53 protein-coding genes are annotated in these 57671 nt (G+C 50.5%); 32 read left to right on the top strand and 21 right to left on the bottom strand.

Annotated features, from left to right (window positions below; all coding sequences use genetic code 11):
* Positions 1-545 precede the first annotated feature (545 nt).
* Positions 546-851 (bottom strand): DUF3301 domain-containing protein, encoded by a 306-nt coding sequence (locus tag L4D79_RS26750; protein ID WP_428656264.1) that lies wholly within the window; start codon positions 849-851, stop codon positions 546-548.
* Between the two features lie 60 nt (positions 852-911).
* Entirely contained in the window at positions 912-1955 is a 1044-nt protein-coding gene (locus tag L4D79_RS26745) for a DUF3549 family protein (RefSeq protein ID WP_428656262.1), read from the bottom strand.
* Positions 1956-2067: 112 nt separating this feature from the next.
* On the opposite strand from L4D79_RS26745, the gene L4D79_RS26740 reads away from it, so the two are divergent.
* The 3 genes from L4D79_RS26740 to L4D79_RS26730 all read left to right on the top strand — a co-directional run bounded on the left by L4D79_RS26740 (position 2068) and on the right by L4D79_RS26730 (position 3661).
* Positions 2068-2388, top strand: coding sequence for a YqcC family protein (locus tag L4D79_RS26740; protein WP_428656260.1), 321 nt, complete (start codon positions 2068-2070; stop codon positions 2386-2388).
* Positions 2389-2390: 2 nt separating this feature from the next.
* Positions 2391-3131 carry a tRNA pseudouridine(65) synthase TruC gene (gene truC, locus L4D79_RS26735; RefSeq protein WP_428656258.1) on the top strand — a complete coding sequence of 247 codons (741 nt, stop codon included), beginning with the start codon at positions 2391-2393 and terminating at the stop codon, positions 3129-3131.
* Positions 3132-3196: 65 nt separating this feature from the next.
* Positions 3197-3661, top strand: coding sequence for a flavodoxin (locus L4D79_RS26730; RefSeq protein ID WP_428656256.1), 465 nt, complete (start codon positions 3197-3199; stop codon positions 3659-3661).
* Positions 3662-3738: 77 nt separating this feature from the next.
* Here the strand turns inward: L4D79_RS26730 and L4D79_RS26725 are convergent, their stop codons facing one another.
* The 3 genes from L4D79_RS26725 to map all read right to left on the bottom strand — a co-directional run bounded on the left by L4D79_RS26725 (position 3739) and on the right by map (position 7845).
* On the bottom strand, positions 3739-4119 hold the full coding sequence (locus L4D79_RS26725; protein WP_428656254.1) for a DUF3461 family protein: 381 nt from the start codon (positions 4117-4119) through the stop codon (positions 3739-3741).
* Positions 4120-4232: 113 nt separating this feature from the next.
* Positions 4233-6806 (bottom strand): bifunctional uridylyltransferase/uridylyl-removing protein GlnD, encoded by a 2574-nt coding sequence (gene glnD / locus L4D79_RS26720; RefSeq protein ID WP_428656338.1) that lies wholly within the window; start codon positions 6804-6806, stop codon positions 4233-4235.
* 163 nt (positions 6807-6969) lie between these two features.
* On the bottom strand, positions 6970-7845 hold the full coding sequence (gene map / locus L4D79_RS26715) for a type I methionyl aminopeptidase (RefSeq protein ID WP_428656252.1): 876 nt from the start codon (positions 7843-7845) through the stop codon (positions 6970-6972).
* Positions 7846-8172: 327 nt separating this feature from the next.
* Here map and rpsB point away from each other — a divergent pair, with 327 nt between their 5' ends.
* The 20 genes from rpsB (at position 8173) to L4D79_RS26615 (ending at position 31279) form a co-directional block, all read left to right on the top strand.
* A complete protein-coding gene (gene rpsB / locus L4D79_RS26710; RefSeq protein WP_255042443.1) occupies positions 8173-8901 on the top strand; it encodes a 30S ribosomal protein S2 in 729 nt (242 codons plus the stop codon).
* Positions 8902-9013: 112 nt separating this feature from the next.
* The gene (tsf, locus tag L4D79_RS26705) at positions 9014-9859 is read left to right on the top strand and encodes a translation elongation factor Ts (protein ID WP_428656248.1); all 846 of its coding nucleotides are present in this window, start codon (positions 9014-9016) and stop codon (positions 9857-9859) included.
* A gap of 91 nt (positions 9860-9950) precedes the next feature.
* Positions 9951-10679, top strand: a complete 729-nt coding sequence (gene pyrH / locus L4D79_RS26700) for a UMP kinase (protein ID WP_428656246.1) — start codon at positions 9951-9953, stop codon at positions 10677-10679.
* Between the two features lie 82 nt (positions 10680-10761).
* Positions 10762-11319, top strand: coding sequence for a ribosome recycling factor (frr, locus tag L4D79_RS26695; protein WP_428656244.1), 558 nt, complete (start codon positions 10762-10764; stop codon positions 11317-11319).
* A gap of 80 nt (positions 11320-11399) precedes the next feature.
* Positions 11400-12164: an undecaprenyl pyrophosphate synthase gene (gene uppS, locus L4D79_RS26690; protein ID WP_428656242.1), complete on the top strand. Its 765-nt coding sequence runs from the start codon at positions 11400-11402 to the stop codon at positions 12162-12164.
* 143 nt (positions 12165-12307) lie between these two features.
* A complete protein-coding gene (locus tag L4D79_RS26685; RefSeq protein WP_428656240.1) occupies positions 12308-13156 on the top strand; it encodes a phosphatidate cytidylyltransferase in 849 nt (282 codons plus the stop codon).
* 111 nt (positions 13157-13267) lie between these two features.
* Positions 13268-14464 (top strand): 1-deoxy-D-xylulose-5-phosphate reductoisomerase, encoded by a 1197-nt coding sequence (ispC, locus tag L4D79_RS26680; protein ID WP_428656238.1) that lies wholly within the window; start codon positions 13268-13270, stop codon positions 14462-14464.
* A complete protein-coding gene (gene rseP / locus L4D79_RS26675; RefSeq protein ID WP_428656236.1) occupies positions 14461-15813 on the top strand; it encodes a sigma E protease regulator RseP in 1353 nt (450 codons plus the stop codon). Before ispC ends, rseP begins: the two co-directional genes overlap by 4 nt.
* Positions 15814-15848: 35 nt before the next feature.
* On the top strand, positions 15849-18254 hold the full coding sequence (bamA, locus tag L4D79_RS26670; RefSeq protein WP_428656234.1) for an outer membrane protein assembly factor BamA: 2406 nt from the start codon (positions 15849-15851) through the stop codon (positions 18252-18254).
* Between the two features lie 19 nt (positions 18255-18273).
* Positions 18274-18783, top strand: a complete 510-nt coding sequence (locus L4D79_RS26665) for an OmpH family outer membrane protein (protein WP_428656231.1) — start codon at positions 18274-18276, stop codon at positions 18781-18783.
* A 281-nt stretch (positions 18784-19064) separates the two neighbouring features.
* Positions 19065-20093 (top strand): UDP-3-O-(3-hydroxymyristoyl)glucosamine N-acyltransferase, encoded by a 1029-nt coding sequence (lpxD, locus tag L4D79_RS26660; RefSeq protein ID WP_428656229.1) that lies wholly within the window; start codon positions 19065-19067, stop codon positions 20091-20093.
* Between the two features lie 96 nt (positions 20094-20189).
* Entirely contained in the window at positions 20190-20642 is a 453-nt protein-coding gene (fabZ, locus tag L4D79_RS26655; RefSeq protein WP_428656226.1) for a 3-hydroxyacyl-ACP dehydratase FabZ, read from the top strand.
* Positions 20642-21430: an acyl-ACP--UDP-N-acetylglucosamine O-acyltransferase gene (lpxA, locus tag L4D79_RS26650; RefSeq protein WP_428656223.1), complete on the top strand. Its 789-nt coding sequence runs from the start codon at positions 20642-20644 to the stop codon at positions 21428-21430. The genes fabZ and lpxA overlap by 1 nt, the downstream gene beginning before the upstream one ends.
* A 1-nt stretch (position 21431) precedes the next feature.
* Positions 21432-22571, top strand: coding sequence for a lipid-A-disaccharide synthase (lpxB, locus tag L4D79_RS26645; RefSeq protein ID WP_428656221.1), 1140 nt, complete (start codon positions 21432-21434; stop codon positions 22569-22571).
* A 1-nt stretch (position 22572) separates the two neighbouring features.
* Complete coding sequence (gene rnhB, locus L4D79_RS26640) at positions 22573-23178, top strand: ribonuclease HII (RefSeq protein ID WP_428656218.1); 606 nt, start codon at positions 22573-22575, stop codon at positions 23176-23178.
* Positions 23179-23380: 202 nt separating this feature from the next.
* Positions 23381-26860 (top strand): DNA polymerase III subunit alpha, encoded by a 3480-nt coding sequence (gene dnaE, locus L4D79_RS26635; RefSeq protein WP_428656215.1) that lies wholly within the window; start codon positions 23381-23383, stop codon positions 26858-26860.
* A gap of 60 nt (positions 26861-26920) precedes the next feature.
* On the top strand, positions 26921-27880 hold the full coding sequence (gene accA / locus L4D79_RS26630; RefSeq protein ID WP_428656213.1) for an acetyl-CoA carboxylase carboxyl transferase subunit alpha: 960 nt from the start codon (positions 26921-26923) through the stop codon (positions 27878-27880).
* Positions 27881-28023: 143 nt separating this feature from the next.
* Positions 28024-29346 (top strand): tRNA lysidine(34) synthetase TilS, encoded by a 1323-nt coding sequence (gene tilS, locus L4D79_RS26625; RefSeq protein ID WP_428656211.1) that lies wholly within the window; start codon positions 28024-28026, stop codon positions 29344-29346.
* Between the two features lie 138 nt (positions 29347-29484).
* Positions 29485-29796, top strand: a complete 312-nt coding sequence (locus L4D79_RS26620) for a c-type cytochrome (RefSeq protein ID WP_428656209.1) — start codon at positions 29485-29487, stop codon at positions 29794-29796.
* Positions 29797-30067: 271 nt separating this feature from the next.
* Entirely contained in the window at positions 30068-31279 is a 1212-nt protein-coding gene (locus L4D79_RS26615) for an aromatic amino acid transporter (protein ID WP_428656206.1), read from the top strand.
* 108 nt (positions 31280-31387) lie between these two features.
* On the opposite strand, the gene L4D79_RS26610 is transcribed toward L4D79_RS26615, so the two are convergent.
* From L4D79_RS26610 to tsaA, 6 genes are all read right to left on the bottom strand, one after another.
* Positions 31388-31576: a DUF4250 domain-containing protein gene (locus L4D79_RS26610; RefSeq protein ID WP_428656204.1), complete on the bottom strand. Its 189-nt coding sequence runs from the start codon at positions 31574-31576 to the stop codon at positions 31388-31390.
* The gene (locus tag L4D79_RS26605) at positions 31576-31782 is read right to left on the bottom strand and encodes a YaeP family protein (RefSeq protein ID WP_428656201.1); all 207 of its coding nucleotides are present in this window, start codon (positions 31780-31782) and stop codon (positions 31576-31578) included. The genes L4D79_RS26610 and L4D79_RS26605 overlap by 1 nt, the downstream gene beginning before the upstream one ends.
* 124 nt (positions 31783-31906) lie before the next feature.
* Positions 31907-32767 (bottom strand): GGDEF domain-containing protein, encoded by an 861-nt coding sequence (locus tag L4D79_RS26600; protein ID WP_428656198.1) that lies wholly within the window; start codon positions 32765-32767, stop codon positions 31907-31909.
* A gap of 79 nt (positions 32768-32846) precedes the next feature.
* Positions 32847-33980: a patatin-like phospholipase family protein gene (locus tag L4D79_RS26595; RefSeq protein ID WP_428656196.1), complete on the bottom strand. Its 1134-nt coding sequence runs from the start codon at positions 33978-33980 to the stop codon at positions 32847-32849.
* A 149-nt stretch (positions 33981-34129) separates the two neighbouring features.
* Positions 34130-35845 carry a proline--tRNA ligase gene (locus L4D79_RS26590; protein WP_428656193.1) on the bottom strand — a complete coding sequence of 572 codons (1716 nt, stop codon included), beginning with the start codon at positions 35843-35845 and terminating at the stop codon, positions 34130-34132.
* Between the two features lie 160 nt (positions 35846-36005).
* Positions 36006-36710 carry a tRNA (N6-threonylcarbamoyladenosine(37)-N6)-methyltransferase TrmO gene (gene tsaA / locus L4D79_RS26585; protein ID WP_428656191.1) on the bottom strand — a complete coding sequence of 235 codons (705 nt, stop codon included), beginning with the start codon at positions 36708-36710 and terminating at the stop codon, positions 36006-36008.
* Positions 36711-36892: 182 nt separating this feature from the next.
* Between tsaA and ykgO the strand changes: the two genes are divergently transcribed.
* Positions 36893-37036, top strand: coding sequence for a type B 50S ribosomal protein L36 (gene ykgO, locus L4D79_RS26580; RefSeq protein ID WP_428656188.1), 144 nt, complete (start codon positions 36893-36895; stop codon positions 37034-37036).
* Positions 37037-37133: 97 nt separating this feature from the next.
* On the opposite strand, the gene L4D79_RS26575 is transcribed toward ykgO, so the two are convergent.
* The 3 genes from L4D79_RS26575 to metN all read right to left on the bottom strand — a co-directional run bounded on the left by L4D79_RS26575 (position 37134) and on the right by metN (position 39747).
* On the bottom strand, positions 37134-37949 hold the full coding sequence (locus tag L4D79_RS26575) for a MetQ/NlpA family lipoprotein (RefSeq protein ID WP_428656186.1): 816 nt from the start codon (positions 37947-37949) through the stop codon (positions 37134-37136).
* Between the two features lie 87 nt (positions 37950-38036).
* The gene (locus tag L4D79_RS26570) at positions 38037-38723 is read right to left on the bottom strand and encodes a methionine ABC transporter permease (protein WP_428656183.1); all 687 of its coding nucleotides are present in this window, start codon (positions 38721-38723) and stop codon (positions 38037-38039) included.
* The gene (gene metN, locus L4D79_RS26565; protein ID WP_428656180.1) at positions 38713-39747 is read right to left on the bottom strand and encodes a methionine ABC transporter ATP-binding protein MetN; all 1035 of its coding nucleotides are present in this window, start codon (positions 39745-39747) and stop codon (positions 38713-38715) included. Before metN ends, L4D79_RS26570 begins: the two co-directional genes overlap by 11 nt.
* A 334-nt stretch (positions 39748-40081) precedes the next feature.
* Between metN and gmhB the strand changes: the two genes are divergently transcribed.
* Complete coding sequence (gmhB, locus tag L4D79_RS26560) at positions 40082-40636, top strand: D-glycero-beta-D-manno-heptose 1,7-bisphosphate 7-phosphatase (RefSeq protein WP_428656178.1); 555 nt, start codon at positions 40082-40084, stop codon at positions 40634-40636.
* 277 nt (positions 40637-40913) lie between these two features.
* Positions 40914-41222, top strand: coding sequence for a hypothetical protein (locus tag L4D79_RS26555; protein WP_428656175.1), 309 nt, complete (start codon positions 40914-40916; stop codon positions 41220-41222).
* 154 nt (positions 41223-41376) lie between these two features.
* Here L4D79_RS26555 and L4D79_RS26550 read toward each other — a convergent pair whose 3' ends face one another.
* From L4D79_RS26550 to L4D79_RS26520, 7 genes are all read right to left on the bottom strand, one after another.
* Positions 41377-42597 (bottom strand): tetratricopeptide repeat protein, encoded by a 1221-nt coding sequence (locus L4D79_RS26550; RefSeq protein ID WP_428656173.1) that lies wholly within the window; start codon positions 42595-42597, stop codon positions 41377-41379.
* Between the two features lie 11 nt (positions 42598-42608).
* On the bottom strand, positions 42609-43241 hold the full coding sequence (locus L4D79_RS26545) for an energy transducer TonB (RefSeq protein ID WP_428656336.1): 633 nt from the start codon (positions 43239-43241) through the stop codon (positions 42609-42611).
* Positions 43242-43245: 4 nt separating this feature from the next.
* Positions 43246-43653: an ExbD/TolR family protein gene (locus L4D79_RS26540; RefSeq protein WP_428656171.1), complete on the bottom strand. Its 408-nt coding sequence runs from the start codon at positions 43651-43653 to the stop codon at positions 43246-43248.
* Positions 43654-43678: 25 nt separating this feature from the next.
* Positions 43679-44206 (bottom strand): MotA/TolQ/ExbB proton channel family protein, encoded by a 528-nt coding sequence (locus L4D79_RS26535; RefSeq protein ID WP_428656169.1) that lies wholly within the window; start codon positions 44204-44206, stop codon positions 43679-43681.
* Between the two features lie 9 nt (positions 44207-44215).
* Positions 44216-45577 carry a MotA/TolQ/ExbB proton channel family protein gene (locus L4D79_RS26530; RefSeq protein ID WP_428656166.1) on the bottom strand — a complete coding sequence of 454 codons (1362 nt, stop codon included), beginning with the start codon at positions 45575-45577 and terminating at the stop codon, positions 44216-44218.
* Positions 45577-46344 carry a DUF3450 domain-containing protein gene (locus L4D79_RS26525; RefSeq protein WP_428656164.1) on the bottom strand — a complete coding sequence of 256 codons (768 nt, stop codon included), beginning with the start codon at positions 46342-46344 and terminating at the stop codon, positions 45577-45579. Before L4D79_RS26525 ends, L4D79_RS26530 begins: the two co-directional genes overlap by 1 nt.
* A 69-nt stretch (positions 46345-46413) precedes the next feature.
* On the bottom strand, positions 46414-48930 hold the full coding sequence (locus L4D79_RS26520; RefSeq protein ID WP_428656162.1) for a TonB-dependent receptor plug domain-containing protein: 2517 nt from the start codon (positions 48928-48930) through the stop codon (positions 46414-46416).
* A 759-nt stretch (positions 48931-49689) separates the two neighbouring features.
* On the opposite strand from L4D79_RS26520, the gene L4D79_RS26515 reads away from it, so the two are divergent.
* From L4D79_RS26515 to L4D79_RS26490, 6 genes are read left to right on the top strand one after another with little or no spacing between them, the layout of a single operon-like run.
* Positions 49690-50715: an ABC transporter permease subunit gene (locus tag L4D79_RS26515; protein ID WP_428656159.1), complete on the top strand. Its 1026-nt coding sequence runs from the start codon at positions 49690-49692 to the stop codon at positions 50713-50715.
* A gap of 2 nt (positions 50716-50717) precedes the next feature.
* Positions 50718-51761 (top strand): ABC transporter permease subunit, encoded by a 1044-nt coding sequence (locus L4D79_RS26510; RefSeq protein WP_428656157.1) that lies wholly within the window; start codon positions 50718-50720, stop codon positions 51759-51761.
* Between the two features lie 45 nt (positions 51762-51806).
* Positions 51807-53633 carry an extracellular solute-binding protein gene (locus L4D79_RS26505; RefSeq protein ID WP_428656333.1) on the top strand — a complete coding sequence of 609 codons (1827 nt, stop codon included), beginning with the start codon at positions 51807-51809 and terminating at the stop codon, positions 53631-53633.
* Positions 53634-53645: 12 nt separating this feature from the next.
* A complete protein-coding gene (locus L4D79_RS26500) occupies positions 53646-54512 on the top strand; it encodes an ABC transporter ATP-binding protein (protein ID WP_428656154.1) in 867 nt (288 codons plus the stop codon).
* A 60-nt stretch (positions 54513-54572) separates the two neighbouring features.
* Positions 54573-55406: an ABC transporter ATP-binding protein gene (locus tag L4D79_RS26495; protein ID WP_428656152.1), complete on the top strand. Its 834-nt coding sequence runs from the start codon at positions 54573-54575 to the stop codon at positions 55404-55406.
* A 21-nt stretch (positions 55407-55427) separates the two neighbouring features.
* Positions 55428-57248, top strand: coding sequence for an extracellular solute-binding protein (locus tag L4D79_RS26490; protein ID WP_428656150.1), 1821 nt, complete (start codon positions 55428-55430; stop codon positions 57246-57248).
* Positions 57249-57671 lie beyond the last annotated feature (423 nt).

The raw sequence follows: 57671 nt of genomic DNA, 5'->3' as shown, positions 1-57671 counted from the left end.
AGGTGACATGCATATGCTTAAATCGTTGGTTTTGATTTAAGTTTCTGTTTTGTAATGGTTGTTGTCGTTTTTCTCCATGTCAAAATCGTGTTGCGGCTTATTTTTTCGTCTGAGGCCGGTACTTTATTTGGCCTCTCGGCGTATTCTTATAAGGGTCGGAAGGAACTGACGGAACGGAACAGGAAATAACCCAAGGATTCGGGGAGTCTCAGGATGAGGCCGGTGTACTAGGATGGTATATCGAACAAGGACTGTGAAGGGATAGCCGAGGAACGGCAAAATGGTAAGCTGGATGTTTGCCAGTCAGGATGACAAAAGGACCACTTCAGGAAGAAGTTAGGGACCCCTCCAGGAAGGATGTTGAGAGTCAGGATAGGATTTGCTGGCAGGTCAGGAAGGCCAAAGGACAACTTCAGGATGAAGAATAAAAGGAATATGCTGACGGAGTACAGCAATTCAATGGAATGATGCAGGGAGCACCATAGTAGCGGGATTGCTGCATGTAAGACCTAAGGGCGCAACGAAAGTTGCGCCCGTTCTTTTTTCTACTCCCCCGGCATCCTGTGCGGCGGTATGTGGATAGTCAGTAGATGGAACCCTTTCATCACTATATGCCCTTGATAGGCATCTTGCCCACTGGCGGAAAACTCAAACAAATACGTGGTATGCCACCCCCAGCGGCCGTTGCGATCACGCAGCCGGTGCTCTCCCCGTGAAGTATTGAGCAGTTGTAGCCCTAAATGCTCACAGCGTTGGTTGATAAAATAATTGGCACGCTCAGTCTGTCGCCGCTGCTGCCAGAACAGGTAGCCAACAATCGCCAGCAGTAAAATACCTAACAGGTTATCCATTTCTTACATTGACTCCACTACATCCTTGTTTTCCCGGCCTTTCGACCGGGATAGTTTCTATTATTGTGGGCTTCTGGCATGTTGCTGAAGCTTGGTAATAGCCTCTACCAGTGCCGGGTCGGCTTGTCCGTGTAACACCTGCAACATAATGCCACGCAGCATCGGCAGCATGACTAAATCGGCAAATAGCTGGTTGAACAGGGCTTGCTCGCCCGTTTCAGCAAGGCGCAACAAGAATGTACTCGCTATTTTGGGATCGGCTAGGCCATTCCAGCAGCGGCCGGCGATAGCAACCAAGACCTCTGGGTGGCAAAGTTCTGGCTGGGCTAGCAAAAGCTCAAGCTGCTGGCGAAGCTGTGCGGTTTTAGCGCCAGAGAGGGCGCGGATCAGAGCTGCGACGAGGAACAAGTCAGGGGTATCGACTGCTGTTTCTTCATTAAGTCGTTCGGCGAGACGCGCAGCCAGTGGCTCAGGCAGCTGGCAGTGTTCCAAACAACCGAGCAAAGCATAAAGCGGGGTCAGAGGCAGGTTGCAGGCGGCCTTGCGTAGCAACGTGGCATTGTTTTCCTGCTTGATACGGGCGCAAACATCGGCTAAGCCTTGCAGGCCGACACCCTGCCATTTGTCCCAGCCTTGTTCACCGGTGAGGTAATGCTGGGCATGTTCGTAATACTGGCTGGCAGACAAAGAAAGCTGGCTGCGTAGCTGGGCATGGAAGATAGCCATTTTGTCATCGCTTGGCTTGAAGGTATACGGATTAGCCGCTAGCTTTTCCTGCTCTTCTTCCGTCGGGGTACTGTTGAGCGTAGCCCCCATCGCTTCGATCACATATTTGATGAAATCACCGACAGCTGCTTGCTTTAGCAGGCCGCGTTCATCGAGCGGTAAGCGCAGGAACCAGATCCACGGTGGGTTGTCAGCTTGCCAGAATGAGATAGACAGATGGGCATGCTGCTGCAGAGGCCATGGATATGGCTGACGGTTGTCTTCTACTGCCTTGAATTGTTCTACATCGATCTCACTGACGCGGCGGCCAAGGTCAAAAATCTTGTACTGGCACCCGGCATTGTCTAAGAGTTGGGTTAGGGTATGAAAATTATCCATGGGCAGTCTCAGTGCTCTTTAATCAAGGAGAACGAGTATATACCCAAACTTCATTGAGGTGGTATCCTTCGCCCCCTTATCAAAATAACATTCACCATTTAGAGGGTTTGTGATGGATAAATCCCGTCATTGCCAGCTGTTGCTGGATAAGCTAACCACGGTTTTGCAAACGTATGATCATTGGGAGGCCGAGCAACCACCGGCTGAGGCGCTGAGCAGTAGTCAGCCGTTCGCCATTGACACCCTGCGTTGCGAGCAGTGGCTGCAGTGGATCTTTATCCCCAAGCTGAGCCAGATGGTTGCCATGAATATCGCACTGCCGGCAGCGTTTGAAATTTCCCCCTATGTCGAGGAAGCGATGAAGGAAGCCAAGGGCCACACGGCTATCTTGGCCGTGGCTCGTGAGCTTGACCAATTATTTAAGAGTGAATAACGATGGAACTCGAAATCCTATACCGCGATGAAAACCTGGTCGCGGTGAATAAACCCGCCGGTATGCTGGTGCATCGCTCTTGGCTTGACCGTCATGAGACGGTATTTGTTATGCAGACCCTGCGTGATCAAATCGGCCAGCATGTGTTTCCGTTGCATCGCTTGGATAGACCAACCTCCGGTGTACTGCTGTTCGCCCTGTCGAGTGAAACCGCATCGCTGATGATGCCGCTGTTTGCCGGGCGGGATGTGAAAAAGACCTACCATGCTGTGGTGCGCGGTTGGGTGAAGGAAGCCGCTGTATTGGATTATCCACTCAAAGAAGAGTTGGATAAGATTGCCGATAAAAATGCCGATAAAGACAAAGAAGCTCAGTCGGCGATCACCGCGTACGCGCCTTTGGCCAAAGTGGAAACCGCTATTCCGGTTGGCCGTTATGCGACCAGTCGGTATTGCCTGGTTGAGATGAAGCCGGAGACGGGACGTAAGCATCAGCTGCGCCGCCACATGCACCACCTGAGCCACCATATTATTGGTGACGTAAACCACGGTGATGGCCGCCATAACAGGATGTTCCGTGAAAACTATGACTGTCGCCGACTAATGCTGCACGCCTCGCGGCTGCAGTTGCAGCACCCGCTGACAGGTCAAGCGCTGGATATCCGCGCCGGTGTCGATGACGCGTGGATGCGGGTGATGGACGCATTCGGCTGGCAGGCCGCTTTGATGGCACCGAAGGATTAAACTTGCATCTAGTCGCTTAAAAGACCACATTTAACATGTAGCTAGAACACAAAGGATGGTGTTGGATGATGGCAAAAATAGGTGTATTTGTCGGCTCGGTATTCGGCGGGGCGGAAGAGGTTGCAGAAGAAGTGGTGCGCTATCTGATGGAGGCCGGCCACAACGTTGAACTGTTTCTGGAGCCGACATTGGATGAGTTTCTCGGTTACCAGCAGGATCTGGCGCTGGTGGTGTCTTCGACCACAGGCCAAGGTGAGATCCCGGATAATTTGCTGCCGCTTTACCAGGCGCTCAATGACATCTTCCCGCTGGTGCCCCAGCTTCGCTACGGGGTGATAGCGTTGGGTGATTCCAGCTATGGTGAAGATCGCTTTTGTGGTGGTGGACGCCAGTTCGATGAGCTGCTGGTTCAGTTGCAGGCCAAGCCATTGACGGAGCGATTGGATGTGGATGCTTGTGTAAACTTCGATGCACTAGAAGTTGCTATGCCTTGGCTTGAAGGCTGGGCCAAGCAGGCTGACGCAGCCTAGTATTGGTTCGTGTCGTTGACGGTGCTGTTGTGATAAGAGCCCTTAATTGGGCTCTTTGTATTATTGGCAGTCTTTGATCACTTCAGCTTTTCCAGATCGGCCTCGATCTCGGCGATCTTGTGGCTGACCACTTGCTCTAGGTGGCGCAGGTCACCAAGGATCTTCTTCTTGATATCGACTTCACTGTGTTTTTTGTTGGTGATGCGATCCAGTTCATCGATGATAAACGTCAGAGTGCGGTTGATCTCCGTCACTTCCTTGTATTCCCGGCTCCCGCTGTTCACCATGACGGACTTACGCTGGCGGGGAAATTTGAACTTCACGCTTTTGGCAAATAGCTCACCTTTTTGCTTGGCAAAGTAGATTTTCAAAATGTCATTGGCGGCTTCCTGCCGCAGGCTGTAGCGTTCAATCGTTTCCGGCTTTTCAATGCCGATGGCTGTGAGGTTAGGGTACATACTTGCCTCGTGCTTCTTCTGTTATTGGTGTTTAAATTGACGTTATTGTTGCTCTTGTTGTTGCTTTGGCAACGGGAGTGACCGAGTGCTGCTAGTCCTCCCGCTGTCTTTTGTTATTGTTTTTCTAATCGCTCTATCAGCGCATCCCTCAGCTGGACTTGTTGCCCTTCGCTCAGTTGCTCGCCGTCTTTGTTGGTGACGATGAAAAAGTCTTCGGCCCGTTCACCGATGGTGGTGATCTTGGCCGCTTGCAAGCTGATATGCTGGCGGGCAAACACTGAGCCGACCCGCGCCAATAACCCTGGCATATCCAACGCGACCAGCTCTATCATGGTCTTCTTGCCTGATTTTGTCGGCAGGAAGTCGACTTTGGTTTTGACGTTGAAGTGCTGCAGTTTGTAGGGTGGACGTTTCTTTTTGCGATCGGACTTCATGTGGGTCAGGGCGTTGACCAGTGCCCGGCGCACCGTTTGGTGGCGGCTTTCACTCAGGGCCTTGCCAGTCGGATCGAGCACCATGAAGGTATCGAGGGCAAACCCATCCTTGCTGGTCATGACTTGGGCATCGTGGACACTGAGGTTTTTCTTGTCCAGCTCGGAGACAACGATAGCAAATAATTTTGTTTTGTCGCGGCAGTAAACAAAGACCTCGGTACCGCCACGGGTCGGCTTTTGGCTGATCAGGATCAGTGGCTTGCTGTGATCCTCATGCTTGAGGATAGCCTCGGCATGCCAGGCGATTTGCTTGTGGGTATGGCGCAGGAAATAATCAGCCTTGAAGCGTTGCCACAACACTTCGATATCGCGAGGAGCAAACCCCTCGCTCCGCAGCAGGGCTGAAGCCATCTGTTGGTTGTGGCGGATCCGCTCACGAATATCGGGCGGGTTTTCCAGCCCGCGGCGCAGGGCTTTTTGGGTCGAGTAGTACAGCTCGGCCAGCAAGGTGCGCTTCCAGCTGTTCCACAGTTCTTGGTTGGTGGCACAGATATCCGCCACGGTGAGGCAGACCAAGTGATCTAGCCGCTCCTCGTCACGCACTTCCTTGGCAAATTCAGTGATCACTTCCGGGTCGTAAATATCACGGCGCTGGGCGGTGACCGACATCAGCAAGTGCTGGTTGACTAGCCATTTGACCAGGTTGGCCTCGGGTTTGGACAAGCCGTGCTGAAGGCAGAAATCATAGGCATCGACGCCGCCGAGTTCGGAGTGATCGCCGCCGCGTCCTTTGGCGATGTCGTGGAATATGGCAGCGAGTAGGAGGATTTCTTTCTTGGCAACCCGAGGATATACCTCGCAGCAGATCGGGTGCCGGTCCCGGTTTATCGGATCGTTGAATTTATTGAGGTTCTTGAGCAGCCTGACGGTATGCTCATCGACAGTATAGACATGGAACAGATCAAACTGCATCTGACCGACAATCTGGCTCCACTGCGGCAGGTAGGCTGACAGCACCCCATGGCGGTGCATCAGACGGAATGCTTTTTGCAGGCAGTTTGGCTGACGAACCAGCTCCATGAATTTATCCCGCGCAGCAGGGATCTCAATCAGAAAACGGTTAAGTCGGCGGCGGGCGGTACGCAGCTGGCGCAGGGTCGGGGCGGCAATGCCTTCAATCTGCGAGTTGCGGGCAACATGCAGGAACATATCAAGGATAGTTTCCGGCCTCGCTTGGAATAGCGCAGGTTTCGTTGCCTCGATAAGGTGGCCGCGCAACTGGAAATCGTCATCCAGAGCGATAGCATCAGGGGCTGTGCCTTTATTCAGAATGGCCTGGTCAAACAGTTGCAGCAACATCTTGTTGAGCTCGGCAACACGGCGTAGGGTACGGTAGAAATCTTTCATCATCATTTCGACCCCCCGGTTGCCCTCGCCTTGGTATCCCAGCAACTCTGCCACCGAGGCTTGGTGGCCGAAGGTCAGGCGATTGTCATAGCGGCGTAGCTCGCTGTGGAGGGCGAAGCGGATGCGCCACAACGAGTCTTGGCATTCGACCAGCTCGCGGTATTCAGCATCGGTCAGGAAGCCAAAGCGGCTCATTTCGAGCAGGCTGGTGGCGCCGAAATGGCGGCGGGCCACCCAACTCAAGGTGTGGATGTCGCGCAGGCCTCCCGGGCTGGATTTGATGTCCGGCTCAAGGTTATAGGTCGTATCATGATAGCGGGCGTGGCGGGTTTTCTGTTCATCCAGTTTGGCTTGGTAGAATTGCTCGCTGGGCCAGAAATTCCCGTCGTTAAGCCGCTCTTCCAGTTGCTGGTAGGTCTCTTGATTTCCGCATAGCCAGCGTGACTCCTGCAGGTTGGTTGCCACCGTCAGATCATCAAGGCCAATCGTAATGCACTCCTCAATCGTACGGACACTGTGGCCGACATCGAGCTTGAGATCCCACAGCAGGGTGAGGAAGGCGCTGACCGTGCTGCCGGTGTCATCGTCAATCGGTGCTTGGCTGAGGATAAGGATGTCGACATCCGACAGGGGGTGTAATTCGCCGCGTCCATAACCACCGACCGCAACCAGTGCCAGTGTCGGGTGCTCGGCAAGGCCGAAGTGCTGCCACAACCGGTCGAGCAGATGGTCGGTATAGCGTGATCGGGCTTCGACCAAGTTCGTTACCGGGGTGTGGGCCAGAAACTGGGCCTTTTGGCTATCGGTAAACAGATCCAGCTCTTGGCGGAGCTGCTCTGGCGCCATGGGATCAACCTGTTCGGTTGTTGGGTGAGAAATAGGATCTGTCATTGCCGTCCGTGCATAGTCAATACTCTTGATATAACCCTATCACGGTCGGGACTGATAGCAATAAAAAAGCCGACCCAAAGGTCGGCTCAGAAAATCGTCAGTCATGTCCAGGCGCGACTCAGTTATTCATCAGACGCGGGATAGTGTCATCGCTACGCAGCGTCAGCACTTCACAGCCCGTTTCGGTCACGACGATAGTGTGTTCGTACTGTGCTGACTTTTTGCCGTCGCCAGTGTAAACCGTCCAGTCATCGGCGGCATCAACCGTACAGCCGAACTTACCGGCATTGATCATCGGCTCGATAGTAAAGCACATACCCGCCTTCAGTACCGCACGCTCGCCATTGCGGTAGTGCACGACCTGAGGCTCTTCGTGGAATTCGCTGCCGATACCGTGGCCGCAGAAATCTTTAACAATTGAATACTTGTTTAAAGGATTCTTCTTGTTGTTGTCTTTGATGAATTTCTCAATCGCGGTACCGATATCACCCACGCGGGCACCCGGCTTGACCTTGCGCATACCCACGTAAAGGGCTTCCTGGGTGACGCGGCATAGACGCTTGTCGGCAGGGGTTACATCACCGACTAGGAACATTTTTGACGTGTCACCATGGTAACCCGCTGGGCGAACGCTCAAATCGGCATTTTCGTCATCCGGGACAATGACCGTGATATCGACATTGATGATATCGCCGTTCTTGAGTACGGCGGGTTTCACCTGGCCGTTGCTACCCATCTCATCCTGGCTGGCAGGAATGCCGTGACAAACGATGTGGTTGATAGACGTACAGATAGATTTTGGAAAACCGTGGTAATCAAGCGGGGCCGAGTAGGCGCCTTTTTCCAACGCATAATCATGACAGATTTGGTTTAGCTCGTCTGTCGTCACACCTTCTTTGATGTGAGGTTCGATCATTTCCAGCACTTCAGCGGCCAAACGGCCGGCTGCGCGCATTTTTTCGATCTCTTCAGCCGTTTTGATCTTGATGCTCATTCAATCTTCTCTGTTTGTATTGTTACCTCTTCATTACATGGTAACAGTGAGGGGGCTGGATGGAAACCAAGTTTAGGTACAATCACTGAATTGAAAACATTGGGACTGGATTTTAGTTAGAGAAATATGGTATAAAGCGCGCCGTAATTGGATGTTTGGGTTTCGACTCAGTCATGCCGGTTGCACTAAACTTTAATTAATCATTCACACATATCGGCACGTCTTCCGGGGTGCCCAGCAGCTTTTCGCGAAGCTGTAACGCCTTTGGCGTTGTCTGGGTCGGTAAGATGGGGTATGTGGACGCCTAACCCCATAGAGGATTATTCAATGGCAACTGTATCAATGCGCGACATGCTTAAGGCTGGTGTACACTTCGGTCACCAAACTCGTTACTGGAACCCAAAGATGAAGCCATTCATCTTCGGTGCTCGTAACAAGGTACACATCATCAACCTTGAGAAAACTGTACCAATGTTCAACGACGCTCTAGCAGAAATCAACAAGATTGCTGCTCGTAAGGGTAAAGTTCTTTTTGTTGGTACTAAGCGTGCAGCCAGCGAATCTATCAAAGAAGCTGCAGTTAACTGTGACCAGTACTACGTAAACAACCGCTGGTTGGGTGGTATGCTGACTAACTGGAAAACTGTTCGTCAGTCAATCAAGCGTCTTAAAGATCTTGAATCTCAGTCTACAGACGGTACTTTCGACAAGCTAACCAAGAAAGAAGCGCTAATGCGTACTCGTGAAATGGAAAAGCTTGAGAAGTCTCTAGGCGGTATCAAGAACATGGGCGGCCTACCAGACGCAATGTTCGTAATCGATGCTGATCACGAACACATCGCTATCAAAGAAGCGAACAACCTGGGCATCCCAGTATTTGCTGTTGTAGATACTAACTCTAACCCAGATGGCGTTGACTTCGTTGTTCCAGGTAACGATGATGCAATCCGTTCTATCCAGCTTTACACTGGTGCTGTTGCTCAAACTGTTACTGAAGCTCGCAACCAAGATATCGTTGTTCAAGCTGAACAAGACGGTTTCGTAGAAGCTGAATAATAACCAGCTCTTTGAGCATCTTAAGTTACCTTGTGTAAACTAAGTATGGTTACCAGGGGCCTATTGTCGGCCCCTGATTTTTATATCAAGTATTTAAACTGAGGATATAACGATGGCAACAGTTACAGCTGCCCTAGTTAAAGAACTGCGCGAACGTACTGGCGCAGGCATGATGGAATGTAAAAAAGCGCTTGTTGAAGCGAACGCTGACATTGAACTAGCGATCGAAAACATGCGTAAGAGCGGTGCTGCTAAGGCTGCTAAAAAAGCAGGTAACGTTGCTGCTGAAGGTACAATCCTAATCAAAGACGCTGACGGCGTTGCTGCTCTTCTTGAAGTTAACTGCCAAACTGACTTCGTTGCTAAAGATGCAAACTTCCTAGCATTCGCTAACGAAGTTCTAGAAGTAGCTCTAGCTGAGCGCCTAGACATCGCTGCACTTCAAGCTAAGTTTGAAGAAGCGCGTATCGCTCTAGTAGCAAAAATCGGTGAGAACATCTCTATCCGTCGCGTTGAGTTCATCGAAGGTGCTAAAGTTGGTTCTTACCGTCACGGCGACCGTATCGGTGTTGTTGTTGCTGGTGAAGCAGACGAAGAAACTATCAAGCACGTTGCTATGCACGTTGCTGCGTCTAAGCCTGAGTTTGTTAACCCAGAAGACGTACCAGCTGACGTAGTTGAGAAAGAGAAAGCAATCCAGGTTGCTATCGCTGTTGAATCTGGCAAGCCTCAAGAGATTGCAGAGAAAATGGTTGTTGGCCGCATGAAGAAATTCACCGGCGAAGTTTCTCTAACTGGTCAAGCATTCATCATGGACCCATCTCAAACTGTTGGTCAAATGCTGAAAGCTAAAGGCGCTACAGTAACTAACTTCATCCGCCTAGAAGTTGGTGAAGGTATCGAAAAAGCTCAAGAAATGAGCTTCGCTGATGAAGTAGCAGCAGTACAGAAGGGTTAATCCTTCTTGCTAAGAACTCCAAAGACCGTAGCCTAGGCTGCGGTCTTTTTACAACTCCGTCTCTATATTTGTAAGCCTGGAAGGTAAACTAATGACCACGAATCCTAAACCGACTTATCAACGTATTCTACTCAAACTCAGTGGGGAAGCACTGCAGGGCGAGGAAGGTTTTGGTATTGATGCACAAGTTCTTGACCGTATGGCTCAGGAAATCAAAGAACTGATTGAACTAGGTGTACAGGTTGGCCTTGTTATTGGTGGTGGTAACCTGTTCCGTGGTGCGGGCCTAGCTGAAGCAGGTATGAACCGAGTTGTGGGCGATCACATGGGTATGCTAGCAACCGTGATGAACGGTTTGGCAATGCGTGATGCGCTACACCGTGCCTATGTGAACGCTCGAGTAATGTCAGCGATCCCTCTAAATGGCGTTTGTGACAACTACAACTGGGCTGATGCGATTAGCCAGTTGCGCCAGGGCCGTGTGGTCATCTTCTCTGCGGGTACGGGTAACCCGTTCTTTACCACAGACTCAGCTGCATGTTTGCGCGGTATCGAAATCGAAGCGGATGTTGTTTTGAAGGCAACAAAAGTTGATGGCGTGTTCACAGATGATCCAGTTAAGAACCCAGATGCTGTTCTTTGTGATAAGCTAAGCTTTCAAGATGTTCTTGAGAAAGAACTGAAAGTAATGGATTTGGCCGCATTTACGCTTGCTCGCGATCACAGCATGCCAATTCGCGTGTTCAACATGAACAAACCTGGTTCCCTACGCCGCGTGGTAATGGGCGAGCAGGAAGGTACGTTGATCTCTAACGACTAAGTCTTGCGAGTAAGTGACGCCACTTATTCTTATCGGGAGCGCCTAGGCTCCCGTCTTTACCGAATCATTAAGGGTATTAATCGTGATTGATGCAATCAAACAAGATGCGCAAGAGCGCATGGGTAAAAGCGTTGAAGCGCTGAAAAACCAGCTGGCTAAAGTACGTACTGGTCGTGCACACCCAAGCCTGCTAGACACTATTTATGTTGAGTACTACGGTGCAAACACGCCGCTTAAACAGCTGGCAAACGTTGTTGCTGAAGATTCCCGTACACTGGCTATCACTGTATTCGACAAAGAGCTGACGCAGAAAGTTGAAAAAGCGATCATGATGTCTGACCTGGGTCTTAACCCAATGTCTGCAGGTACCGTGATCCGCGTTCCATTGCCACCGCTAACAGAAGAGCGTCGTCGTGATCTGGTTAAGGTCGTACGCGCTGAAGCTGAGCAGGGCCGTGTTGCTATTCGTAACATTCGTCGTGACGCTAACGCAGACGTAAAATCGCTTCTGAAAGACAAAGAAATCTCTGAAGATGATGACCGTCGTACTCAAGACGATATCCAGAAGCTGACTGATGCAGCTGTTAAGGACATCGAAGTGATTCTTGAAGCAAAAGAAAAAGAGCTAATGGAAGTTTAAGGCCCAGCCTTAATTCGATTGCTTGATATGGTTTAGGGCGCTGTGCGTGCAGCACAGCGCTTTTTTTTTGAGGGATATGTATGGCAGAGCATACAATCGATACTGCGCTTGGTACTGACAGCTTGCCAAAGCACGTTGCCGTGATTATGGACGGTAATGGGCGCTGGGCAAAAGCCAAGGGCAAACCTCGAGTGTTTGGCCACAAGGCCGGCGTTGAAGCCGTACGTAAGACTGTCTCGACCGCAAGTCGCTTGGGGATTCAGGTTGTCACCCTGTTTGCTTTTAGCAGTGAGAACTGGCGACGCCCCGAGGATGAAGTCTCCTTGCTGATGGAACTGTTCATGACTGTACTTGGTCGTGAAGTGAAGCGCCTGCACAAGAATAATATTCGCTTGCGTATTGTCGGTGACACTCACCGATTCAGCGAGCGCCTGCAGAAGAAAATCGCAGATGCAGAAGCCTTGACCGCCGACAATACCGGTTTGGTGCTGAATGTGGCAGCCAACTATGGCGGCCAATGGGATATTTTACAGGCGGCAAAGCGCCTTGTTCAGCAAGCTTCTGAGCAGGGGTTAACAGAATCAGATATTACTGAAGAGATGTTGGCTTCAGGATTATCCACAGCTGGCTTACCCGATGTCGATCTCCTGATCCGTACCAGCGGGGAATGCCGAATCAGTAATTTCATGCTGTGGCAGGCGGCGTACGCCGAACTTTACTTTACCGAGCAGCACTGGCCGGATTTCGATGAGCAGAGCCTGGTCGAAGCCATTGCTTGGTTTGTTAACCGTGAGCGCCGTTTTGGTTGCACGGGTGAGCAAATTCAGGCATTGATGGATAAGTAATTCTTCGCTCGTTAACGCTGGCAGGATTATGTATTTTATAGGGCATCTGGCTATGGTCTTGATGCCTTTTTTACTGGTAACCGGATTACCAAAACACCGTCGCCTATGGGCGCGGCCACAATAGAAAAATGAGAGGACGCAGTTTGCTTAAGCAACGTATTATCACCGCAGTCATTCTCGCTCCCCTAGTTATAGCAGGAATTTTCCTTTTACCTTTTCCTGCCTTTGTTGCAGCCCTTGCGGCAATTACCCTACTGGGTTTCTGGGAGTGGACACAATTTGTTGAAACAAAATCGCGCCTGGTTGCGATGATCTTACCGGCAGCAGCCTTGCTGATTTCGCTGGTTGTTATGCCAACCGAAGTTGGAGCCTTGTCTGCACTGGCATCATCCCATCACGCCATGTTGTTGGTTGGTGGGTTGTGGTGGATCGTCGCCTCGGCACTGGCGATTGGCTACCCGGGTAGCACCAAGTTCTGGTCAGCCACCCCTCCTCTAAAGCACCTCTTTGGTTTGTTGACCCTGCTACCTTTCTTCTGGAGCGTCTTGATGCTCCGTGCTGTCAATTACCTAGACAACCCATACCATGGCGCCAAGTTGGTGATGTTGGTCTGTTTCTTAGTCTGGGCCGCTGATACCGGTGCATACTTTTCTGGAAAACGCTTTGGTAAACATAAGATGGCGCCGGCTGTGAGCCCGAACAAGACGATTGAAGGCTTGGCCGGTGGTGCGATCTTGGCCGTTGCGGTCACCTGGGCGGGGGCGGCGCTGATGGATATTCCGTTTGCTAGCCTATCCAGTTTGTTGTTGATTGCGGTAGTGACGGTGGTTGCCTCGGTGTTAGGTGATTTGGTTGAGAGCATGTTCAAGCGTGTTTCAGGCATCAAAGACAGTGGTAATATCTTGCCTGGTCATGGCGGTATTCTTGATAGAATTGATAGCCTGACCGCAGCCCTTCCTGTTTTTGCCCTACTGTATTTATGGTTGGTGTAGGCTAACCTCCATTTCTGGCCGGCAGTGTGAGTGACTACTGACTTGTTTGCTGCCGGCTTGAGTGCCATGCTCAATTGGCCTGTCAATGATTGTTTGTTGTTAAGTGATAGTATGCGTAAGTTAACGATTCTTGGTGCGACGGGATCTATAGGTAGCAGCACATTGGCTGTTGCTGCACAGAATCCCGAGTTGTTTGACGTTGTTGCATTGGCTGCGGGAAGCAATAGCCAGAAAATGTTTGAGCTGTGCCGACAGTGGCAGCCTAAGTACGTGGCAATGGCCTCGGAAAATGCGGCTGCTGAACTTAGCATGCTACTCAAGCAGCAGGGGTTAGCTACCGAAGTGCTGGCTGGTGAGGCTGGTATGTGCCAGGTTGCCTCGCTCGATGAGGTTGACACCGTGATGGCGGCGATTGTTGGGGCCGCGGGTCTGCTGCCAACCATGGCTGGGGTCAAGGCCGGCAAGCGTATCTTGCTCGCCAATAAAGAAGCCCTGGTGATGTCAGGTCAAATGTTTATCGACGCCTGCCGTGAGTACGGTGCCGAGCTGCTACCAGTCGATAGCGAACATAATGCGATTTTCCAAAGCCTGCCAGAGCAGGTGCAGCGTGAAATGGGTTATTGCGACCTTGATGCCGCAGGGGTAAGTAAAATCCTCCTGACTGGTTCTGGCGGCCCGTTCCGCTATACCGAGATCAGCGAGCTGGCTGCGGTGACGCCAGCGATGGCAATTGCCCACCCAAACTGGTCGATGGGGCCGAAAATCTCGGTTGATTCGGCCACCATGATGAACAAAGGGCTGGAATTTATCGAGGCTCGCTGGCTGTTCAATGCTTCGCGTGAGCAGATGGATGTCATTATCCATCCTCAGTCCGTGATCCATTCTATGGTGCAGTATAAAGATGGCTCTGTCCTGGCCCAGATGGGTTTACCGGATATGAGGACTCCCATTGCCTGTGCGATGTCCTATCCTGAAAGAGTGGATGCGGGTGTTGCTCCACTTGATTTCAGTCAGGTTGGTGAATTTACCTTCCTTAAGCCGGACTTTGCCCGCTATCCTTGCCTGAAGCTGGCGATGGATGCTTGCTTCAGTGGCCAGGCTGCCACCACGACTCTCAATGCTGCCAATGAAGAAGCGGTAGCTGCGTTTTTGGGGAATCGTCTGGGTTTTACCGATATCGCTAAGGTCAATCGTCAAGTCATGGAGTCTGCGTCACTGGTTGAACCAACTGACTTGGAAAGCGTGATTGAGCTCGATAGAATGGCCCGAGTCTTGGCACAGGAAGTAATACGTAAGGTAGCGTTATGACAGGAATATTATGGAATCTAGGCGCATTTCTGCTTGCCCTTGGAATACTCATTGCCGTTCATGAATATGGACACTTCTGGGTAGCACGTCGCTGCGGGGTCTTTGTCGAGAAATTCTCTATCGGCTTTGGCAAGGCGCTGTGGCGTAAAGTGGGTAAAGACGGTACCGAATATACCCTGGCGATGATCCCGCTGGGTGGTTACGTCAAGATGCTCGATGAGCGTGTCGAGCCGGTTGAATCAGAACGCCGCCATATGGCCTTCAACAACAAGAAGCTGTGGCAGCGCAGCGCTATTGTCGCGGCGGGCCCGCTGGCAAACTTTGTATTTGCCATTTTTGCTTACTGGGTTGTTTACCTGATCGGTGTCCCTGCGGTGAAGCCGGTTATCGGTGAAATTGCCCCACAATCGATTGCTGCCGAAGCCGGAATTGAAAGTGGAATGGAACTAAAGACCATTTCAGGAATCAAAACCGCAGAATGGGAATCCGTTAATATGGCGATGATCTCCCATATTGGCGACAAAGAAATGGTAGTGACCGTAACCGAGCCAGGCACCAGCTACGAAGTGGAGAAGCAACTCGACTTGTCGGACTGGTCGTTTGACCCGGAAAGTGAGCGGGTACTGACGACATTGGGGATCACCCCATACTCGCCTAAAATTACTTTGGTCATTTCACAACTTGTGGAAGACGGAGCAGCAATCTCCGCTGGATTGCGCTTAAATGACGAAATTATTGCAATCAACGGAGAAAGCGTAACCGAGTGGCAGCAGGTCGTGGATGCGGTGCGCTCCCATCCCCAGCAGATGCTGACGATGGAGGTGTTACGTGACGGCGTACCCGTTGCTTTGTCGTTGACCCCAGAGGCAAAAGCCGCGGGTGATGAACTTGTCGGCTACGCGGGGTTTGCACCCAAAGTCGACCCATGGCCTGAATCATATCGCATCAATTTGCAGTATGGTCCGGTTGAGGCGGTGGGCAAAGCTGCGGAGAAAACGTGGCAACTCGTGACATTGACCTTTGATATGGTGACCAAGCTGGTAACCGGTGATGTGGCGATGAAAAATTTGAGTGGCCCGATTTCGATTGCCAAAGGGGCAGGGATGACCGCCGATTACGGTATGGTGTATTTCCTAGGCTTTTTGGCGTTGATCAGTGTCAACTTGGGGATTGTCAATCTGTTGCCGCTTCCGGTATTGGATGGTGGGCATTTGATGTTTTTTGCCATCGAAGCGGTAACACGTCGTCCTGTTTCTGAACGTGTTCAGGATATAGGCTATAGAGTGGGCTCAGCCATTTTGGTTGCATTAATGGCTGTTGCGCTATTCAATGATTTTACCCGCCTTTAATAAGAGCGTTTTAGCAAGGAATAATCAGAACAGTAATGGCGATGAAAAAACTGTTGGTCGCATCGCTACTGCTAAGCAGTAGCATTGCGCAGAGTGCGGAACAATTTGTAGTAGACGATATCCGTTTTGAGGGCCTCCAGCGTGTCACGCTGGGTGCAGCATTACTCCAAATGCCGGTCAGGGTTGGAGACAATGTTGACGACGGTGATATTTCCGGAATGATCCAAGCGCTATTCGCGTCGGGGAATTTTGAGGATATCCAAGTCTTCCGAGATGGTAATACCTTGCTGGTTCAGGTGCAGGAACGCCCGACGATTGCGAGCATCACTTTCTCCGGTAACAAGGCGATCAAGGAGGAGCAGCTGACAGAGAACCTGGATGCGTCCCGTGTCCGGATCGGTGAATCTCTCGATCGGACCACCCTGAGCAAAATTGAAAAAGGGTTGGAAGACTTCTACTACAGCGTGGGTAAATACAACGCTACGGTGCAAGCTGTGGTGACCCCGCTGCCGAGAAACCGTGCAGATTTGAAGTTCGTTTTCACCGAAGGTGTATCGGCTGAGATCCAGCAGATCAACTTTATCGGTAACGAAGTCTTTAGTGATGAAGATCTGCGCGATAAATTCAAGTTGCAGTCGGAAGTATCGTGGTGGAACTTCTTTGCCGACAAGAAATACCAAAAGCAGGTACTGGCTGGGGATCTTGAAACCCTTCGCTCAATGTATCTCAACAACGGCTATCTTAAATACCGTCTCGATTCGACCCAAGTGGCGATTTCACCTGACAAGAAAGGGGTATATATCACCCTGAAAGTCGATGAAGGTGAGCAGTATAAGGTCGATAACGTGCAGCTGCGCGGCAACTTGCTGGGTAAGAGTGCCGAGCTGGAAGCCTTGGTCGCTATCAATAGCGGCGATGTCTACAGTGGTGCGGAAGTCACGGCTCTGGAAGAGGCGCTCAAGCGTAAGCTGGGTGAACTCGGTTATGCCTACCCGCAGGTCAATACCATTCCTGATTTCGATGATGATAACCAGCAAGTAACCTTGATTATCAATGTCGAGCCGGGCAAACGTATCTACGTGCGTAATATAGCCTTCTCGGGCAACACCTCAACCAAAGATGAAGTCTTGCGCCGTGAAATGCGCCAGATGGAAGGTAGCTGGCTGAATTCCCGCTCTGTAGAGCGTGGTAAGGAACGTTTGAGCCGTACCGGTTTCTTTGAAACGGTGGATGTCCAAACGGTTCGTGTTCCGGGTACCGATGATCAGGTCGACCTGCAATACGCCGTCAAGGAAGCCAACGCCGGTAACATCAACTTTGGTGTCGGCTACGGTACAGAGTCAGGTATTAGCTTCCAGGCGGGTATCCAGCAGGATAACTTCTTGGGTACCGGTAACCGCTTCGGCATCAATGCGATGATGAACGATTACCAGAAGAACGTGAGTTTGGAATACCGTGACCCGTACTTCACCCTTGATGGGATCAGCCTTGGTGGTAAGGTCTACTATAACGAGTTCGAAGCATCAGACGCCAACATCTCAGACTATACCAACCAGAGCTACGGTGCCAGCTTGACCTGGGGTTTCCCGTTTGATGAACTGAACTTCTTCGAATTTGGCTTGGGTTATGATCACAACAAGATCTCCAATACCCAGGAATACTACCAGATCGAGAAGTTCAAGCGGATCCATGGCTTTGATCAAGGCGATAACGTTATCGACCTTGATGACTTCAATTGGTCGGTATCCTGGACCCGGAATAACCTGAACCGGGGTTACTTCCCAACCGCCGGTAACCACCAGCGCGCCTCGTTCCGGATGACGGTCCCAGGCTCTGACGCCCAGTACTTCAAGGCCCAGTATGATGTACGCCAGTACTTCCCGCTGACCGAAGACCACGACTATAGCCTGTTGCTTCGCGGCCGGGTGGGTTACGGTAACGGTTATGGTACCACTGACAATGGCAGTGATCAGCTGTTGCCGTTCTATGAAAACTACTATGCGGGTGGCTTCTCGACGCTGCGTGGTTTCCGCTCGAACACTGTTGGTCCAAAGGCTGTCTACTTGGATTACAGCGGCGGTGGTAACAACCCGGATATGATTGGTTCGGATGATGCTGCCGGTGGTAACGCCGTGGCATTGGCCAGTATGGAGCTGATCGTCCCGACGCCGTTTGCGTCCGTGGAAGTCCGCAACCAAATTCGTACCAGTGTATTTGTTGATGCCGGTACTGTGTGGGATACGGAATATGATCTACGTGATTCGGATGGCTTGTACATCCACGATTATTCCGATCCATCATTGATTCGTGCATCTTATGGTGCAGCCCTACAATGGATGTCGCCAATGGGACCGCTCGTATTCTCGGTTGCTAAGCCAATCAAGAAATACGAGGGTGATGATGAAGAGTTCTTCACCTTTACAATTGGTCGAACATTCTAAATATTTGAGGAGATACCCTTTGAAACAGTGGATGAAAGCGGCTGGCCTAAGCCTTGTTATTCTGTCGTCGTCATTTTATGCCCAAGCCGCAGAAGCCGCACAAAAAGTGGGTTATGTAGCAACCGGTCAAGCGATGGCCCAACTGGCCCAGCGTTACAATGTGCCTGAGAAACTGCGTAATGAGTTCAAGGACCGCATTGATGAGCTACGTGGCATCGAAGGTCGTATGAAGACCAAAGTTGAAAAGATGAAGCGTGACGGCGAGCTGATGAGCTCAAGCGAGAAAACCAAGCTGCAGCGTGAAATGCAAACTCTGGAATCAAACTACAAGCTGAAGGCTCAGGCCCTGCAGGAAGATCAACGCCGCCGCGGTGCTGAGGAAGAGCAGAAGCTGGTTCAAAAGATCCGTCAGGCTATTCAGGATGTTGCCAAGCGTGAAGGCTACGACATTGTCGTTGATGCCAACGCGGTGCTTTACGCGAGCCCGAAAGATGATCTGTCTTCTAAAGTGATTTCTGCCGTTAAGTAAGCTTTGCTTTAACGTCTCAAAAATCTATGTGTAAGTCGAAAGGATGGGGGATACTTTGGTAAACTTCATGCTTTCGACTTGTTTTATTTTGGGCGGATAGCCCTATAGCGTACTGGTCTTACCAAGTGGAATGATATTCTGCGTCAACATAGGCACTGAGATTTGGGGTGTTCTGTTGTTGCGACGAGATAGAATTACCGGTTGGTAGGCAATACCAAGCAGAAACTGTTCTGTTTATTATCAGGTATGCCGACAAAGAATTAGAAAATATAAGGTATCGAATGGCTGGAATGACTCTTGCTGATATAGCAGCTAAGCTGGGTGCTGAACTTCGTGGTGATGGCACTGTAGTTATCGACTCTGTTGCGGGAATGGCGACGGCCGGTGAAGGCCAGATCACCTTCTTATCGAGCAGCAAATACCGCAAGCAACTGGCAGAATGTCAAGCGGCGGCGGTGATGCTCAAAGAGGCTGATGCCGAAGGGTTCGAAGGTAATGCCCTGCTAATGGCTGATCCTTACTTGGGGTATGCCCTCGTAGCCCAACTGTTGGATACCACACCTGCTTGTGCATCAGACATTGCGCCGTCGGCCTATGTTGATCCAACTGCAGAGCTGGGTGAGAACGTTGCTATCGGTCACAACGCTGTGATCGAAGCCGGTGCTCGCATTGGTGATAATGCCCAAGTTGGTGCTGGTTGCTTCATTGGTAAAAATGCCCAGATCGGCGCAGGAACCAAATTATGGGCCAATGTGACGATTTACCACAATGTGGTACTGGGTGACCAATGTCTGGTGCAGTCGAGCACCGTCATTGGTGCGGATGGCTTTGGCTATGCCAACGACAAAGGCGAGTGGGTGAAAATTCCGCAGCTGGGTAGCGTACGTATCGGCAACCGTGTAGAAATCGGTGCATGTACTACCATTGACCGTGGTGCGCTTGACGATACGATTATCGAAGATAACGTGATCATCGATAACCAGATGCAAATCGCCCACAATGTGCAGATCGGATATGGTACGGCAATGGCGGGTGGTACTATTGTTGCCGGCAGTACCAAAATTGGAAAATACTGTATTATTGGTGGCGCATCAGTGCTTAACGGCCATATTAATATTGCCGATGGCGTGACCATTACCGGTATGGGGATGGTGATGCGCAGCATTGAAGAGAAGGGCATGTACTCTTCCGGTATCCCGCTTCAACCAAACAAAGAATGGCGTAAGACCGCTGCTCGTACTATGAAAATTGACGAGATGAACAAGCGTCTTAAAGCCGTAGAAAAGCAACTGGCAGAGAAAGGCGAATAAGCGCCGGGCCAGTGACAACTTCAGCGGCCAGCAAGGCTGGTCGCTTTGCTTTTCGACCAAACCGCATTTTTAATATATTTAAACAGGAATTCAGTTTTGACTAGCGAAAATAAAACGCTGAATATCACGGAAATTCAAGAGCTTCTTCCGCATCGTTACCCGTTTTTGATGATCGACCGAGTAACGCATTACGAAGAAGGTAAAACCCTAACAGGCATTAAAAATGTGTCTGTTAACGAACCTCAGTTTACGGGTCACTTTCCGAAAATGCCGGTATTCCCGGGGGTGATGATCCTCGAGGCGATGGCACAGGCTACTGGCTTGTTGGCATTCAAAACCTTCGGTGCGCCGGCGGAAAATGAGTTGTATTACTTTGCCAGCGTAGATAACGGTAAGTTTCGTAAGCCGGTTGTACCGGGCGATCAGCTTATTATCGAGGTTGAATTCCTGAAAGAGCGCCGCGGTATTGCTATGTTTAATGGTGTAGCGAAAGTTGATGGCGAAGTGGTTTGTTCAGCTGAGCTCAAATGTGCAAGACGAGAGTTTTAATGATCCACGAAACTGCGCAAATTCACCCTTCGGCGGTGATTGAAGAAGGCGTTAAGATTGGCGCCAATGTTACAGTCGGTCCATTTACCTATATCGGCAAAGATGTCGAAATTGGTGATGGCAACGAGATCATGTCACATGTCGTGATCAAGGGCCCGACCAAGATCGGTAACGATAACCGTATCTTCCCGTATGCGATTGTCGGCGAAGAGTGCCAAGACAAGAAGTATAACGGTGAGCCGACTCGCCTTGAAATTGGTGACCGCAATGTGATCCGCGAAAGCGTTCAGATCCATCGTGGTACCATTCAGGATAAAGGCGTAACCATCGTAGGTAACGATAACCTGCTGTGTGTTAATGCCCATATTGCCCATGATGTTGTGGTCGGTGATCATACCCACATCGGTAATAACTCTATTCTTGGTGGCCATGTGACGGTTGCGGATCATGCCGGTGTGATGGCACTGTCTGCTATCCACCCTTTCTGTACTGTCGGTGCTTATAGTTATGTTGGCGGATGCTCGGCTGTGGTTCAGGATGTGCCGCCATACGTGTTGGCGCAGGGTAACCATGCGACACCTTACGGCCTGAACTTGGTTGGCTTGCAACGCCAAGGCTTTGAGAAGAAAGAGCTGCATGCGCTGCGTCGTGCCTACAAGGAAATTTACCGCTCAGGCAAGACCATGGAAGAAGTGAAGCCGGTTCTGGCTGAGATGGCCGAAGAATGGCCGTCAGTGGGCCTGTTGCTTGATGCGCTGAACAATACCGAACGCGGAATTATTCGTTAAGATGACGAAGCCACTTCGAATAGGAATTGTCGCCGGGGAAATCTCCGGCGATATTTTAGGTGCCGGCTTTATGCAGGCGGTGCGTGAGCAGTATCCGGATGCCGAATTTGTCGGTATTGCCGGTCCGCGGATGCAGGCAGAAGGTTGCGAGACACTGTTCGACATGGAAGAGCTGGCGGTGATGGGCATTGTCGAAGTGCTCGGTCGTCTGCCAAGGCTGTTCAAGGTCAAGGCTGAGCTGGTTAAGTATTTCACTGATAACCCGCCGGATGTCTTTGTTGGCATTGATGCGCCGGATTTCAATCTCCGCCTAGAGCGGAACCTCAAAGATGCCGGGATAAAAACCGTGCATTATGTCAGTCCGTCAGTCTGGGCGTGGCGCCAAAAACGTATCTTCAAAATTGAAGCAGCCACCAATCTGGTGCTGGCGTTCTTGCCGTTCGAGAAAGCCTTTTACGATAAATTCAATGTGCCGTGTGAGTTTATCGGCCATACCATGGCCGATGCTATTCCAATGCAAACCGACCAGTCTGCTGCCCGCGAGTTATTGGGGGTAGCGCAGGACAAGCGTTGGTTGGCAGTGCTGCCGGGCAGCCGTGGTGGCGAAATGGAGCTATTGGCTCCACCGTTTATCGAGACGTGCAGGCTACTCAAAGCCCAGCATCCTGATCTTGGTTTTATGGTGGCCTTGGTCAACCAGAAGCGCCGGGAGCAGTTTGAACAGGCATGGCGTGATACCGCGCCTGAGCTCGATTTCGTGTTGGTGGATGATACCGCCCGCAACGTCATGATTGCCTCAGATGCAGTGTTGCTGGCGTCCGGTACGGTGGCGCTGGAGTGCATGTTGGTCAAAAGGCCAATGGTGGTGGGCTACAAGGTTAAGCCACTGACGGCATGGCTGGCGAGCAAGATGCTTAAGACCAAATATGTGTCGCTGGCCAATATTTTGGCCGATCGTGAACTGGTGCCTGAGCTGCTGCAGGATGACTGCACCCCGGAGAATTTGGCCGCGGAAGTAAACCGCTTCCTGAGTGCCGATAATAGCGAGCTGATGACCGAATTTACCCGTCTGCACCAGCTGATAAAGTGTAATGCTGATCAGAAGGCGGCAACGGCAGTCCTGCAACTAATTGATAAATAACATGAGCAAAGAACTAGAACCGTTTGAATATCCACTGGCAACCTGTATCGCCGGTGTTGACGAAGTCGGCCGCGGCCCGTTGGTGGGCGCAGTGGTTACCGCTGCGGTGATTTTGGATCCGGCCAACCCGATTGAAGGACTGACGGACTCGAAAAAACTGTCCGAGAAGAAGCGTAACCTGCTGTTTGATGAAATCAAAGAGAAGGCGCTGGCTTGGTCATTAGGCCGCTGTGAGCCGGAAGAAATTGATCAGCTCAATATTTTACAGGCAACTATGGTCGCGATGCAGCGAGCCGTTGCAGGGCTTACTGTCCAGCCTGACTTTGTGCTGGTGGATGGTAACCGCATTCCTGAACTGCCGATGGCAGCGCAGGCGGTGGTGAAGGGCGATTTGCGGGTGGCTGAGATCAGTGCCGCCTCGATCCTGGCCAAAGTCACGCGTGACCGTGAGATGGAAGCGCTCGATGCCGAGTACCCGCAGTATGGCTTTGCCAAGCATAAGGGCTACCCGACCAAGGTGCATTTTGAAGCTTTGTCCGAACACGGGGCGATTGAGCAGCACCGTAAGAGCTTCAAGCCGGTCAAGCGTATCCTCGGGCTCGACTGAGCCTGTTACTCTTCAAATAACCTCAATCCACCCCGCCTTTTTGGCTGCTTGGGGTTACTGGGTATATAATCTTGCCAAATCGCGGGTTTTTGCACCCCTTTAAAACCCGCATTATTAAAAGGTGGTGATTAGAGTCAACAGCCATGGTGCTTTGGGCTATAATCACCGTCTTGTTTTTTGAACAACTCTATTCTGGTTAGTCATGGCTGAACCTCGTTTTATTCATCTTCGTGTCCACAGTGACTTCTCTATGGTTGATGGTCTGTCCAAAGTACCGCCGCTGGTGAAAACCGTGGCTGGGATGGGCATGCCCGCGATGGCACTGACGGACTTTACCAACCTGTGTGGTTTGGTGAAATTCTACTTTGCGGCCCAAGGTGCCGGCATGAAGCCGATCATCGGTGCTGATTTCAAGGTAATGTCCGATGATATGGGCGAGGAACTGTGTGACTTGACGGTACTGGCTGCCGACAATGACGGTTACCAGAACCTGACTATGCTGATCTCCAAGGCTTACCAGCGCGGCCATGTCCAGCATCTGCCGGTGATGGATAAAGAGTGGCTGGTTGAGCACAAGAAAGGCCTGATCTTGCTGTCGGGTGGTAAAACGGGTGATGTGGGTAAAGCGTTGCTTAAAGGTAACCAGCAATTGGTCACCAAGTGCGTGGATTTCTACCAGCAGCATTTCCCTGATGCCTATTACCTTGAGCTCGTCCGCACCGGCCGTGCTGACGAAGACGCCTATTTGCACTTTGCCGTTGAACTTGCCGAGAACGTCGGTTTACCCGTAGTGGCAACCAATGATGTGCGTTTTATCAACCCTGACCAATTCGATGCCCATGAAATCCGGGTCGCTATCCATGATGGTTACACCATGGTCGATCCGAATCGCCCTAAACTATACAGCGCCCAGCAATACCTGCGTAGCGAAGACGAAATGTGTGAGTTATTCTCCGACATTCCGGAAGCGCTAGAAAACAGTGTCGAAATTGCTAAGCGATGTAATGTCACGGTACGTTTAGGCGAATACTTCCTACCGAATTTCCCTACCGGGGAGATGACCATCGAAGACTTCTTGGTTAAGGAGTCGGAGGAAGGGCTGGAACGCCGTTTAGCGTTCTTGTTCCCGGATGAAGAGGAGCGCGCCAGACGCCGTCCGGAATATGACGAACGTTTGGATGTTGAGCTGAAGGTTATCAACCAGATGGGGTTTCCGGGCTACTTCTTGATCGTCATGGAGTTTATCCAGTGGTCGAAGGATAACGGGGTACCGGTTGGTCCTGGCCGAGGTTCGGGTGCAGGCTCCCTTGTGGCCTATGCGCTTGACATCACCGATCTTGATCCGCTGGAGTTTGACCTCCTATTCGAACGTTTCCTTAACCCTGAACGTGTATCGATGCCCGATTTCGATATCGATTTCTGTATGGATAAGCGTGACCAGGTGATTGATCACGTGGCCGAAATGTATGGCCGGGATGCGGTTTCCCAGATCATCACCTTTGGTACCATGGCGGCGAAAGCGGTTATCCGCGACGTTGGTCGCGTACTGGGCCACCCTTACGGTTTTGTGGACCGTATCTCTAAACTGGTGCCTGCCGAACCGGGGATGACCTTGGCCAAGGCATTTGAGGCTGAGCCTCAACTGCCGCAGGTCTATGAGGCGGATGAGGAAGTCAAAGATCTGATCGACATGTGTCGCATCCTTGAGGGGGTGACTCGAAATGCCGGTAAACACGCCGGTGGTGTTGTAATCTCTCCCACCACGATCACTGACTTTGCCCCGCTGTATTGCGATGCGGAAGGTGCCAACCCGGTTACCCAGTTCGACAAGAATGACGTTGAAACCGCTGGTCTGGTCAAGTTCGACTTCTTGGGTCTGCGTACCCTGACGATCATCGACTGGGCGCTGGGGATGATCAACCCGCGCCGTGAGGAGCAAGGGCTAGAGCCGGTCAATATTGCCGCTATTCCTATGGATGATGCCAAGTCGTTCGCGATGTTGCAGCGTTCCGAGTCTACCGCGGTATTCCAGCTGGAATCTCGCGGGATGAAAGACTTGATCAAACGTCTGCAACCCGACAGCTTCGAAGATATGATCGCACTGGTTGCCTTGTTCCGCCCGGGCCCGCTGCAATCGGGCATGGTAGATAACTTCATCGACCGTAAGCACGGTCGAGAAGAAGTCTCTTACCCGGATGCGACTTGGCAGCATGACTCGTTGAAAGAGATATTGGAGCCGACTTACGGCATCATCCTCTATCAGGAGCAGGTGATGCAGATCGCCCAGGTCTTGTCTGGCTATACCTTGGGTGGCGCAGATATGCTGCGTCGTGCGATGGGTAAGAAAAAGCCGGAAGAGATGGCCAAGCAGCGTGCCACTTTTGAAGAAGGGGCAGTGAAGAACGGCGTTGACGGCGAGTTGGCGATGAAGATCTTCGACTTGGTAGAAAAATTCGCCGGCTATGGTTTCAACAAATCCCACTCCGCGGCCTATGCCTTGGTGTCGTACCAGACGCTTTGGCTGAAAGCCCACTATCCCGCTGAATTCATGGCGGCGGTAATGACCGCTGATATGGATAACACCGACAAGATTGTTGGTTTGGTGGATGAATGCCACCGAATGAAAATCAAGTTGCTGCCACCAGATGTCAATAAGGGCCTGTATCGTTTCAATGTCGATGACAAGGGCGCCATTGTCTATGGTATCGGTGCGGTGAAAGGGGTGGGTGAAGGCCCGATTGAGAATATTATTGCCGCGCGCGAGAAAGACGGCCACTTCAAGGATCTGTTTGATTTTTGTGCCCGAATTGACACCAAAAAAGTGAACAAGCGGGTGCTGGAAAAACTGATCAAATCCGGTGCGATGGATCGTCTTGGTCCGAACCGTGCGGCCATGATGGCGACACTCGATGATGCCATCCGTGCCGCAAGTCAGCACCATCAGGCTGAAGCGTTTGGTCAGGCAGATATGTTCGGGGTACTGACCGCGGCACCGGAAGAAGTGGAACACGCGTATGCCAATATCCCGGAATGGCCAGATAAAGTGTGGCTGGAAGGGGAGCGCGAGACGCTGGGCTTATACCTGACGGGCCACCCGATCAATGCCTATGTCTCTGAGCTCAAACACTATACGACTTGGCGCTTGAAAGATGCCCACCCGACTGGACGTGACAAAGTGGTGAGTGTCGCCGGGCTGGTGATCGGTGCCCGGGTGATGACCACCAAGCGAGGGAGCCGGATAGGTATCTTGACCCTGGATGACCGCAGTGGCCGAATGGAAGTGATGTTGTTTTCCGAAGCCTTGGAACGCCACTTAGATCTTATTGAAAAAGATAAAATTCTGGTTGTATCTGGACAGGTCAGCTTTGATGATTTCAATGGCGGCCTTAAAATGTCGGCCCGGGAAGTGCTAGACATCGCAGATGCGAGAGAAAAACACCTACGCGGCCTTGCCATCTCGTTAACAGAGAGGCAAATTGATGAACAGTTTTTTGAACGTTTCAGCAAAGTGCTGGAACCGCACCGGGCAGGTACCGTACCTGTCAATGTGTATTATCAGCGCTCGAATGCTCGCGCCAAACTGACTCTGGGAACGGAGTGGCGTGTTACCCCGGCAGATCAATTAATTTCTGATCTTAAAATATTGCTGGGTGATAAGCAGGTTGAGCTTGAGTTTAATTAAAATAGCCCATAGTTATCAGTAATAGATACTGACAATTATGAGCAAAAGGACTGAATTGGTATGAGCCTTAACTTCCTTGAGTTTGAACAGCCGATTGCTGAACTAGAAGCAAAAATTGAAGCACTGCGCGATGTCTCCCGCCGTGATGAGTCTGAATCGGTTGATCTGGATAAAGAAATTGAGCAGCTTGAAAAGAAGAGCCTAGAACTGACCAAAAAAATCTTTGGCGATCTAGGTGCATGGCAAGTCGCTCAGCTGGCACGCCACCCACAGCGTCCATACACGTTTGACTATGTTGAGCACATGCTTACCGAGTTCGATGAATTGGCGGGTGACCGCGCGTTTGCGGATGACAAAGCCCTTGTTGGCGGTATTGCTCGCCTAGACGGCCGCCCTGTGATGGTGATTGGCCACCAGAAAGGCCGCGAGACCAAAGAGAAGGTGCTGCGCAATTTCGGTATGCCAAAGCCGGAAGGTTATCGCAAAGCCCTTCGTCTGATGAAGATGGCCGAGCGTTTCAAGATGCCGATTATTACTTTCATCGATACCGCGGGTGCTTACCCAGGTGTGGGTGCAGAAGAGCGTGGCCAGTCGGAAGCGATTGCCACCAACCTGAAAGAGATGGCAGGCCTAACGGTGCCGGTGATCTGTAACGTTGTCGGTGAAGGTGGTTCTGGTGGTGCATTGGCAATCGGCGTGGGGGATTGTGTAAACATTCTTCAGTACTCGACGTATTCTGTGATTTCCCCAGAAGGCTGTGCATCTATCCTATGGCGCGATTCTGACAAGGCGCCGCAGGCTGCCGAAGCGATGGGGATGACGGCTGATCGCCTGAAAGAGCTTGAGCTTGTCGATAACATCATCGAAGAGCCGCTTGGCGGCGCGCACCGCGATGTAGCACAAATCTCTGAGTCATTGAAAAAGCAGATTCTGGCAACTCTAGCAGAGCTCGACCAACTTGATACCGAGGCTCTGCTTGAGCGTCGTTACCAGCGTCTGATGAGCTACGGTTACTGTTAATCAGAACGGTTGCCGATGACATTGGCAATATATTGAATCTAACGGGTCAGCCTCTGGGCTGGCCCGTTTTTTTAGCTCGGTATTCCCCTCAACCACAGTGGAGGAGGTATACTTTGCCAGTGTGTTATTTCGGATGTTGCTCAATGCTTTATGCCAGTTTAGAAGCCTATCTTACCGCCACGGCCGAAAAGTCGTCCCAATTTGTCCTTGCCCTCAGTGGTGGGTTGGATTCGCGGGTATTGCTTCATCTTATGGGGCGTTACCTTCAGGCCCACCCTGAAGCAAGCTGCAAGGCGGTACATGTCCACCATGGCCTGAGCCCCCATGCTGACCACTGGGCCGAGCGTTGTGCTGATTGGGCCGCTGAGGTGGGAATTGGTATTGAGGTCGAGCGGGTCTCGCTGGCACTAGGAAAGCGCTTGAGTGTGGAACAGCAGGCAAGAGATGCCCGTTATGCGGCCCTGCGTACCCATATCGAGTCGGGTGATGTGCTACTGACGGCCCAGCACGCTGATGATCAGCTGGAAACGGTCTTACTGGCTTTGAAAAGGGGCAGTGGGTCGACAGGACTGTCGGCGATGCCTAAGCGGATAGCGTTTGCCTCTGGCTGGCATATCCGGCCTTTGCTTGATCAACCCCGTGCTGCGATTGAGCAGTATGCCTGCGAGCACAGGCTCGACTGGATCGAGGATGAAAGCAACAGTGACGAGCGCTATGACCGCAACTTCCTACGCCACCAGATCACCCCGCTGTTGAATACCCGTTGGCCGGGGATCCGTAAAGCCGTTGCCCGCAGCGCAACTTTATGTGCTGAGCAGGAGGCTTTGCTGCAGGAACTGCTTGCTGAACAACTCAGTCAGGCAATCTCAGCCGATCAAAGTTTGGATATTGCCTGCTTGTACCCTGACAAGCCAGGTAGTGAAAGGCGAGGCAAGGCGCTGCTGCGCTATTGGCTGGCAGAGGTTGGCGTAAAAATGCCCTCGCAGGCCCAGCTGGAGCAGGTGTGGCATTCAGTGGTATTGGCCAAACCGGATGCCAATCCCAAGGTGTGCTGGGGGGATACGGAAGTGCGTCGGTTCAGGCAGCGGTTGCATGTTGTCCAGCCTTGGCCGGATGTTTCCAGCTCAACCGTCTCGGTAGGCTTGAACGAAACCTGCCAGTTACCTCCGTCATTGGGCTCACTGCTGTTGGCTGAATCGGAAGGCGGCCAATTACGCTTGCCTCGGCATGACGAGCCGGTATCAGTGCGCTTCGAGCCTGCAGGGTTGGAAGTCCAGCCGGTTGGCCGGGTGGGTAAGCGCAAGCTGAAAAAGTTGTTTCAGGAATACGGGGTGCCGAGTTGGCAGCGGCGGCGAACGCCACTGCTCTTCTATGGGGAAGAGCTGGCCGCGGTGGCCGGATTGTTTGTTGTTGAAGCATTTGCCGGTAAGGATTGTGACCTGACATGGCACTACGAGCAGGAATGAGTGCACAATATCATGACTTAATTTAGTATTTGTTGTTGAAAAAAGGCACAATTTAATCAGCTGAGTGTCTTGTCGTGCCAGCACTATATCCCGTTCACAGGGGATACCATGGATAATAGAAATAATAATGAGGACCTGATGAAGAAAGTTTTAGCTTGTGTAATGTTCGCTGCCGTAATGGCGAGTCCTGCGATGGCGGCAGGTGATCCGGTTGCCGGAAAATCCAAAGCCGCAGTGTGTGCAGCCTGCCATGGTGCAGACGGTGTCGCCGTTATTCCTGGTTATCCTAACCTAAAAGGTCAGAACGAACAGTATTTGGTCCGCTCGCTGAAGGCGTATAAAAATAAAGAGCGTACCGGTGGAATGGCAATGGTGATGCAGCCGCAGGCTTCCATGCTCAGTGATAACGATATCGCCAATGTTGCCGCTTATTTTGCTCAAATGAAGTAATACTCACCGGTAGCGATACTCCGCTAAGCCGGAGAATATATATTTGTCGCCCAGCTCTTTTCCCAAAAGAGCTGGGCGATTTTTATATCGGTGTGAGTTTGTTACCGTGATTGAAATATTTATCGAGATAAATCTCTCATTCATTCCGTAAACTAATATTTCCATCTAGTTGTTCATCTTTTATCCAAATGAATCCTCTGCTGTTGCGTCAAAGGCTAGAACACATTATTGTACTAGCACGCTGATACATTAACGTTGTCTAGGAGTCATTATGAGTAAACCATCCACACTTGGTGGGGCGTGTATTATCGCCAGTGTTTGTGTTGGAGCAGGCATGCTTGGGTTGCCAAGCGCTGGTGCGGGTGCATGGACGTTATGGACCGTGGTTGCCATTTCTTTCACGATGATCATGATGACACTTTCAGGTTGGTTACTGTTAGAAGCACTCAAGCATTACGAGCTTAAAGCTTCATTTAATACTGTCGCCAAAGATGTATTAAGCAAAAAGGTTAACTTTATTAATAACTTGTCGCTATATTTTGTTGGTGGCATTCTGCTTTATGCGTATATCTCATCGTCAGGCATGATTTTCAGTGAAATGCTGGGTATTACGCGTGAGCTGGCTTCTGTCCTGTTTGCCGCAATTTGTTCGGCCTTTGTCTTGCATTCTACCCGTGCAGTGGATCGTATCTCTATTGTGCTGATCCTGTTTATGATTATCAGCTTTGTGCTGGGTATTTCAGGATTGGCTTCGAATATCAGTGTGCCGGTGTTGTTTGCACAGGGAGAAGGTGAAAGCTCTCATTCGGCCTATGCGTTAGCCCTGTTGCCGGTCGCGTTAGTATCATTTGGCTACCACCATTCGGTGAGTACAATGCGTGATTACTATCAGGATGAACTGCGTGCGAAAAAAGCGATTCTTTGCGGCACGCTAATTGCTCTTACCTTTTATTTGGGCTGGGTGATTTGTATATTTGGTAACTTACCACGCCAAGAGTTCGGCCCTGTTGTGATCGCAGGTGGTGGCGTGGATGCTCTGCTGTCGGCACTGACATCAGGTATTGATTCAAACAGTATTAAACAAGCGCTACATATCTTTTCCATTGCCGCAATTGTCTCATCATTTATTGGTGTAGGATTAGGCTTGTTCGATTATCTGGCAGACTTTTTTGGCTTTGGCGATACCAAGCAAGGACGACTAAAAACCTGGGGTGTGACCTTTATCCCGCCATTGGTTTTCTCGTTAGTGGCGCCGTTTGGTTTTGTTGCCGCGATTGGTCTAGCCGGTGCTGCTGCTACGATTTGGAGTTGTATTATCCCGGCGACGTTGGCAAAAGCATTACGTCAAAGAATGCCGGAACAAGAGGGCTTTGTGGTACCAGGCGGAAATGCGACGATTTATGTGGTGATTGCATTCGGGGTGCTGACAGCCACCTTCCATTTAATGGCGATGGCGAATCTACTGCCTGTCTTTAAAGGCTAGGTGAACAGTGAAGTAAACACTGAGTCATGTATTCGTGCAATAAAAAAACGGAAGCCTCGGCTTCCGTTTTTTATGGTTTTTAATCAGTCTTTGTAATCGCCAATCGCTTTATCGAAACTGCTTGGCATCTGGCAGGTAGTCAAAGCCCGCTCCGGCTAGCTTGGCAATCAATTTGTCTTTATCGATATCGTAGAACTTGATTAAGGCATCCAGATCACCGAACTCATCGCGGATCTTCATATTGACGATGCTCATCAGCATGATGGGATCCATGTTCTCGAAGTTACTCAAATCCATTACGCGTCCTCGTGGTCGCTCATCAGCAGGTTGGCAGCAGCAAAGGCTGCTCGCTCGCGGACATCTTTAGGTAAGGTGTCATTGGCTGCAATATCATTCAACGCCTTGATGGCACAGTGAATAGCGTTGGGGATATAACCCAGCTCGCCACCGCCAATCTGTGCGTAGATCATACGTACTTGCTCGCAGCACTCATAAACTTTCATAGTGTGTCCTTCATAAACAGTGATTTCGGCAACCGGCTGGTGTTAATGGCAGAGGGCTGGCGAAAGCAGGCTTATGTAAGAGGGTATTACTATACCAAAGACTCACCGGGGACGGCAGGGAGATTTAGCGGGTACGCTTTTGTTTGTACAGATGACGGTCAGCGCGGTCGACGAGGGTGATATTGGTGTCACCTTTTTGGTAGGAACTAAATCCACTAGAGCAGCCTATATTCAGCGTGCGTAAGATCGCATCGTCAGCCATCAGGGCATCCAGTCGGCGGATCACGTGCAGGGCCGATGTATCCGTCGCAGGTTGGAGCAGTACGGCAAACTCATCACCACCAATGCGGTAGCAGCGGTCAGTGGCGCGGACTGATTTTTTCAGCAGCAAAGAAAAATGCCTGATCACTTTATCACCGTCAGGGTGGCCAAAACGATCATTGACCTGCTTGAAATTATCGAGGTCGAACATGGTCAACACCAAACCGATATTACGTCTTTCGCTCATCGCAATTGCGTGGTTGATATCCTGCTCAAAGCTGTTGCGGTTACCGAGACCCGATAGGTAGTCACGCAATGCCATATTTTTGACTCTACGGTACTCCAGTGCGCATGCGAGTGGCCCGGCAAACAAGCGGTGGTAGGTGTGGAGCAGATTGACTTCATCTTTATCGAGCGCGTAAGGCGTATGGTATTGCAGCTTACCCAAATCTTGTTTATTGAACCGCAGGATAAAGGTCTGGCGGTATTGGGTGGCAGAACCTTGGCGTACGAGGGTTGTGGTATTGTCCGAATTCCATATTAACCTGCTGATATCTATTTGTTTTTCAACTTCTCGGCTGAATATGTCAAACAATAGGCTAATATCGAGTTTCCCCTGGAGTTTTTGCAATAATAGCAGGCGCTGATCAGCCCCAAGGGGTTTGGTCCTTGGTTTTGCATATTGGCTATCTGCCTGCTTGTCATTCCAGTGGAGTGGATCCATACATATGTCAAAAAAATAATAGGGAAGTAACTATAGGCAATTATTAAGCCATTTCAATACCTAAACGGAGTTTATATTATTAATTATCTGATTTAATTAAGAAACTGCGAAGATGACCTTCTTTTTCTTGGGTATCTTCATATCCCATCTTTATCAGGGCATGGATGTAAGCGGGCTCGAATAGGATATAGCTGGTGATAGCCGCATCGTCCTTGGGGCTGATACCAATCAGCTGCATTAAGCCACGGGTCATGGGGGGAAGGTGGCCGTAGTACTTGCGGGCAAGGTGCTCAAAAGAGTGGCTTGGCGACAGATGAATGTGCTCGATTTTCCGTAGTTTTTGTTTTGTTTTAGCCTCGGGCAGGCTATCAATTAAGGCATTGATCCTTGAAAGATTCTCTAGGTCAGCGGTGAGTGTATCGCTAAATATGGTATCCATCAGGTGACCTCCCAATGCTGCCAGTCCGGGGGCCCGGGTATGATCCTGACTATCAATCTTCTGGTTGATAAGGTCAATGATCAATATTTTATCGGCCCCCATTTTGAGTGACGGTCGCAACGGTGCCAATTGGTGGATAGAACCATCCCCGTAGTAGGACTGACCAATGCGGGTGGCGGGAAAAACCAAAGGGATAGCGGAAGAGGCCAGAAGGTGATCGGTGGTGATCAACGAGCGGCGACCTTTCGATTTGGCCCTGTCCCATTCGTTGAGTCCTTGTTGGCCCTGAAAGAAACTGACGGAGTGGCCGCTTTTGTAGCTGGAAGCCGTGATGGAAATACCATGAAGGTTACCGGCGGTAATTTGTTTTTCCAACCGGGAGTAGTTGTTGACCTGATTGAGAAGCTGGCGCAGCGGGCGGTTGTTGAGCAGCCCAAAGGGGGGGCGTTCGTGGTGGTGAGCTTGCAAGCGGGCAAACCACTGACTGGCGAGGTAGCCGCTCATTCCCTGCGGGGTGGTGGCAAAAATACGCCGGCTGTGCAAGCGCGACCAGATCCATTCGAGTTTTTTGACACCCAAGCGGAAGCAAGAGGCATAGCAAGCAATCGAAGTGGCATTGATCGCTCCTGCCGAAGTGCCGCAGTATATACTGAATGGGCTGTGATGAACCCGTGGGTACCATTCTGAAATGGCCTTGAGAACCCCGACCTGATAGGCAGCCCTTGCTCCGCCCCCGGTGAGGATCAGGCTGATCCGTGGCGTATCCTTGCCCATAGCGTTCCTTTCTCTTGTCCCTTATATAACTATATCCCTATTTTTACTGATGGTGGAACATAGACTGATAACAATGAGGGGTAAGTGTCGGGCAACAGGCAAAAAAAAGCCTCCGCAAGGGAGGCTTTCTATTCGTAACCGAATTGAGATTAAGCGAGTTTTTGCTTAATGAACTCAACGATATCTGTTACAGCAACACCTTCTTTGGTGCCGGCACGACGGTCTTTGTATTCCATCTCGCCGTTTTCTAGGCTGCGGTTACCGATCACGATAGTGTGCGGGATACCGATCAGTTCGTGGTCTGCGAACATGACGCCCGGACGCTCTTTACGATCGTCAAACAGAACTTCGATACCGGCTGCAGTTAGGTCAGCGTACAGCTTCTCTGCTGCTTCTTTAACTTCTACCGATTTTGCCATGTTCATCGGTACGATAGACACTTGGAAAGGTGCAATCGCTGTAGGCCAGATGATGCCGTTCTCGTCGTAGTTTTGTTCGATAGCGGATGCCACAACTCGTGATACACCAATACCGTAACAACCCATCTCAAGGATTGAGTTTTTGCCGTTAGAGTCCAGCACGCCACAGTTCATCTTCTCTGAGTAGCTAGTACCCAACTGGAAGATATGGCCGACTTCGATACCACGTTTAAGTTGAAGTGTACCTTGACCACATGGGCTTGGATCACCTTCAACTACGTTGCGTAGATCTTCAACTTGGCCTAGTTCAACGTCACGACCCCAGTTGATGCCAAAGTAGTGCTTGTCGTCAACGTTAGCGCCAGCGCCAAAGTCGCTCATCACAGCAACACTGCGGTCAACGATGAATGGTAGTTCTAGGCCAACAGGGCCAAGTGAACCTGGACCTGCACCGATAAGCGCACGAATTTCTTCTTCTGTTGCCATCTCTAGTGGAGCTGCAACTTCTTTCAAGTTTTCCGCTTTTACTTCGTTAAGCTCGTGATCACCACGGATGATCAGTGCGATGATGTCGGCGTCAACTTCATCAGAGGCTTTCACGAATAGAGTCTTAACAGTTTTTTCGATAGCCAAGCCGTGCTGTTCAACAAGCTCTGCGATAGTTTTCGCGTTTGGCGTGTCAACCAGTGTCATCTCTTGTGTTGGCGCGGCAAGCTCAGTCGCAGGAGCAAGGGCTTCTGCTTTTTCGATGTTTGCTGCGTAATCAGACTCAGAAGAGAATACGATTAAGTCTTCGCCACTTTCAGCCAGTACGTGAAACTCTTGAGAGCCACTGCCGCCGATTGCGCCAGAGTCAGCCAGTACTGGACGGTACTCAAGGCCCATGCGGTCAAATGCTTTACAGTAAGCATCGTGCATTGCATCGTAAGACTTTTGTAGGCCTTCTTTATCGATGTCGAAGCTGTATGCATCCATCATGCTGAATTCACGTGCGCGCATTACGCCAAAACGAGGGCGACGTTCGTCACGGAATTTAGTCTGGATTTGGTACAGGTTCAGCGGAAGCTGTTTGTAAGAACTCACTTCGTTACGCACAAGGCTAGTAATAACTTCTTCTGCTGTAGGACTTAGTACAAACGGACGAGCGTGACGGTCAGTAAAGCGAAGTAGTTCAGCGCCCATCTTTTCAGAACGACCTGTCTCTTCCCATAGTTCAAACGGTTGAACCACGGGCATCAAGGTTTCAACTGCACCTGCATTGTTGATTTCTTCGCGAACGATGTTCTCGACCTTACGTAAAACACGCAGACCAGTAGGCAGCCAGGTGTAAAGACCTGAAGCCAGCTTACGGATCATACCTGCACGAAGCATTAGCTGGTGGCTAATAACTTCTGCGTCGTTTGGAGTCTCCTTCAGGGTAGAAAGAAGATAGTTACTGGTACGCATTGATGGTATCCGTTTGTTTAGATGAAAATAAGGGGGTTTGGGGCTAGCCCCAGCCGCCGATAAAAGGGCGGTAACCGCATATACTACCAGCCCATTGGCCGTTAGCCAAAGAGATTGGGTTGCGCGGAACAGGAATTTCCATGGATTTAAATAACCAGGGCTATATTTCTCGCGACTTATCCAGAGCCGTAACGGTGACTGCGTCGGTGTTGACGGTAAATTTTACATTGTAGTCGAACAGGTGAACCGCATACTCCTTGGCGTCTGCTTTGCCTTTTTTGTAGGCTGGGCGGGGGTCTTGGGCCAACACTTCTTCAATGACCGCGCGCTGTCGGGCTAATTGCTTACCTGTGAATTGGCTCTCGGCCTTTTCGGTAAAGACCACGGGCAGGGTAGCAGGCTCACCATCGGCAAAGCCGCCATGGGCTTCGGGGAGGCTATCGGAGTATGGGATATAGGGTTTGATATCGACGATTGGCGTACCGTCAACCAGGTCGACCCCGCCGAGCTCGATAATGACATCACTGCCTTGCTGGCGTACGCCGATCAGCTCGACAGCCGACATACCAATACCGTTAGGGCGGAAGGTGGCCCGGCTGGCAAACACCCCGATGCGCTCGTTGCCGCCCAAGCGGGGAGGCCTGACGGTTGGGCGCCACCCAGCTTCCAGGTTTTGATCAAATAAAAAGAGTAACCACAGGTGGCTGAACTGCTCCAGTCCGCGAACCGCTTCCAAGGCATTGGCTTCGCCTTGCAGAATGATTTCGGAGCGGGCGCTGGGTACCAGCCCGGGCTGACGGGGCACGGCAAACTTTTCTTTGTAAGGGGAACGGACAACGCCGATAGGTTCAATTTGATAGCTCATGTCGATAGTGTCCTGATTCATTTGATGCAGAAAATACCATAAAAAAGTCAATTAGAGTTTGATGAGAATTGCTATCAGGTGTTATGTTATAACATAACCGCAAGGGTGTGATCAGCACCGAAGGTCGAATGGCCAACTTAAACCGTCGGTTTGGTCAGTTTGGTCAAAAGTAAGGAATTAAAATGCAAGTACTGAGCTCTTTAAAAAGTGCGAAGAATCGTCAGCGTGATTGCCAAGTCATTAAGCGTCGTGGTCGAGTCTATGTTATCTGTAAGTCGAACCCGCGTCTTAAAGCGGTACAGGGTAGGGTGAAAAAGAAAAAATAGCAGATGGTTAGATATATACAGGAAGAAGCAATAAGCCCCTCACTGGAGGGGCTTATTAATTTCTAGGTTGGGCGAATAGCCATATCGAGAAGGTAAATTACCAACCTTTAACGACGCCACCTTGGAAGATTTCTTTTGCAGCTTCGTATACAACGTCTGACTGGTAAGCCTTGATGAAGGTCTGTACGTTTTCTGCGTTGACATTGTCTTCACGGGCAACAATCAGGTTCACATATGGTGATTCTTTGTCTTCAACAAAGACACCATCACGCTCTGGCGTTAGGTTGATGCTGCTGGCATAGGTCGTGTTAATGATAGCTAGTTGCACATCGTCCAGAGAACGAGGTAGCTGGGCAGCTTCTAGCTCAACAATTTTTAGACCTTTTGGATTTTCAACGATGTCCAATACTGTTGCCGTTAGGCCTGCACCTTCTTTCAGCTTCAGTAGGCCCTGTTGCTCAAGCAGTAGCAGAGAGCGGCCAAGGTTAGTTGGATCGTTTGGTACTGCGATTTGATCGCCGTCTTTTAGCTCGTCAACTGATTCGATTTTGCTTGAGTAGCCAGCAATCGGGTAAACGAAGGTGTTCCCGGCAACGGCAAACTTGTAGCCGCGGTCAGTGATTTGCTGGTCAAGGTATGGCTTGTGCTGGAAGGCGTTGGCATCGATAGAGCCTTCTTCCAGTGCTGCGTTTGGCGATACGTAATCCGTGAAGGCGATCAGCTCAACATCAAGACCGTATTTTTCCTTGGCTTCTTGTGCAGCAATCTCTGCGACTTGCTCTTCAGCCCCTGCCATTACCCCAATTTTAACTTTGCTGCTATCAACGACAGCTTCTTTCTCGCCACAGCCTGTCAGGACCAATGCTGATGCCAAACCGGCGACGGCGAACAAATTCTTCAAATTAAAAGCCATGTTACTTCTCCTTAAAAACTGGGGTTTTCCGTAATACTAGATGGAATATTGTCTGTTAACAGTGTTACTTGTTGTCTGTGTCACTCGTTATCTGTGGTCGAAGCGCTTGACCAGATGGTCACCGGTGGACTGGATGATCTGAACCAGTATGACCAGCATCACGACCGTAATCAGCATGACGGTACCGTCAAAGCGCTGGTAGCCGTAACGGATACCGACGTCACCCAAGCCGCCGCCACCGACAGTACCAGCCATCGCCGAGTAGCTGACCAAGGTCACTAGAGTGATGGTTACGGCGTTGAAAATGCCCGGCAGGGCTTCTGGTAGCAGTACCTTGGTAATGATTTGGCGTGGGGTTGCGCCCATCGCCTGTGCAGCTTCCACCAAACCGGTAGGGACTTCTAGCAATGCCCCTTCGACGAGACGGGCAATGAAAGGGATCGCGCCGACGGTCAATGGCACAATCGCCGCTGCGGTGCCGATAGAGCTGCCAACCACGAAGCGGGTAAATGGAATTATCGCTACCAGCAAGATGATAAAGGGAATGGAGCGGCCAATATTGGTCACAATACCCAGCACTTTATTAACTGCAGGGTTGGCCAGTAGGCCGTTTGCTTTGGTTAAGTGCAGGGCAACGCCGACAGGGATCCCGATCAAAAAGCCTATAAGGCCAGAGGCAAAGACCATGATCAGGGTTTGACCAAGGGCATCGATAAGCAGATCAACCAAACGTTCGTTCTGGGTCCACCAGGTGGTAATTGAATCAAGCAACATAGCCCAATACCTCTACATTTACTTTGTGATCGCGAAGGAAGTTAATGGCTTGGTCAGCCGCTTGCTCGGTGCCGAAGAATTCAGCGAGCATCAGGCCGAACTTGACGCCGCCGGCGTAGTCCATGTCTGAGCTTAAAATGCTGATATCAATATTGAACTCGCGAGCCACTTGCGAGATAAGCGGAGCATCAACCGAGGCGCCGGTAAACTCAAGGCGGATCAGCGGGTAGCTGTTCGCAACACGGGTTTCCACCATGCGTGTGCGGTAGTCTTCAGGAATAGAAAGATCCAGGGTAGAGCGGATAAAGTCACGCGCGAGCTCGGTTTTCGGGTGGGCAAAGATATCGCCGACCGGCCCTTTCTCGACCAGCTCACCGTCACCGATGATCGCCACTTCGGAGCAGATGCTTTTCACCACATCCATCTCGTGGGTGATCAGCAAAATCGTCAGCTCGAGCTTGCGGTTGATTTCCTTTAGCAGCGTCAAAATAGATTGGGTTGTCGCTGGGTCAAGGGCGCTGGTGGCTTCGTCACACAGGAGTACCTTGGGATCAGAGGCCAGTGCACGGGCAATTGCCACACGCTGCTTCTGTCCGCCACTCAAATTGGACGGGTAGGTTTCGCTCTTGTCGGCCAAACCAACCAGTTCAAGCAGTTCATCGACTTTAGTTTTTATGCCTGCTTTGTTGGTGCCTGCCAGCTCTAGGGGCAGCGCGACATTGTCGAAAACAGTGCGAGAAGACAGCAGGTTGAAGTGCTGGAAGATCATGCCGATCTTGCGGCGCGCCTGGGTCAGCTCTTGGTTTGAGAGCTGGGTGAGATCGATACCATCAACGATGACATGACCGCTTGTTGGGCGCTCGAGCAGGTTGACGCAGCGGATCAGGGTACTTTTACCGGCACCGGAAGAACCTATCACTCCAAAGATGGTGCCTTGCTCAATGGTCAGGTTGATATCACGCAGTGCGTGGATCTCCTTGGCCCCTTGATAGAAGACTTTATTGACTCTGTTTATTTCTATCATCGTTTTTCCCAAATCCTATACCGTGTTGATGACGGGCACGCCCATCAATGGCTGCGACCGGTATATTGTTATGTTGTGTATTGCATTTGCATTATTTTATTGATGCCTGAGGTCTGTCTGCCAATCGCATCTATGGCTTTGATGCTATGGGCTAATATAAATGAAGTCAATAGATATTTTTACGTCTGGACGTCTAAATGGCTTTATAGCCATAATCGCAGTGCGACTATTCTATGTTGCTCTTATTGCTGGGGTTGATAGAAACAGGTGAATCCCGTTGCCAGCCGTGCCATAATTTGGGCATAACGAATACAGCGAGACAGAGGGCTGACGCTTGGCCAAACCAGCAGTTTTTATTGACCGTGATGGCGTAATTAACATCGATCACGGCTATGTCCACACTACCGATGATTTTGAATATGTCGAGGGTGTGTTTGAAGCCTGTAAGAAACTTAAGGCGATGGGGTACATGTTGGTGTTAGTGACCAACCAGTCTGGCATTGCCCGCGGGATGTTTACCGAGGATGATTTCCTGACCCTGACCGAGTGGATGGACTGGAATTTTGTCGACAACGGTGTCGAGTTCGACGGTATCTATTACTGCCCGCATCACCCGACTGAAGGCAAAGGTGATTACCTTCAGGATTGTGAATGCCGCAAACCTAAGCCTGGTATGTTTAACTCTGCCCGTGACTTCCTCAAGATTGATATGGCCAGCTCGGTGATGATCGGTGATAAGGCCGATGATATGAAAGCCGCCGAAGCGGCTGAAGTCGGTACCAAAATCTTGGTGCGTACTGGCAAGCCGGTAACCGATGAGGGTGAGCAGTTGGCAGATGCGGTGCTAGACAGTGTTGCTGATGTGCCGGCTTGGCTTGCCGCACAATAATCGCTGAGTGGCGAAACAATAGATAAAGCCCTATGAACAGGGCAAAGCAATGGCATGTGAGTGCCGGAAAAAGGTCGCGATAGCGGCCTTTTTTGTGCCTGATTTTCTATTCCCTCATGCTGGCAAAATTGACCAATATGCGAACAAATATGCCACAGGTGTCTTACCTCTTCTTTTGCTTTGGTTCTAAGCTATTGAATAATAATGGCTGAATTTTGGCACGCATGCTGCACTACAACAATAACGTGTGAGAGTACGAGAAGGGTGAGGAAAGATTATGCGTAATATAGTGAAGCTGATAGTCGCGGGTAGTTTGTTATTAAGCACAGGTTATGGATACGCGGACGAGCTGGATAAGGCTGCTTGGCAAGCAGAGACCGAGCTATCGCTCACCAATCAAAAGCACCAGGCACTTGCTACGGTACGCCAGTTCCACAGCGACGAGCTTAAGCGGTCATTGGCACAAGGCCAGCAAGCGGTTATTGCCGATATGACTGAGCGGCAATTGTACCAACAGCTGACAATGCCCGACGAGATAGCATTGCAGGTCGCTTCGCAGGAGTCGGGTCTGGTGGATGGAGAATAATGCGAGGAAGTCGTGCCAGTATGCTTATGTCAGGGTAAAAGCGGCCGGGTAAGTAGCGAATAAAAAAAGGAAAGCCAATGCTAAGCAGTAGCTTCCCTAAACAGTGCGACTGACTCACACCAATTACAGGTAAGGTTAGACCGGGGCGATAGAGCTACCCTTGATCTTGCAAGAACGTGACCCAAGGCCCTGCCGCACCTTTCATGTCCTCGGACTGGGCGGCGACTTTCATTGCCTTGAGTGCTCTACCCAACTGGTTGAGCTCGAAGTGGGCCATACCGCGCAAGTAGGCGAGCTCGGCCTTGTCACCCGACTCGGCACCGGGGGCTGGTTGCAGGGCAAACTCAGTAGCTTGGCCATATTGCTGGGCCTGCAGCATCAAACGGGCGATTTTCAGCTGGGTGTTGGCTGTTGGTTCTTGCTGGTAGGCACTACGGTAGGCCGTAATGGCCCGGTCCAGCTCTTTGGCCTGCTGCCAGAAGCTGGCGAGTTTATTCCAGTGTTTGACCGTGTTGCTGATATTGCCGTTGGCCATCTCTTGTTCCAGTGTTTTTGCTGCCCGGTAAGGGATCCCGCGGTACGCCTGGAAATTAGCGAGGCGCAGGAACTCTTTCTCTTCATCAAACAGTCCTAGCTTGTAGGCGCTCTCCAAGGTAGCCAGTGAGTTACGCTCCTGGTTTAGCTCCATATAGACGCCTGAAAGCTGCATCCAGTACCGTTTCTTGTGCGGATACTTTGATGTCAGGGTCTTCAGTACACCGGCGACACTCTTGAATTGCTTCAGTTCATAATGGGATGCCATCAGCAGCATGTACCACGACTCGCTCGGGGCCGGGCTCATCGCTATCGCCTGCTTGACCGGCGGGATCGCGTTTTTGTAATTCTCCATCTGGACATAGCCACTGGCTAGCGTGATATAGGCATGGGCACTTGGCTTCTCCTCGGTGGTCTTGGCGATCTCAAACCATCGCTTCATGGTCGTGACCGATTGCTGGAATTGCTCCTCGGCCAAGTAAAGCTGGGCGAGGCTGTAGCGAACCTGCTGGGCGACCGGTACCGGCAGGGCATCTTCTGCCAACGACTTGGCAAAAAATTGCGAGGCCTTGCCGTAGTTATCCTGCATCGAATATAAAAATCCCATCTGTTGCAGCAACACTGCCCGGTCATATTTTTTCGACTTGGTTCGCTCGAGGGCGCTTTCCAGCTTGTCGATAGCCTGGTTGTACTTCTCGGTGGCAATTAACTCCTGGACCTTGTTGACGGTCTTGAATGTCCGGTCGCTGAGCTCTGGGGTTCCCTTGGCCATAACCGGTGCCGCAAGGGCACCGGTTAGGATAAAGAGAGAAGCCAGCAAATGTTGTTGAAATTTCTGCATGGGTCACTCCCTTAGTTGACTGAAAACTCGATTTCCTGCGACAGGCGGGTACTGACGGCCTGGCCGTCGACCTGCTTGGGCTTGAAGGTCCATTTCGATACGGTCTTTCTTGCCGCTTTGCCGAGTCCCATTCGGCGTGGCGTCTCCTTGAGCACCTTGATGTCCTCGACAGCGCCGCGGGCATTGACGGTAAACTCGAGCATGACTATGCCTTGTTCAATGCCGGCCCTAGCGGCTTTACGCGGCATTTGTGGCTGGAATGTTGCCAGCGGTACAGGACCACCGTTACCCGCCATCTGTGCCCCGCCACCTTGGCTGTAGTGGCCAAGTACTGAACCGCCGGTGACATTGACGGGGAGATCCAGCTTCGGCATATCCATCGGGATTTGCTCCATCACTGGCTTGACCGTTGACGTCACTTTTAGCTCAGGCGGCGGTGGTGGCCGCTTCGGTGGTGGCGGTTTCGGGAGTTCGCGTTTTTTCTCCTGTACTTTTTGTTCCGATTTGACGCGGATGAAGTCGACCATACGCAGGTCGTCATCCGACACCAGTTCGTGGCGCTCTTTGTTTACCAGCTTGTCCATCCCCCAGAACAGGCCCAGGGAGACAACGAGCGCCAGTGCTAATGAGGCCAGATACCGCATAGGCTTAATCCTTATTGGTTGCGGCAATGGAGATGCTCTGGACACCTGCCATTCTTATCTGATCCATCACCTTGACGACGACACCAGACTTGGCTTCCTCGTCAGCCTGGATCACCACGGCTCCGTCTGGGCTTTCAGCCCGCAGGCGTTCGATGTTGGCGCGAACGGCATCCACCTCGACACGACGCTTATCGACCCACACGTCCCCGGCGGCACCGACGGCAACCATGATGTTGCCTTTCTTGACGGTTTGCGCGGTGCTGGCGCTTGGACGGTTAACATCAATACCAGCTTCCTTGACAAAAGAAGTGGTAACAATAAAGAAGATCAACATGATAAACACGATGTCGAGCATCGGGGTCATATCGATAGCGGCTTCGTCACTGCTCTCGCTGCTGTAACGTCTTTTCATGACCTATACCTCTAAATTCCATTTATTAGGCAATGTGCTTCAACTTGTCTTCCAACTTCTGGGTGGAGACTTTGGCGAGGTGATCGAGCCGGGAGCTGAAAAATAGCCCGGATAAAGAGGCGACCATGCCTGCCAATGTTGGGATTGTTGCCTTTGAGATCCCCGACGCCATGGCGCGGGGGCTGCCTGTTCCTGTGACTGCCAGGATATCGAAGACCTGTATCATCCCTACCACGGTACCCAGTAGGCCCAATAGTGGACAAAGGGCGATCAATACCTTGATGATAGGTAGGCCGCGTTTGTTTTCGATATCTTGCTTGGAGATGATCTCCTGACGGATCATCTTGGCACTCCAGCTCTGGTGCTCTGTTCGTGCAGACCATTGCCCCTCGACCCTTTTCATCGCCCGGGGCAGGACAGCGGCAAAGTAGAACCAGCGTTCGAGCAAAACCGTCCAAAGCATCAGGCTGAGGACGAAGATGGCCATCAGGACATCCCCCCCCATGCCGAGGAAGCGCCGGATGGATTCCAGCTCTTCAATTAACCACCACATAGTGCCTCCTTACTTCTCGGCAGCGTGCAGTTTTTCCTGGTAGCGAGCGATGTAGCCTGCACTCTGCTCTTCTAGGGTTTGCACCAGTCGGCGGCTCTTGCTGTGGACCAGGGTATAGAAGAACAGCAACGGAATGGCGACAACCAGCCCCAGCATCGTGGTTACAAGGGCCTCGGAAATACCGCCGGCCATTAGCTTTGGATCACCGGTACCGAATAGGGTGATAGCCTGGAAGGTACCTATCATCCCCATTACGGTACCCAGTAGGCCGAGTAGTGGGGCGACGGAGGCAAACAGTTTGATGGAGCCGACAAAGCGCTCGATGCTCGGGGCATTGCGCAGGATCACTTCGTCGAGCTTGGCTTCTAAGTCTTCCAGATTATTGCTGTTGTGGCCAAGGTAGGCTTCGATGATCTCACCCAGCGGGTTACCTTTGATCACGGCGTCGGACTTAGTTTGGCGGCGCATCTTGCTGCCAATGATGGTCAGACGAAGGAAGCAGAACAGGGCGACAAGTGCACCAATAGCCCCCATACCCAAGATCACGTAGCCGACGATGCCGCCCTGGTCAATACGTTCTTGGACCGTAGGGCTCTGCACCAGCAGCGATAGGATCACGCCACGGGATGGGTCGATAAACAATGGCTCGTAGCTGCTGTCAGCGGCTTCAAAACCCGGTACATTGCGCATAATGTTTTTGCCCGGCTGGCGTGACAGCTCTTCGAACTTACCGGTTTGTGGTACGTAAGTGATGTACTTTCCATCGGCAATGGCATTGAACTCACCGACAAGGGTGATATCGCGCACGGCTTCCTTACCTTCGCCGTATACCACGGTGGCTGGCGCGGTTGTCGTTTCGCCTGACAAGATGATCTGCTGCAGAATCGTGTGCCAGAAGGCTTCTAGCTCTTGGCTTGACGGTAGCTCTTTGCTCTCGGCAAGTTTGGTCAGCACAGCATTGCGCTCAGGGAACAATACTGCATTTTGTGAAGCTGCGAATAATCCTTTGAATTCCCCGGCATATTGACGGACAACACCGAACATCTCGCCAAGGGTGCCGGTCCGCTGGCGCAGGGTTTCGGCCAGCTCTGTCAGTGATTTGTCATTGGCATCGAAGCTGGCTTTGAGCTGGTCGCCACGTACGGTTTCGGCTTTCAGCTCAGTGCGGGCCTGCTTGAGCAAGGCGGCTTGCTGGTCGCGGTTGGCCTTGAAGTCTGCTTCACGTTGTTTGTTTTCCTTTGACTCGGCGATGCTGTCGGATTTCACCGACTGTAGCAACTGAGACAGTGAGGCTGGGTTTTCTGCTTGGGCTGGAGCGGCCAGCATTAGTCCAGTCAGCAGGGCGGTAGCCAGTGTTTTGAATCCTTTCATTATCCTTCCTCCCCGGCGAATACAGGCAATTTGATGAGGGCTGGTGGCGCTTGCTTCTTGGCAATACGCAGACCTTGCTGGACAGCGATACGGTAGCTTTGTGGTAGCGTTTCCCACTGACGGGTCTGCTGGTTCCACATCCCGGTTTCGCCCCCGTCAGGTGACTGGTACAGCAGGGCGGTACGGCCGATCCGCAGGAAGTCGTAAGTCACGGTTTCGCCGTTACGTTCCAGGCTGGCTTTATAGGATTCGATTGAACGCGAGAAGCCTTCTTCTATCTGGTAGGCTTCCATGACTTTGCGGAATTTTTCCGAGGTGGTGACATCTGCTCGGTCCATCAGTTTATGAAGTTCGGCGATACGGAGGCTGCGCTCTTCGGTTTGGAAAGGCAGGTCGAGGGCAACGAACTCATCGAGCGCATCGATCATCTTGAGCGTCAGCGGCACCACTTCCATCGCGGTCTGGTCTATTTGGGCGATCTGGCGATTGAGTGAGTCCAGTTCACCTTGCTGGGAGTCGACCATGCGGCTGATCTGGGCATTGTAGATCTTCATGCTGTCGATCTGGCGTAGTAAGCCCTTGTATTCAGCCAGCATCGATTCTGTGCTGTCGGCGTATTTGTCGACTTTTACCTGCGAAGAGGTGGCCGATTTGTCGGCCTTGGCCTGCGTGGCCACTACCGAGCCGGAGTCAGCGGCATAGGCGGCAGTGCTCAGGGCCAGTATGGCGGCAGTGATTGCACTAACGCCAAAGTCCTTGATAGTCATAGGTGCATCCTTGTCTTAGTGTTTGTCAGTCAGAAAAGAGGGCGCGAGCTGTACCCGCGCCTGAAATCATTAGAATTGGTATGCTAGATCTAAGTAGATAAATCGGCCGACATTGTTATGAACGACGATGTCATAGCCATTGGAGTCGTTGCTAAATGGGGCGAGCTCGTCAGTCACATTATTAATACCGAACGCAATTTTCATCTGTTCGATACCGCTATAGGCAAGCTGGGTATCCCAAGTGGTTAGGCTATCGATTTCGGTGAATTTATCCGTTTCGTAGAGTGCATCGTAACTGTGGGTATAGTTGATACGGTTGACGAATTTGAATTCTTGGTATGCCCAAATCACGCTACCGTTACCTTTGAAGCGAGGCCCACCACCTTCGACACCGCCTGTATCTTTACCTGCGGTTTCTGTTGTAACGCCATCACTATCTGTAATTTTGAATGAGTCGATGTAGCTACCGTTAAGGCTGAAATCGAAGCTGCCTGAGGCCAAGGTTTCGTAGGTATAATCAATACCCATGTCGATACCTTGTACCTCTTGTTCATCAAGATTGAGGTAGACATTGTTGATTTGAACAATATTACCGCCGTCATCGCGAATGACGTTCGAACTATCGTTGTCAATCAAGTCTTGGCTACTTAAGCGGCCAATTTTGTCTTTATTGGTAATTCGGTAAATATCAGCTGTGATGCTTAGATCTTCGATAGGCTCAACGACGACACCAAAGTTGAATGATTCAGATTTTTCAGCTTCTAGATCTTCGTTACCAGAGCTAACAACTTTAAATTGTGCTGCCTCACCAGTTGTATCAACAAGATTTTGGTAGCTTGTTGAGCTTCCCATATAAAGCTCGGGTAGGGTTGGTGCCTTAAAGCCTTGGCTGTATGAGCCTCGGAAAACAACAATTTCATGAGGTTGGAAACGTATCGCTGCTTTGGGGCTGAATGCGCTACCGAAATCGTTGTAGTGTTCAAATCGTCCAGCTAGCTGTAGCTCAGTCGTTTCGTGCACCGGGATCATAAACTCGGTATATGCTGCGATTACATTGCGATCGCCTTTAGAGCTGGTACCACCAGAGCCGATAATCTCACCTGCAGCGACTTGACTGTCTGGGGTATCTTCTGCGGACTCGTAACGGAATTCACCACCGAAGGCCATTTGAATATCACCGGCGGGTAATTCATAGACTGGCATTGCAGCACCGGCATTAAGGAATGCAAGTTGGGATTTACCTTTGCGGGTTGTTTCGGTTACCGCAGGAGCGATTGAGTCGGCACTATTATGTGGAGAGAAAGGGTTGTAAGTGCCGTTGTCAATCAACGCTTGATAAGCTGCTCTGTTGATGTAGCCAGAGCCAACATTTTTTGTCTGGGTATAGTGGTAGCCAACATCGGCATTCCATTCAATATCGCGCTCACCCCAGTAACTAAGACCTTCTAAGCCAGTTACGATCCGGGCTGAATCTGTTGTTACGTCGTTGACACGGTTGGGAGCTGCTGTCATACGATGGCGCAGTTTTACATCTTGGCCAAACGTATTAAAGGGATTGTCAGCTGCCACGATAATACCGTCATTTTCATCTGTAGGCGTTGGTGCTGAGATAGTGGTTGTTTCTACGCGGTTTAATGCCAACTCAAGAAAAGAGTTTACATCATCATTAAGCTGGTGATTTATCGTACTTAGTAAACTATAGCGGTTACTCTCAGGGATCATGGCAATGTCAGAGGCGTAATCATAGTTACAACTTAATTCATTGCCGTTGGCATCCTGTCCACATAGCGCACCAAGGTAATTACCATCAACATCGAAAGCGTACCCAGGGTTACCCCGGCTTGAAGTCCAATCGAACCCGCCTCTGTCGGTAAGATCTGCGCTTGATGTATTACTACGGTCTTCGCGCATGATGTTGCCTTTATTGACGGCATTAAATGACACCATGATATTGGTTTTATCATCGTTGAAGGTTTTACCTGCAGTAATCGTTGCGTTTAACTCTTCACCATCCATTTCGGACGTTACGCCTGATTTTGTTTTAATTTCAAAACCTTCGTAATCTCTTTTTAGAATGATATTGATAACACCGGCGATTGCATCAGAGCCGTAGAGTGCTGATGCACCGTCTTTTAGTACATCGATACGCTCAACGGCAGAAAGAGGGATACTGTTGAGATCAACGAAAGTATCATTCATGTTCTGGCCAAAGGCGTAGTTGGCTACCCTGCGGCCATTTAGCAATACCAATGTACGACTTGAGCCTAGCCCGCGTAATGAAACACCTGAGGTGCCAGCTGCGAAGCTATTGGTGGCATTATTACCGTAACTGCCGGAGCCATTCTGGGTTAAACCACGTAGAACATCATCAACACTAACTGCGCCCATATCTGCAATATCAGAAGCGGTATAAACATCCACTGGGTTCGGACCTTCCATGTCCGTGGTTGAAATACGCGATCCTGTGACCTTCATCTTTTGCAGTTTCTCAACCTGCTGTTCTTCAGCGTGGGCGGCTGTGCTAATAAAGCCTGATCCCAACGCGAGGCTGATAGCAATAGATAAGGCTGTTGTTTTTTTATTCATCCTTGCTGCTCCGTTATTATCCTTCCTGTGATTTGGCCGAGATAGGGCCAAACGAGCATTAACTTTTTGTTAACGCTGCGTGGCAAGATATACATGAAGCAAAAAGTTGAAGTCAAACCAGTGGGTTTTGTTTCATCATCAAGATAAAACGGAGTGTTTAACTGCAATTAAGTAATATTTAGGTGATTATTCTGGTTGGTTGTTGTTTCATGAAGGTAAATATTGCTTTATTGCCAGTAGCTACAGAAATTTCTTTGTTAATGGATAATGTTGCTACAAGGGTGGAGGGTGGAGCCTTTCTTTGCTTTTTTGTTAATGTTTGGTTGATTGTGTTACTTTTGATGTTGGTGAATAGATATTCATAAATACTATCAAGGAATGCGTTTTTTGGTGTTGTTTTTGCTTCTGGCGTATACCTATAACTAGAGGGGATGTATTGGCGGAATTTTCATTCAGCGCTGGTAGGTAGAAAGCCGTCTGGCCTGCATGCGAAATTCTGTCGGTAATTCTGGTTTTTATAAAATGCACCGAGTTTTATCTTTTTTTAAATATTATTTTTACCCTGCGATGAAATGTGACAAATTTGGTTCAAAATTGTTGCTCTTGGTTGAGGGTGGGTGTAATCCACTGTATTTATGGATAAATTAAAGAATAAATGATGCCATCCAATCGCTTTCCTGTCGTTCGTTTACTCAGGAAGGACTTATTTACTGGTAGTTAACTGAAAGGTTTGCCTGTTTGACATGGAGTAGTTAAAACATGCTGTCATATTTCTTGCGTCGATTGGCATTGGTTGTCCCGACGTTTTTAGGGATCACTATCCTTATCTTTGCCATTACCCGTTTTGTGCCCGGAGGGCCTGTTGAACGGATGCTGGCCAATATGCAGGCACAAGGTGATGGGGCTGCAGCCATGACATCGGCTGGTGGTAACTCGGCACTGTCTGAAGATCAAATTGCCGAGCTGAACGCCTTTTATGGCTTGGATAAACCCGTCATTGAAGCCTACACCGAATGGCTCGGCAAGTTGATGGTGTTGGATTTTGGCGAATCCACCCGCTATTACGAACCGGTCTCCGATATGATTGCCGAACGGTTGCCGGTCTCGTTGTTCTATGGCGGCATGACGTTTTTCATCAGTTATTTCATCTCGATCCCCCTTGGTTACTACAAGGCGCTCAAGCACGGCTCGGTATTTGATTCCGGCTCGTCCATCTTGATTTTTATCGGCTACGCCTTACCCGGCTACGTGGTGGGTGTCTTGCTCATCACCTTATTCAGCTATCACCTGGAATGGTTTCCGATGGGCGGGTTCGCGGGTGATGATTACGATGATTACGAAACCTTTGTTGAGCGGGCCAGGGATGTGATGTGGCATGCGGTGCTGCCGCTGATCTGTTATCTGATCGGGGACTTTGCCACTTTGACCATGACCATGAAAAACAATCTGATGGAGAACTTGTCATCCGACTATATCCGTACCGCGATTGCCAAGGGGCTGCCGTTTAAAAAAGCAGTACGCAAACACGCCCTGCGCAACAGTTTGATCCCGATTGCCAGTCACTTTGGTAACTCGTTGTTATTTTTCATGACCGGCTCTTTCCTGATAGAAGTTATTTTCAATATCGATGGGATTGGCTTGCTTGGCTACGAGTCGATTATCGAGCGGGATTACCCGGTCGTGATGGGGATCGTGGCTATCAATGCTGGCATGCTATTGATGGGCAATATTATCTCCGATATCTGCGTTGCCCTGGTTGATCCACGAGTGAAGTTTGGAGCCTGATCATGTTGAACTTAAACCCGCTAACGCTGCGAAAGATCAAACGCTTCAAGGAAATTAAGCGTGGCTATTGGTCTTTCCTACTGCTTTCATGCCTGCTGGTACTATCACTGTTTGCCGAGTTGTTGATCAACAGCAAGGCGCTGGTGGTCAAATACAATGGCGATTACAGTTTTCCGGTACTGTCTGATGTCCGTCTCGGCAGTGAATTTGGCCAGCCGTCATCTAGCGAAGCGGATTACCGCGCACTCCAGCAACTCTTTGCTGAGCAGGACGGGGATAACTTTGTGGTTATGCCGCTGGTGCCGTGGAACCCTTATGAGCAGGATTTTTCCGGTGATTATCCGCCCACCGCCCCGAGTGCTGCTGGTAAGCATTACTTGGGAACCGATGTGATCGGCCGGGATATTCTCGCCCGTTTAGTCTACGGTTTTCGTACTGCGATGGGTTTTGCCCTGATCACCATGGCGGTTTCTTATGCCATTGGTACGGCAGTGGGGTGCGCAATGGGCTTCTTCGGTGGCAAATTCGACCTGTTTGTCCAACGCTTAATAGAGGTGTGGTCAATGGTGCCTTTCCTCTATGTCATTATGATTTTGGTGTCGATAACTCAACCGACGTTTTCATTATTTGTCGCCATCAACGTGTTGTTTGGTTGGATGGGAATGACCTGGTACATGCGTACTATGACCTACAAGGAGTCAGCCCGGGAGTATGTGATGGCGGCCAAGGCGCTGGGGGCGTCGACCCTCCGCATTATCTTCCACCATATCTTGCCGAATACCATGGTCATGATTGTGACGCTGGCGCCGTTTACTATCGCCGCCAATATCACCGCGTTGACGGCGTTGGATTACCTTGGCCTCGGCCTAATGCCACCGACTCCGAGCTGGGGGGAGTTACTGCAACAAGGAAAGTCTAACTTGGACTCGCCGTGGATTGTGGCCTCGGTTGTGTCATCGATTGTCTTGGTGCTAGTGATGGTGACCTTCATTGGTGAGGCTATCCGGGCTGCCTTTGATCCAAAGAAATTCACCCGCTATGTATAACTCTGGCTTGCAGCTGTTGAAATAAGGATATTAATAATGAAAAGCATGCTCAAATTTTCAGCTGTCGCGATCATTGCCGCACTCGGAAGTGCTGCACAGGCGGCAGACCTACCCGCAGATTTGACGTGGGTGTCAAATATGGAAGAGCCGTTGTTTGCCTCTCCTGAAGCCAAGTTCGGTGGCACGTTACGCACTCATATGGCCAGCTTTCCGCAGACTTTGCGCAGCGTCGGCCCAGATTCCAACTCCGGGCTTCGTCATCACTTTATGGACGGGGTTCCCAAGCTGGCCGCACGTCATCCCAACACCGAAAGGTGGATCCCTCAGTTAGCGCAGGAATGGGCCTTTGGCGATGATAATCAGACCGTGTATTTCAAACTGGATCCCAACGCTCGTTGGTCGGATGGCGAGAAGGTTACCGCCGATGATTACCTGTTTATGCTGAAGTATTACCGTTCGAAAGACATTATTTCACCTTGGTACAACGACTTCTTTACTAAAAAAATTGAGGATGTCATTAAATTCGACGACTACACCATCGGGGTGAAGTCAGCCACCAAAATGACCGATGACGAGCTGATGGTGCAGATAAACCTGCCAAGCAACGGTTTGCAGCCAAGGCCAGAGCACTTCTTCAAGCCGAAAAAAGATGATAATAACGACGGTATCGACGATAACTTTGTTCGTCGTTACAACTTCAAGAGCGAGCCGACAACGGGTCCTTATTACATGGACAAGGTCAAGAAAGGCAAGAGCGTGACCTTCAAGCATGTCGGGGAAGACTGGTGGGGTTACAGCAACCGCTATTACCAGAACCGCTATAACGTCGAGAAAGTACGTTATACGGTGATCCGCGACAGTGACATTGCCCGCAAGCATTTCGAGAAAGGCAGCTTAGACACCTTTGGTCTGGTTTTGCCTAGTCTCTGGCATGAAAAAGCCAATACTAAGCCTTATAAGAATGGTTATATCCATAAGTTTTGGGGGTATAACCAACGCGTCCAAGGGGCGGGGGGATTATGGATCAACACCGCTCAGCCATTGCTTGATGACCGCTATGTCCGTGCTGGGGTGACTTATGCCACCGACTTCGATGGCATGATTGCCAATGTCTTGCGCGGTGATTATGCCCGCAAGCCCCACGGTATGGGGTTCGGCCATGGCGGCTATGATCGCAGTGACAATAAAGCGCCGGCCTTTGAGCCTGAGTTGGCGGCAGAGTACTTTGCCAAAGCGGGCTTTGACAAGATTGGGCCGGATGGGATCAGGGTAAATGCCAGCGGAGAGCGTTTGAGCTTTGCTATTACCTATGGGTACCAGCCGCATACACCGCGAATTGCTTACCTGAAAGAGCAGGCGAAGCAAGCTGGGCTTGAATTGACCCTCAACCTCGTTGATGGCTCATCGGCCTTCAAGTATGTGTTGGAGAAGAAACATGATCTGGCATTTATCAATATGGGAGGCGGGGAGATCCCGGCTTACTGGGAATACCTTCATTCAGTCAATGCGAAACCGCAAACCAACAACCATACCAATTTTCGCTCTCCGGAAATGGATAAGTTGATCGACCGCTATAACAAAGAATTTGATCTTGAGAAGAAACAAGCCGTATCCCATCAAATTCAGAAAATTATCTCTGATGAGTTCTTGATTGTACCTGGCTACATGGTGCCCTATACCCGAGAAGGGTATTGGCGTTGGCTGAAATATCCGACTCCGGCCATGACTAAGCAGACGAGTACTTTGTTCTCGGTCGTTGATCTGGCCACGTTCTGGATTGACGGGGAAGAAAAGAAAGCCACCCTTTCTGCGATGAAGAAAGGCAAAACCTTTGAACCGGTCACTGTGATCGATGACAACTATAAGCTGTAAGGTCGGTCGACTATGCAAGATGATGTAATTTTAAGTGTTCAAGGGCTGGAGACTGAGTTCACTACCGATGACGGTATTGTCAAAATCCTTCATGGCGTCAGCTTCGATGTGCGCAAAGGGCGGACATTGGGCATTGTCGGTGAGTCGGGTTGCGGTAAAAGCGTGACGGCAATGTCGATCATGGGTTTGCTGCCCAAACCCTACGGGCAGGTCGTTGGCGGTCAGATTTTGTACCGCGGGACTGATCTGGTGACATTGCCTGCGGAAGACATGTATGCCATGCGAGGGAACCGGATTTCGATGATTTTCCAGGATCCGATGACCGCACTCAATCCCGTGCACTCGGTCGGTCGCCAGCTTATCGAGGTACTTGAACTGCACCGACCTGAGCTTAACAAAGGTGAGCGGAATCAGTACGCCTTGGAGATGCTCAGGAAGGTTAAAATCCCGATGCCGGAGAAACGGCTCAAGGAGTACCCGCACAACCTTTCGGGAGGGATGCGTCAGCGGGTGATGATAGCCATGGCACTGGCGTGTAAACCTGACATACTTATTTGTGATGAACCGACAACGGCATTGGATGTCACGGTGCAGGCCTCGATCCTTGAGCTGATTAACGATCTTCAGCAAGAAACCGGCATGTCTGTGATTTTCATCACCCATGACTTGGGTGTTGTTGCTGAAATTTGTGATGACGTTGCGGTGATGTATGGCGGGAAAGTGGTGGAGTTCGCCGACATTTTTGATTTGTTCGACAATCCCCAGCATCCCTATACCGAGCGCTTAATGGGCTTGATGCCTAGCTTGGATAATGAACCAAAGCAGCCGATTGAAATTAAACCTATTGATGTCACTTTGTTCCCCGAATTCAAGGGATAGGAAAGGGATAAGCAAAGGCAAGATTGAGCGGTATAGGTTGAGTGGTAAAGGGAGAATAAAATGACAGAGTTACTAAGGATAGAAAATCTCAAGCAGCACTTTGTCTCTGGTAAAGGGATTTTTAAAAAAGGCTACACGGTGAAAGCGGTCGACGGGGTCTCTTTCTCTGTCGCTCGTGGTGAAACTTTGGGATTGGTAGGGGAGTCTGGCTGTGGTAAGAGTACCTTAGGTCGGACGATCCTCAAGCTCTATGAACCGACAGACGGTAAAATTTTCTTCGAGGGTAAAGATATTACCCAGCTCTCCGCCAAAGAGATGCGTCCGCTGCGTAAAGACTTGCAAATCGTTTTTCAAGATCCAATGGAGTCGCTCAATCAGCGTCATACCGTTGGGATGATTTTGGAAGAGCCTTTCATTATCCACAAGGTCGGAACACCAGCGGAGCGAAAGCAGTGGGTGAGAGAGTTGTTGGTTAAAGTGGGTCTGCCCGAGGAAGCCACTAATCGTTATCCGCATGAGTTTTCTGGGGGACAGCGCCAGCGAATAGGGATTGCCCGCGCGATCACCCTCAAGCCTAAACTACTGATCTGCGATGAGTCGGTATCTGCACTGGATGTATCGGTCCAGGCTCAAATCCTGAATTTGTTGCTGCAACTTCAACAGGAGATGAATTTGGCCATCATCTTCATCTCTCACGACCTCTCGGTAGTGAAGCACATCTCCGACCGTGTGGCGGTGATGTATTTCGGCAAAGTGGTGGAGATGGGCGATGCCCGGGAAATATACAGTAACCCGCAGGCAGATTATACCAAGAAGCTGCTGTCGGCCATTCCGATCACGCATCCTCGTGACAGGAAGCGTAAGAGGCCCGCAAACAACACCCATGTAGCCTGACAATGAGAAAAGGAATAGGGTATGAAACGGATTTTAACGGCATCGTGCTTATTGTTGCCGGCGCTCTCTTGGGCAACGCTGCCCAGCGACATTCAGTGGCAGACTAATAATGATGAGCCTTTGTTTGCCTCTCCTGATGCAAAATTTGGTGGCACACTGCGCACATCATTGCCGAGTTTTCCGCAAACATTTCGCACCGTAGGGCCTGATGGCAATGGGGCTTTTCGGGTGTGGTTGTTGGATAAGCAGCCGCAATTGTTGCAGCGCCACCCCGATACCTTGGCCTATATTCCTGATATCGCTACTCACTGGGCATTTGGCGAAGATAACAAAACACTCTATCTGAAATTAAATCCGGCGGCGAGATGGTCGGATGGCGAGCCGCTAAAGGCGACTGACTTTAGCTACATGGTCGATTTCTACCGCTCCAAAGATATCATCGATCCTTGGTATAACACTTACTACAGCACCCAGATAGACAAGATCGAAGCATTAGATGGCCATACAATAAAGGTTGTTTTTGGCAAGGAGCTTGATAAAGCGGCGTTGCTATACTTCAGCCATCGTCTTAGGCCTCGTGCCGAACATTTCTACCTGCCCAAAACCGATAAGAATGGAGACGGGGTAGACGACAACTTCGTGCGCCGCTACAACTTCAAGGCTGAACCGACACTCGGTGCGTATCATATTGGTAAGGTAAAGAAAGGCAAATCTATCACCATGCAGCATATTGGTGAGGATTGGTGGGGCTACACCAACCGTTATTATAAGCACAGGTATAATGCTGAGAGGGTCAGGATCAAAATCATCCGTGATAACGATATTGCCTTCAAACATTTTGAAAAAGGTGAGCTAGACGTTTATGCGCTGGGGCGGCCTGAGCTTTGGTATGAAAAGAGTCAGTCGGCACCGTTTAAAAAAGGGTATATCCATAAATTCTGGGGCTATAACCAGATGGAATTGGGGGCGGGTAGTTTTTGGCTCAATACTGACAAGCCGATGCTGGGGGATATCAATATCCGCAAAGGCATCGCCTATGCGTTGAACATCGACGGATTGAATAAGAATATCTTCCGTGGTGACTTTAGCCGTAAGCCGCAAGGACTCGGGATAGGGCAAGGGGCGTTTACCAACGAGGACCTATCGCCACTGCCTTTCGAGCCGGGAACAGCAATCAAGTATTTCGAGCTGGCAGGATTTGATCATATTGGTGGCGATGGCATTCGTGTCAATAAGGACAACCAGCGTTTAAGTTTTGCCGTGACCTATAGCCATCAGATAGTCACACCACAACTGGCTTATTTGAAAGAGCAGGCAAAAGCGGCTGGCTTAGAGCTAACGATGAACTTGGTTGATGGTTCCTCGGCCTTCAAGTTTGCGCTCGAGAAAAAACATGAAATCTCATACCACTCGATGGGAACCGCTGCGCGTCCGCAATACTGGGAGTATTTCCACAGTGCCAATGCTGGTAAGCCACAGAACAATAACTTCACCAATTACAGTACACCTGAGTTGGATGCGTTGATAATGAGCTATCGCTCGGTGTTTTCAACACCGGAGAAGCAGGCGTTGTCTCGTGAGATCCAACAGCAGGTCCATGAGGCGACAGTGATTGTCCCCGGGGTGATGGCACCTTATATTCGCGAGGCTTATTGGCGGTGGATGAAATATCCGGCACAGCCGATGCAAAAGAAAACAGAGCAGCTGTTTACTATTGGCCGTTTAGCTGATCTTGGGGTGTACTGGATCGATCAGGACGTTAAGAAAGCCACATTGAAAGCGGTGAAGAAAGGACAGAGCTTTGAGCCTGTCACAGTATTGGACACTAAATACAAACCTTAACCTATTTGCATTATTCGTTTTCATCAAGGCACCCAAGCGGTGCCTTGTTCTTTTAGAGAACAAAAAGGCAGATACTGTTCAAATAGTGTTCGAACGGTTTGGGTGGGACGTTTTTTGTTGATTTAAGGCTTGTCAGCTGATCAGAACTCCCTATAATGCCACCTCACTGACACGGAGCACGGCAACTTAAGCCGCTAACCAGTCAGTATTGTTCTTTAACAATTTGACCATGCAATCTGTGTGGGCACTCGTGAAATGATAGTCAACAAAAGAATTATCAATGAAACTGAGTGACCAATACAAATAGTAAGTTTACTTATTATTTGGCACAGTCAATTCAATCATTACTTCGGTAGTGATTTAACAGTATTTCATTGAGCCAAAACTTTAATTGAAGAGTTTGATCATGGCTCAGATTGAACG

The sequence above is a fragment of the Photobacterium satsumensis genome (assembly GCF_050336935.1).
In the GTDB taxonomy this organism is placed as follows: Bacteria; Pseudomonadota; Gammaproteobacteria; order Enterobacterales; family Vibrionaceae; genus Photobacterium; species Photobacterium satsumensis.
The sequence above is the reverse complement of the archived record's forward strand: the minus strand, read 5'-3'. Positions and strand labels throughout refer to the sequence as shown.

What these genes read in the sequence shown, in the direction of transcription:
- L4D79_RS26750 (WP_428656264.1), bottom strand. Translation starts at nt 851, where the DNA reads ATGGATAACCTGTTAGGTATTTTACTGCTGGCGATTGTTGGCTACCTG.
- L4D79_RS26745 (WP_428656262.1), bottom strand. Translation starts at nt 1,955, where the DNA reads ATGGATAATTTTCATACCCTAACCCAACTCTTAGACAATGCCGGGTGC.
- L4D79_RS26740 (WP_428656260.1), top strand. Translation starts at nt 2,068, where the DNA reads ATGGATAAATCCCGTCATTGCCAGCTGTTGCTGGATAAGCTAACCACG.
- truC (WP_428656258.1), top strand. Translation starts at nt 2,391, where the DNA reads ATGGAACTCGAAATCCTATACCGCGATGAAAACCTGGTCGCGGTGAAT.
- L4D79_RS26730 (WP_428656256.1), top strand. Translation starts at nt 3,197, where the DNA reads ATGATGGCAAAAATAGGTGTATTTGTCGGCTCGGTATTCGGCGGGGCG.
- L4D79_RS26725 (WP_428656254.1), bottom strand. Translation starts at nt 4,119, where the DNA reads ATGTACCCTAACCTCACAGCCATCGGCATTGAAAAGCCGGAAACGATT.
- glnD (WP_428656338.1), bottom strand. Translation starts at nt 6,806, where the DNA reads ATGGCGCCAGAGCAGCTCCGCCAAGAGCTGGATCTGTTTACCGATAGC.
- map (WP_428656252.1), bottom strand. Translation starts at nt 7,845, where the DNA reads ATGAGCATCAAGATCAAAACGGCTGAAGAGATCGAAAAAATGCGCGCA.
- rpsB (WP_255042443.1), top strand. Translation starts at nt 8,173, where the DNA reads ATGGCAACTGTATCAATGCGCGACATGCTTAAGGCTGGTGTACACTTC.
- tsf (WP_428656248.1), top strand. Translation starts at nt 9,014, where the DNA reads ATGGCAACAGTTACAGCTGCCCTAGTTAAAGAACTGCGCGAACGTACT.
- pyrH (WP_428656246.1), top strand. Translation starts at nt 9,951, where the DNA reads ATGACCACGAATCCTAAACCGACTTATCAACGTATTCTACTCAAACTC.
- uppS (WP_428656242.1), top strand. Translation starts at nt 11,400, where the DNA reads ATGGCAGAGCATACAATCGATACTGCGCTTGGTACTGACAGCTTGCCA.
- ispC (WP_428656238.1), top strand. Translation starts at nt 13,268, where the DNA reads ATGCGTAAGTTAACGATTCTTGGTGCGACGGGATCTATAGGTAGCAGC.
- rseP (WP_428656236.1), top strand. Translation starts at nt 14,461, where the DNA reads ATGACAGGAATATTATGGAATCTAGGCGCATTTCTGCTTGCCCTTGGA.
- bamA (WP_428656234.1), top strand. Translation starts at nt 15,849, where the DNA reads ATGGCGATGAAAAAACTGTTGGTCGCATCGCTACTGCTAAGCAGTAGC.
- lpxD (WP_428656229.1), top strand. Translation starts at nt 19,065, where the DNA reads ATGGCTGGAATGACTCTTGCTGATATAGCAGCTAAGCTGGGTGCTGAA.
- lpxA (WP_428656223.1), top strand. Translation starts at nt 20,642, where the DNA reads ATGATCCACGAAACTGCGCAAATTCACCCTTCGGCGGTGATTGAAGAA.
- lpxB (WP_428656221.1), top strand. Translation starts at nt 21,432, where the DNA reads ATGACGAAGCCACTTCGAATAGGAATTGTCGCCGGGGAAATCTCCGGC.
- rnhB (WP_428656218.1), top strand. Translation starts at nt 22,573, where the DNA reads ATGAGCAAAGAACTAGAACCGTTTGAATATCCACTGGCAACCTGTATC.
- dnaE (WP_428656215.1), top strand. Translation starts at nt 23,381, where the DNA reads ATGGCTGAACCTCGTTTTATTCATCTTCGTGTCCACAGTGACTTCTCT.
- accA (WP_428656213.1), top strand. Translation starts at nt 26,921, where the DNA reads ATGAGCCTTAACTTCCTTGAGTTTGAACAGCCGATTGCTGAACTAGAA.
- tilS (WP_428656211.1), top strand. Translation starts at nt 28,024, where the DNA reads ATGCTTTATGCCAGTTTAGAAGCCTATCTTACCGCCACGGCCGAAAAG.
- L4D79_RS26620 (WP_428656209.1), top strand. Translation starts at nt 29,485, where the DNA reads ATGAAGAAAGTTTTAGCTTGTGTAATGTTCGCTGCCGTAATGGCGAGT.
- L4D79_RS26615 (WP_428656206.1), top strand. Translation starts at nt 30,068, where the DNA reads ATGAGTAAACCATCCACACTTGGTGGGGCGTGTATTATCGCCAGTGTT.
- L4D79_RS26610 (WP_428656204.1), bottom strand. Translation starts at nt 31,576, where the DNA reads ATGGATTTGAGTAACTTCGAGAACATGGATCCCATCATGCTGATGAGC.
- L4D79_RS26605 (WP_428656201.1), bottom strand. Translation starts at nt 31,782, where the DNA reads ATGAAAGTTTATGAGTGCTGCGAGCAAGTACGTATGATCTACGCACAG.
- L4D79_RS26600 (WP_428656198.1), bottom strand. Translation starts at nt 32,767, where the DNA reads ATGGATCCACTCCACTGGAATGACAAGCAGGCAGATAGCCAATATGCA.
- L4D79_RS26595 (WP_428656196.1), bottom strand. Translation starts at nt 33,980, where the DNA reads ATGGGCAAGGATACGCCACGGATCAGCCTGATCCTCACCGGGGGCGGA.
- L4D79_RS26590 (WP_428656193.1), bottom strand. Translation starts at nt 35,845, where the DNA reads ATGCGTACCAGTAACTATCTTCTTTCTACCCTGAAGGAGACTCCAAAC.
- tsaA (WP_428656191.1), bottom strand. Translation starts at nt 36,710, where the DNA reads ATGAGCTATCAAATTGAACCTATCGGCGTTGTCCGTTCCCCTTACAAA.
- ykgO (WP_428656188.1), top strand. Translation starts at nt 36,893, where the DNA reads ATGCAAGTACTGAGCTCTTTAAAAAGTGCGAAGAATCGTCAGCGTGAT.
- L4D79_RS26575 (WP_428656186.1), bottom strand. Translation starts at nt 37,949, where the DNA reads ATGGCTTTTAATTTGAAGAATTTGTTCGCCGTCGCCGGTTTGGCATCA.
- L4D79_RS26570 (WP_428656183.1), bottom strand. Translation starts at nt 38,723, where the DNA reads ATGTTGCTTGATTCAATTACCACCTGGTGGACCCAGAACGAACGTTTG.
- metN (WP_428656180.1), bottom strand. Translation starts at nt 39,747, where the DNA reads ATGATAGAAATAAACAGAGTCAATAAAGTCTTCTATCAAGGGGCCAAG.
- L4D79_RS26555 (WP_428656175.1), top strand. Translation starts at nt 40,914, where the DNA reads ATGCGTAATATAGTGAAGCTGATAGTCGCGGGTAGTTTGTTATTAAGC.
- L4D79_RS26550 (WP_428656173.1), bottom strand. Translation starts at nt 42,597, where the DNA reads ATGCAGAAATTTCAACAACATTTGCTGGCTTCTCTCTTTATCCTAACC.
- L4D79_RS26545 (WP_428656336.1), bottom strand. Translation starts at nt 43,241, where the DNA reads ATGCGGTATCTGGCCTCATTAGCACTGGCGCTCGTTGTCTCCCTGGGC.
- L4D79_RS26540 (WP_428656171.1), bottom strand. Translation starts at nt 43,653, where the DNA reads ATGAAAAGACGTTACAGCAGCGAGAGCAGTGACGAAGCCGCTATCGAT.
- L4D79_RS26535 (WP_428656169.1), bottom strand. Translation starts at nt 44,206, where the DNA reads ATGTGGTGGTTAATTGAAGAGCTGGAATCCATCCGGCGCTTCCTCGGC.
- L4D79_RS26530 (WP_428656166.1), bottom strand. Translation starts at nt 45,577, where the DNA reads ATGAAAGGATTCAAAACACTGGCTACCGCCCTGCTGACTGGACTAATG.
- L4D79_RS26525 (WP_428656164.1), bottom strand. Translation starts at nt 46,344, where the DNA reads ATGACTATCAAGGACTTTGGCGTTAGTGCAATCACTGCCGCCATACTG.
- L4D79_RS26520 (WP_428656162.1), bottom strand. Translation starts at nt 48,930, where the DNA reads ATGAATAAAAAAACAACAGCCTTATCTATTGCTATCAGCCTCGCGTTG.
- L4D79_RS26515 (WP_428656159.1), top strand. Translation starts at nt 49,690, where the DNA reads ATGCTGTCATATTTCTTGCGTCGATTGGCATTGGTTGTCCCGACGTTT.
- L4D79_RS26510 (WP_428656157.1), top strand. Translation starts at nt 50,718, where the DNA reads ATGTTGAACTTAAACCCGCTAACGCTGCGAAAGATCAAACGCTTCAAG.
- L4D79_RS26505 (WP_428656333.1), top strand. Translation starts at nt 51,807, where the DNA reads ATGCTCAAATTTTCAGCTGTCGCGATCATTGCCGCACTCGGAAGTGCT.
- L4D79_RS26500 (WP_428656154.1), top strand. Translation starts at nt 53,646, where the DNA reads ATGCAAGATGATGTAATTTTAAGTGTTCAAGGGCTGGAGACTGAGTTC.
- L4D79_RS26495 (WP_428656152.1), top strand. Translation starts at nt 54,573, where the DNA reads ATGACAGAGTTACTAAGGATAGAAAATCTCAAGCAGCACTTTGTCTCT.
- L4D79_RS26490 (WP_428656150.1), top strand. Translation starts at nt 55,428, where the DNA reads ATGAAACGGATTTTAACGGCATCGTGCTTATTGTTGCCGGCGCTCTCT.